The following is a 57,671-nucleotide window of genomic DNA, read 5'->3' on the forward strand; positions in this document are numbered from 1 at the left end:
CTCTCATTTCTTGCTTTCTGAATAATAAATTTTTTAATCATCTTGAATTCGGACTCCTTAGGAAACTTTACTTTCTCACACCACCCCCCTTTTAATGATATGTATTCTCATTAAGCTTATTTCTCTTTAATTGATCGTTAGTTATTATGTACTACTATCTCTGCTTTTTTGATCTGTGACAGTTCAGGGTGCGGAATGTGGGTTAAATCACCAGGCGTTCTTTGGACAGGACACAGCCGGAAAAATGCACTTTCCCGGTTTTAGCTATCAGGCAACTGAGTTTTTAATTAAACATAGAAAAATAGCTGGAGTCGGTATTGATACTCACGGTGTAGACTCTGGGCAGGATACCAGTTTTACTATAAATCGTTTGCTGTTAGAGCGATCGCTAATTGTCCTGGAAAATCTTACGAATTTAGATCAGTTACCACCTCAAGATATTACCTTAATCATTGGTATTCTTAGATTAAGAGGAGGTTCTGGTTCTCCGGCTGCGGTAATGGCATTATTTTGAATTTTTATTTTTTTAAGTTATTTTTTAAGTTATTTTTTAAGTTATTTTTTTAAGTTATTTTTTTAAGTTATTTTTTTTAATATTTTCTAGCATAACACCGGAAAATGTTTAAGCTTGATTAAATTTGTGACAGATGAAGAATATCTAAAACTAGATATCTTCACTTTTTTAAACACAGCGGAGGTGATTGCTAAAGATTAGCAATACCGCTGGTTAGGTTTTCAAATACAGCAGTTTTCGAGAAGATGAGATACATATTTAGCGGGCAAGATGCCCGCACCACAGGAGTTTGATTATTCCGGTTTGTACCCCATTTGAATCAAATATCCTGTAAATGAGAATTACTTAATGGGAGTTTGCTATTATTCCGGTCAAGAGTAGAGACGTGGTTTATTGTACTGCTACTCTTGCCATTAATTCTAGATTATGAACTGGAGGCTTGAGACTTGGAATTATAGACTCTGACCAGCAGTTTTAGATTTCACCATTAACCTGCATTTGATGAACTTGATCTGCTAACTCTTGACGCTGTTGGGCGTCTAACTTATCAATTGCCAACATTCCCATAAGAATAACCTCTTTCAAGGTTAAGCGAGTTGAATGTGCCTGTTTTTGCACAATCTCCTTAATGATGGGACTAACACCGATTGCTGTACTAGCTCTAGCCACGGAATAAAAGGAAACATTAATAACTTCGCATACATCCTAGCACTTTTCGCGCAGTTATTCTACACCTCTAGAACTGATATGCTTTTGTTTTGATAGATGTTCATATATCTAATCCAGACTATAAGTGGCAAGCAGACCCGGTAATTCTGCAAATATAACTTTTTGACGACGGGTATAACCATTCTATAGCAAGCATTTCCACGATTTACTTATTTTGCCATACAAAACTATGTTTTTTGCATAACACAAAAAAGTTAAATATTTTTACTTAAAATAAATAAAGTATAAATTATATATAAATATATATAATTTATATGTCATGTAACCCTTGTAAATTACACCTTTTAGCTTTTCTTAGAAATTTTTATTGATATGTATTTATACATAAAAAATAATTTATTAATTTTTATTAAAAATAAACAGCACAAACAACTCATAATTGTCATCTATCAAAAGTATGAGATTGTGGTTTTGACTAAAATTCATGTGAAAACAATGGTGAAAGATGAACAGACAAAAGGCAGGAAAGATTATGTAGTCAAGATTTCAGACTCCCGACTCTAAAAACTGGGTATTTTTTAATGCTGACATTGGGGTATAGCTGATAGCCAGGTTAATCTAAGTCCATGACATTGCTGAATAACGCTAAATATCGTCAAATAGTACAATGCTCGAAATCTTCCTGAATTCACCTAACTAAGGCCGTCATAAGAAAAAGTAGTGAATACCTACAAGGAAGAAAACAACTATGAGTGGATCTTATCTCTTGGCCGCAAGCTTATTAACAGGATTAGTAATACCAACACCAGTGCTTCCACAGATACCTAATCCTGGGAAAAATTCTCCATCTTTGTTGGATTTAGCGCCGGGTTTCCAGTCTGACAACAGCAGAAAAATCTCCCTCCGGGAAATTGCTGTACCTGAATTTAGCAGTCAAACTGAACCTTCTTCAGCAGGTGGAAAAAGTATCTCCGGGATTAATACATCATTACCAGAATTTAGCAAACAAACTTTTTCGCCTCATAAAAAGTCGTCAAAATTTAGACAATATAGGTTATTAAATCCAGTTAAATCATCATTCAACTTTAATAGCCAAAAAAGTAAAACAAAGCCACATATCTCTGGTCGTAAACTTTACCAGCAAAGACTAGCCTCACTGAGAATTGGTCAAATTTATACGCGCACGGATAATGATGACAATTTAGAATCATCCTGGCAGTTAGACAAAACATCTAAACCAACTTATCAAGACTGGAAAAGCTTATTAACCATGGAAGCTAAGGCCATTAGTCAAGGTCAAGGTACAAATCGTTTGAGTATCTTGGTAGGTGATTCTTTGAGTTTGTGGTTTCCGAAAGAAAACCTGCCTGTGGGTAAATTATGGCTAAATCAGGGCATATCTGGAGATACTTCCCAGGGTGTTTTTCAAAGATTGTCGGCATTTTCCACAACCAGACCAGATGTGATTTACTTAATGATTGGGATTAACGATTTACGTAAGGGTGCTAGTAACAAGTCAATTTTGCTCAATTCCCAGCGAATTATCCACAGTTTACGTCAGAGTCATCCCACAAGTCAGATTATTATGCAATCTATTTTACCTGTGCGATCTGGGAAAATTGCTAACAGTCGGATTCGTTACATTAACGCCCAACTAGCTGTAATTGCCAAACAGCAAGGAGTTAATTATCTGAATATTCACCATTTGTTTACGGATGTTGATGGCAACTTGCTTCCTGAATTAAGTACAGACGGATTGCATTTATCTCCAGCCGGATATCAAGTGTGGCAATTCGCACTTGAGCAAACAGAATATAGGGTTGCCCAAATTAACAATTCAGGTTCATTGGGGAATTAGAGTGGTGAAGATGCGTATTCTACAAGACTTCCATATAATTGATCTATGCAAATTAAATGTATATTAACGTAAGTTGCTGGTTGAGAAAAAAGGCAAGGGGCAAGGGCAAGAGGTAAGAATTTCTACCAATTACCAATCACCAGCCTAAATTTACATAACTAGCAACTTGGGTTATGTTATTTCACAGGTCAGGGTGTGAGAACTATCACTAAATATCAAATGGTAGATCGGATAAATGATATCGCTTGGCAAGCTCACCAAGGAAGCGTTGCAGCGATTATTCAAGTCTTGAATGAAAGGCTAATTATATCTGGTGTGAGAACTAGGGCGATTTTCGCGGCTGGTGTGTTGCAAATTTTGTGTGAAGCGGCTACGGTGGAGCAACTTGAGCAATGTACCTTGGTTCCAAAAATCCAACAAATTTTGGAGTCAATTGCACCGCGTCACATTCGTCGAGTCTATATCAATAGTCGAATTGTACGAGAAGAACAATTACTATGGTTAAAGGAAATTCACGATGATGCCGATCATCAATTTCTATGGTCACAGGAAGTTATATTGTCCCAACCAAATTTCTGGAAGCGGCTAATTCGAGATTTAAGGGAAACTGATGCCAAATCCAGAAAACCTATTTTAGCTCAACCGCAATCTTTACTCAAGAATCGGGATCAAGGGAAAATTTCAGTCAACACTGGGGTAATAGCTGTTTCTGGTTTATGTTCACTAATTTTACTGGCTTGGTTGGATTTTCGCTTAGGTAATACACTAAAAAGTTTGTTAATATTCATAGGTTCTCAATCTTCGCAAACAGCAAATCAAAGATCGTCTAGCCAAAGTCTTTCGACACCATTTGATGATCCATTTGCCGCTTCTGTACGACTGGCTAACCGGGCTAGTGTTGCTAGTAGAACAGCTATCACCTCAACTCAGTGGTTGGAGTTGGCTGCTACTTGGCAACGGGCTTCTGATTTAATGAGTCAGGTTTCACCTAGCCACAGCCGCTATCAAGAAGCACAAATTAGAACTAAATTATACAAGAAGTTTAGTCAGGTTGCCCAGAAAAAAGCTGAGAAAAGTGAATTGTGAGCAGGTTCAGATTTCAGATTTCTGATTTCTGAAATTTCCACTATTTACTCATTTCTAACATCCGTCGCATGGGTCGCAACGCAGCTAGGCGGATTTCTTCTGACATGGTAATTTCTGGTGTGCGATTTTTCATGGCTAAATACAGTTTTTCTAAGGTATTTAACCGCATAAATGGACATTCGTTACAGTTACAATCATTCTGTGGAGGTGCGGGAATGAAGTTTTTCTCAGGTGCTAGTTTTTGCATCTGGTGAATGATTCCTGGCTCTGTAGCCACGATAAATTCCTGGCTAGGGCTGGTTTGACAATAATTGAGTAAGGCAGCTGTAGAGCCAATAAAGCTGGCGTGACGTAAGACGCTGGTTTCACATTCGGGGTGAGCGATCGCTTCCGCTTGAGGATGTGTAATTTTCAACTCCACTATTTTCTTTTCCGAAAAAGTTTCATGAACAATACAACTACCTTGCCATAGGAGCATTTCCCGTCCGGTTTGTTCGATTACATACCGTCCTAAGTTCCGATCTGGGGCAAAAATAATTGGCTGTTGAGGGGGTATTTGCTGGACAATTTTCACAGCGTTGGCACTGGTGCAGATAATATCGCTCATGGCTTTGATTTCAGCCGAGCAGTTAATATAGGAAATAACTAAATGGTCAGGGTGTGCGGCTTTGAAAGCTGCAAACTCTTGAGGAGGACAACTATCTGCTAAAGAACAACCTGCATTGATATCTGGTAATAGTACCAATTTATCCGGGTTGAGGATTTTGGCGGTTTCCGCCATGAAGTGAACACCAGTAAAAACAATTACATCTGCTTTAGTATTTGCCGCAGCTTTGGCTAATTGCAAGGAGTCACCAATAAAGTCGGCAATGTCTTGAATATCAGGGTCTTGGTAGTAGTGGGCTAATATTACCGCATTCAGTTCTGTTTTGAGATCCTCAATGGCAGTAAATAAATCTAATGGTAGATTATCTGATTTCGGTTGAGTAAGTGTAGTTGTAAACACAATTAAAAACTGCTGTTTTAGAGAATGAGATGACCTTGTGGATTAAATTATAGTAGTTTTTACCAAAAATAGGGGATGATTGATATTAGCAATTTATGCCCAAATTCCTTGGAGTTTCCTATCCTGGAGATATACGGCTTTTTAAAGTGGCATGACCAGTCAGAAAACTCAATCAAAACCTGTGAAAATTGCTGTAGTTGGGGATATTCACGACCAATGGGACGTGGAAGATGGTATGGCACTTAAACATCTTGGTGTGGACTTAGTGCTGTTTGTCGGCGATTTCGGGAATGAATCAGTAGAAGTGGTAAAAACGATCGCTTCCCTAGATATTCCCAAAGCAGCGGTAATGGGCAACCATGACGCATGGTACTCGGCCACCGAGTGGGGACGCAAAAAATGTCCTTATGACCGCACCAAGGAAGACTGGGTGCAGGAACAACTAGATTTATTAGGATCTGCTCAAGTCGGTTATGGTAAGTTAGATTTTCCTCAGTGGAATTTAACTGTGGTGGGTGGTCGTCCTTTTACCTGGGGCGGACCTGAATGGCGATTTGCAGAAATGTGTCAAGAACGTTATGGTGTCTCTAGTTTAGAGGATTCCGCAGATAAAATTGTCAAAGCTGCAAAAACTGCTACTTGCGATCATATTATTTTTCTAGGACACAATGGACCTAGTGGTTTAGGCGATCGCGCTGAGGACCCTTGTGGCAAAGATTGGCATCCCATTGGCGGTGATTTTGGTGATCCTGATTTAGCGGCGGCCATTTCTCAAACTCTCAACATGAACAAAACAGTTTCTTTAGTTGCTTTTGGTCATATGCACCGGACTTTGCGCCATACTAAGAAACTAGAAAGGAAAGCTGTATTTAAAAGCCCAGAAGGGACTATTTACTTAAATGCTGCTAATGTCCCCAGAATTGTCCAGGAAAACGGCGTAAAATTACGGAATTTCTCCCTGGTCTTTTTAGATGGGGGTATGGTGACAAAAGTTGCTCTCGTTTGGGTGGGTAAGGACTACCAGGTGGCGGCTGAGGAAATTTTTTATAATTCTTTGGTTTGATCGCTGCCAATTCTGTAATTATATGTTATGATTCTATTTGTCAGTTTTGATTTTCAACAATTCTGGCAAATAATCTGGAGAGGTGGCAGAGTGGTCGATTGCGCCTGACTTGAAATCAGGTGAAGTGAGAGCTTCCGGGAGTTCGAATCTCCCCCTCTCCGTTTGATTTTTTTATCGCATTGACTTGTTAATTATCAATTACAGCACGTTCGGCTTGAGTAAGGTACACCATTGGCGGGCAAGATGCCCGCACCACACTGGCTAGAATTTAAGTTACAGTTTCAAACCCAATTTTCTAAACTACAACCTTTTCCAAAATCAATTTAGAACGCTTTACTTGTTCAGGAATAGCAACGGGATAATTACCAGTAAAACAAGCAGAACAAAAACTATTAGTATCTTCTCTGGTGGTTTCTAACATTCCTTCCCAACTCAAATAAGCCAGACTATCAACTTGTAATTGTTTGGCTATTTCCGCTACTGATTTTGTGGCAGCAATTAATTGATCTTGAGTATCAGTATCAATACCATAAAAACAAGGGTGTGTGACAGGAGGAGAGGAAATTCTCATGTGAACTTCCGCCGCGCCAGCATCACGTAAAGCCTGGACTAGTTTGCGGCTAGTAGTTCCCCTAACAATGGAATCATCAATAATTACTACTCGCTTACCGAATAACACATCTTTGAGGGGGTTAAGTTTCATGCGGATACCTGATTCTCGCATGGCTTGGGTAGGCTGAATAAAGGTGCGGCCGACGTAGCGATTTTTAATCAGTCCCTCACCATAGGCTATACCGGAAGCTTGGGAAAAGCCAATGGCCGCAGGTATACCAGAATCAGGGACACCAAATACTAAATCGGCTTCTACGGGGGATTCTGCTGCCATTTTCCGTCCTAATCGCATTCGATAACTGTATAAAGTTTCATTGTGCATGAGGCTATCAGGACGGGCAAAATAAATCATTTCAAAGATACAAAGTTTACGTTCTGACTGTTGATGCCACTGAAATGATTCTAAGCCAGTTTCGGTAATCCATACTAATTCTCCAGGGGCGACATCACGCAGATATTCCGCACCGATAATATCTAAACCGCAAGTTTCGGAAGCGAGAACGTAACGGACGGGGTTACTATCTAAAGTACCAATTACTAAGGGACGAATCCCGTTAGGATCACGGACTCCCATCACACCTACGGGTGTAGCAATAGTTAGGCTAAATGCGCCTTGACAACGATGGAAGGCACTCATGGCCGCTATTACCCAATCTGCACCAGCATTAACTTCTTGAGCGATCGCATAAGCAATCATTTCTGAGTCCGTTGTCGTGACTAAGTTAAACTTATCTTTGACCAGTTCGGAACGCAATTGGACGGTATTGACTAGATTCCCGTTATGTGCTAAGGCTAATAAACCCAAACGAGTTTCCACCACAGCCGGTTGGGCGTTAACTTTACGACTAGAACCAGTAGTAGAATAACGGGTATGACCGACTGCCAGATTTCCGGGTAATTGCTCTAGAATAGTCTCATTGAAGACTTGAGATACCAGTCCCATATCCTTGTGTTGGTGAACGCGCGAACCCTCAAATGTAGCAATACCAGCAGATTCTTGACCCCGATGCTGGAGAGCGTATAGTCCAAAATATGTTAATTTAGCAACATCTTGTTCTGGGGCATAAATGCCAAAAATACCACAAGCTTCTTCGGGCTTGTCACTAGTATTTTCATGACTGTTGATTGAGTTATTGAGGTATTCATCCGCAATTACGGAATTAGCGAGAATCATGCTGGTATTACTCCTGGTGGGGTGTCGAGTCACTGGGGATTGGAAATTACTCACAAGAGCGCGGGGGAGAGGGGGAAAATTAAGAACTATTACCCATTACCTTTTGCTTCTTAACAAATCGTTAACCATCCATTAAAACAGTACCTTAAATTGGTGAAGGATCAAGTATGAATTGTAAATTTTTATGTTCAAACCTTGATTTTTGCCCTGGTCTAGGTGTTATTCTGAACTCCCAGACGTTTAGAGATTGCCCCATAATAGCGATCGCGCATATCTTCAATACTAACCTGGACTAACTTATGGTTATCTGCGGTTAAAATTTGCAAATTGCCAGAATTAACTACTTTACCGAGTTTTTGCCAATATTCCCCCAAATGCTCCTGTAAATAAGATTCCCAAATTTCTTGATTTTCGTCACTGACAGAAACTAAAATTCTGGACCCACCTTCACCGAATAGGACTTCATCAAATCGTAAATCATGATTTGTCGTGATTGGGAAATTAATTTCCGCCCCCAAATTCCCAGAAAGACAAGATTCCGCTATTGCAACAGCCAAACCACCCTCAGCGGTATCATGGGCGGATTTTACCCAAAGGGCGCGAATACCATGACGACAAGCCTTTTGTACACACCGTTCTAACTCAAAATCAACTCTAGGCGGCCTACCTGCAATTGTATGATGAATCGTGGCCAAATATTCAGAAGCGCCTAATTCGATTTTAGATTTTAGATTTTGGATTTTGGATTGAATAGGTAAACCAAGCAGATAAATTATATCACCTGGATTTTGCCAAGCTTGTCCGCAAATTTTAGTCAAGTCTTCAATTAAACCCACCATACCCACAACCGGAGTCGGGTAAATTGGTTGAGGATTACCCTCCGCGTCAAAAGTTTCATTATATAGGGACACATTCCCTCCAGTTACTGGCGTTCCCAACTCCCGACAACCTTCACTCAAGCCTTCACAAGCGGACGCTAATTGCCAATAACCAATGGGGTTTTCTGGACTACCAAAATTGAGGTTATCCGTCACAGCCAGGGGTTCAGCACCCACACAGCTAAGATTCCGGGCAGCTTCTGCTACTACTGCCTTAGCTCCTTCATAAGGATCAAGATAGACATAGCGAGAATTACAGTCTACCGTAGCCGCAACAGCAAGGTTGCGATTTTGGATTTCAGATTTCGGATTTTGAATTTCTACTAAGGGACGAAGACGAACTACAGCAGCATCAGCCCCTCCTGGTAATAATACTGTGTTATTTTGAACTTGATGATCATATTGGCGATAAACCCAGCTTTTAGAAGCAATAGTAGGAGTATCTAACAAAGTCAATAAAATATGATTCCAACTTTGCCAATTTCTGCCAATTTCAATTCCTGTCACATCACAAGCGGGTAAATTATCTTTTGTCCATTGCCAAGCCTTGTAAGCATACTCTGGTGCTTCTGTCAATAATTCTCTTTCATATAAAGGTGTATTTTCCGCTAAAGCATCTGCGGGGATTTCGGCGGCAATTTTTCCCTCAAACCAAATCCTGACAATGGGTTCAGCAATTACTGTACCTGCAACTACCGCTTGTAGTCCCCAACGGTGGAAAATAGCGATTAATTCCTGTTCTCGTCCTTTTTCGGCGACAAATAACATTCTTTCTTGAGATTCCGACAGCAGATATTCATAGGGTATCATTCCTGACTCCCGCACCGGAATTTTATCTAAATCAAATTCAATACCGACACCACCTTTAGCGGCCATTTCCGAAGTTGAACAAGTGATACCCGCAGCACCCATATCCTGCGCTGCTACTACAGCCCCGGTTTTAAATGCTTCTAAACAAGCTTCAATTAAGGATTTTTCTAAAAATGGATCTCCCACTTGCACCGCAGGACGATTATCCATGGACTCCTCGGTTAATTCCGCACTAGCAAAACTTGCCCCGCCCATACCGTCCCGTCCGGTGGTTGAACCCACATACAGCACCGGATTTCCCAGTCCTGAAGCCCCTGATTTGACAATTTCCGACGTTTCCATCAAACCCAGAGCCATGACGTTAACTAGGGGATTTCCAGAGTAAGCGGGGTCAAAATACACTTCACCACCCACTGTGGGAACACCAACACAGTTACCATAATGACTTATGCCCGCAACTACGCCTGTAAACAATCTTTGAGTTTTCGGGTCATTCAAGTCACCAAAGCGCAAAGAATTTAATAAAGCAATAGGACGCGCCCCCATTGTAAATATATCTCTTAGTATCCCACCTACTCCAGTAGCAGCACCTTGAAATGGTTCAACAGCGGAAGGGTGGTTATGGGATTCTATTTTAAACGCTAATTGTAGTCCATCGCCAATATCAACGACTCCGGCATTTTCACCAGGTCCAACGAGAATACGCGGTCCTGTGGTGGGAAACTGTTTGAGTAAGGGACGGGAATTTTTATAACAGCAATGTTCAGACCACATGACCCCGAACATACCCAGTTCGGCTTTGTTAGGGTGACGACCTAAACGACGGACGATTTCTGTATATTCTTCTGGTTTTATGCCTTCTGAGGCAATTTCTTGGGGAGAAAAGGGATTTTCGGAGGTGGTGGTCATGGTAGTTATACACCAAGAGGACAGAGGAATATTTTATAGCAACATAACGCATAATTCAGGACTGCTATATAAATTCTAGCAAAGCTAGACATTTAATTCTGAGGCTAACTGAGGCTAACTCTGACACTGGTTGCAGAATCTTGTTTTAATGCAACCAAGGCCATGGCTTGTGCTTGTGTCATAGTTAGCTTAGTAATCTCTTGTTTCAGTGTTGCTACTGATTGGGGATTGACACTCAACTCATCTAAACCCAAACCTAATAAAATTGGTGTAATTAAAGTCTCTGCGGCCACTTCTCCACATAATCCTACCCAAATATTTGCTGCATGGGCAGCTTGTACGGTTTGCTGAATCATGCGTAATACCGCAGGTTGTAAAGCATCGGCTAAATTTGCTACTCTGGGATTATTCCGATCACAGGCCATGACATACTGACTCAAATCATTAGTCCCAATACTAAAAAATTGTACTTCCTTAGCTAACTGATCAGCAATCGCTACGGCTGCGGGTGTCTCAATCATAATTCCCAGTTGCATATTTTCATCAAAGGGAATTTCTTCTTGACGCAATTCTCCCTGTACTTGGGCTAAAATTACCTTGGCTGCCCTAACTTCTGCTAGACTGGTAATCATCGGCAACATAATTTTGAGATTATTCCCAGCACTAGCGCGTAAAATTGCCCTTAAGTGAGTTTTAAATAACTGAGGATTTTCCAAACAGAAGCGAATACCGCGCACTCCTAAAAAAGGATTCGCTTCTGTCATTCCCGTATTCATATAAGCCAGTGGTTTATCTCCACCCACGTCAAGGGTGCGTATAATTAAAGGGCGATTTTCCAGAATTTTGGAAATAGACTGATATACTGTTAATTGCTCCTCTTCTCCGGGTAAACTATCACCATTGAAGTATAAAAATTCAGTTCTTAGTAGTCCTACACCTTCTGCTCCGTTGACAATTGCTAATTTAGCATCAGCAATACTACTTATATTAGCTAAGACTGTAATCCGCCGCCCGTCCAGGGTAATAGCTGGTTTTCGCGCCTGTTTTCGCGCTTCCTCCTGGGCGGTTTGCCAAGCTTGACGTTTCGCTTCTAAAATGCCTAAAATCCCTGCTGCTGGGTTAATCCAAGCTTTACCACTTTCCCCGTCCAGTGCCATTAGAGTCCCATTTTCCACCTTTAATATTTTTGCGTCTACACCCAAAACCGTGGGAATTCCCAAAGTCCGCGCAATAATAGCACTGTGGGAAGTCGCACTACCTAAAGTTGTACAAATACCTATAACTTGAGTAGGATCTAATCTAGCAGTATCGGAGGGAGTTAAATCTGTAGCCAGAACTATAGATGGTGTGGTTATTTCCAAGTTAGCAGGAGCATTACCAAGTAAGATTCGCAACACACGCTTCCCTATATCTACTAGATCAGCCACCCGTTCTTGCAAGTAAGTATCCTCAAGTTGATCATAAGAATTTGCTACTTCATCCACTACCGCTTGCCAAGCTGCTTCTGCATTAATATGTTTCTCGAAAATCTGTTTACGTACCGATTCTAATAGTACAGGATCTTCTAAAAATAGGAGATGGGCATCAAAAATCGCTGCTTCCGCATCACCAAGCAAATAAGCATGAGATAATAACGCTTGAACTTCTTGTTTAGCTACTTGTATAGATGCTTGTAATCTATGCCACTCTATTTCTACGTTCTCTACATTATATTGCGTAATATGAATGGGTACAGACCCGTAGTGAACTACCGGAGCGATCGCTATTCCTGGTGAAGCAGCAATTCCCAGTAGTTCACCTTCTGTCACTGCTGTAACTTCCTTGGGTGTCACTATTCGCATTTTAACAACACTATCATCTTCTCCAAAATTATTGACAATTAATGCTTTTAATGCTGTTAATGCTGCTTGAGCATCTGTACCAGTAGCGGTAATTAATAATTCATGGCCTTGACGCGCCCCTAAAGTAGCAACTTGGTTAATACTATCACTGCGAACCGCTGCTGTACCCCTTGTTAAATTTTGTACCTGAATTTGGGATTTATAGCGGGATGCAGTCGCTACAAATTGCGCTGCTGGACGGGCGTGTAAGCCTAAGCGGTTCTTAATAGTCAGTCTCATTTCCTGAGAATTTTCGTCACTGACACTCCCTGTCTGCACTAAAGGACAAGTGTGGGGCTTGAGATGATCCTGAACACCTAACATTGTAGCTTTCGCTGATAATGCTCCCTGGGCTTCAGCGATAACTTCCTGAATATTGTTACCAGCAGCGGCCGAAACAGCCGCCGCTAGAGTTCCTTCTACTAAAGGTGCTGAACATAAATATACTTTGGCTCGTTGTTCTGGAGATAGAAACTCTAAGGCCATTTCTGCACTCATCACTGCGCTACCTAAATCCATCAATACTAAAACACCATGATCTGAAAAGACAGAATTGATAGCTTGACATACCTGCATCACATCTGTACCCAGCGGATTCTCGGAATCTTCAATTCCTGCTGCAATAGCTATGGGAACTCTTTCATCAACCATTTGCACAGCAAGTTCCCGCACTCCCAGTGCTAATTGTTGACTATGAGAAACTATAACTAGTGATATAATGCTCATATTGTGTTGACGGATAACTACTTAAATATTAATAAATTAATGATTGTTTAGATTTGAGCTTTTCCGGGCAAAATACTGATATTTTCTAACTTAGATGAGTGATATTTTTAAACGTGGCTAAATACAATATTTATTATATTTAAGTCCATTTTTTAGACATCTATTCTCATTCTATCAACTTAGCGATTCAATGTCAAAACTAAGATATAGTAATTAATAACCAAGTTCTCGGAAAAGATAAATTGGTTTATTCCCTCAATTATAAGATTTTTAAAAGTACATGAACAAAAGATTTATTTTAACCTTGATTTCTAGCCCCGTCTTGTTCACATCCATGCTATCTATGGTGGTGATGGCTAGACCTGCTCATGCTAATCAGGTATCTGATACTACTGGTACTCATCTATCTTGTGTCATGTCTCCCCATTCTGCAACTCCAAAACAGGTATGTATACAAGTTAGTAATACTCCTCCCTCTGTTGCCAAAGAACCTGTCCAAATAGCACAAGCGCAAACAAATAACCCCAAAGAATTAGAATTTTCTGATGCCGAAAGTGATCTGGCGATCAAGTTATTTGGCTGTGATTGTCCAGTTTGTATCAATGCTGCTCGTCAATTAGACGGTTTAGCTCCTTTACCAGTTTAATACCAGTTTAATAGGTGACAGGGTAATTGGGAAAAATTTACCCATTACCCATTATCCATTACCCCTTATTTCCTAACAATACTTCTCTAATTATTTCCGTTGGTACTTCGTCAGTAACTTTCACTGCACCAATTTGGGTGGGTAGTACAAACCGGACTTTACCAGATTTAACTTTTTTATCTAACTGTAAAGCATCAATAATTGCTTCAACATCTAAACCTGTGGGTATTTGGGTGGGTAAACCTGCTTTTTTAATTAAGGCCTTTTGACATTCTGTGTCTGTTTGTGGCCAAAGTCCTAATTTGACAGCAATTTCTCCCGCTGCTACCATACCAATACCTACAGCTTCACCGTGTTTTAACAGACGATACTCAGTTAAGCTTTCCACAGCATGACCGATAGTATGACCATAATTCAAAATTGCCCTCAGTCCAGATTCTTTTTCGTCTTTGCTGACCACATCTGCCTTTGCTTGACAGGAATGAGTTAATATGCTGTTTATCAGGTCGGATTTTACATAGCGGAGTTGGTCAAGGTGTTTGCTTGCTGCTAATTGAGTAAACAATTCGGTATCCCAAATGATACCATATTTGATCACCTCTGCCATTCCTGCTCGAAATTCCCTAGCTGGGAGGGTTTTTAACACTTCTGGGTCAATTAAGACTAAACTAGGTTGATGGAATGCACCAATCAAATTTTTACCGTGGGGATGATTTACACCAGTTTTTCCACCAATAGCTGAATCTACCATAGCCAGAAGACTGGTAGGGACTTGCACAACGTTGATTCCTCTCAGCCATGTAGCGGCTGCAAAGCCTGTCATATCACCAATAACACCTCCCCCCAAGGCCACCATGGTTGAGGAGCGTTCTAGGCGATTTTCCAGGGCGATATCGTAGAGTTTTTGAATGGAGTTGAGGGTTTTGTAACGTTCTCCAGGGGGTAGGTTGTAGCTAACAACTTGAAAACCGGCATTTTCTAAAGATGCGATCGCTCTTGGTCCATAATGTTTAAATATGATCGGGTTAGAAACTAGCAATACTTTCTTACCTAGTTTCAAACCGGCCATTTGTTCACCTAGTTGATTTAAACTCCCGGGTGCAATGGTAATATCATAGGATTTTTCTGGTATATCTACTTTAATTACAGATTTAATTACAGAACTCATTCCCTGACCCTAATATAATCACTCGTCTGGGTATTTTACCCCAATTTGATCACCTCTTTTCTATTCCCTGTTCCCTTTCATAATTATTGATGATTGAATAGAAATAAGTAACTAATGTGGAGAAAAACAAATGGCTGTAGTTGAATATGTTGTCTTTTTAGGCGTGTTTATGGGTGTAGCTGTTGGCTTGCTATTTGGTCTACGCAGCGCTAAGATACTGTAATCCAAAAATTAGACGCTAATTAAACCCACTTTATGTGGGTTTAGTCTATATTTAAAGTATATTAATTTGTGTAATTGCTTTTAGTAACATTTTTAAATTTCAGATTATTAATATTTATTATTTGTATCTTTTAAGACTTTTATTATAATACATAATTTCAGATATTTACTATTTGAGATAGGACTTTTCTATAAACCCAGTTTTAATTCTCTCAAACACTAAATCCATAAGTTTATCAACTACTTTAATTGCTCTTTCTAAGTCTTCTCTTGTTACAAGAATAGCGCCTTCTTGCCCATGAGCAATTGTATTTCTTTTGTCGAGCAGGAATTTATCGAGTTCTTTTACTAAGGAATAACCAGATCCAGGTTCTGGATATTCTGGAATCTTTTCTATATTAAAATCACTTAAGATTCTATTTAATACATCAAAACGAACATTGCTTTCTGTATTGAACTTCTTGGGATCAATTTCCAAGTGATTAGTTTTATAAAACATTCCCAATTTATTGAAAAAATTCACTTTTTTATGAAATTTATCTGCATCTGGATATTGTTTAAATTGCGGAAATGTAGATTCGATCTGATAGATGAGAATAGGATTGCAAACATCATCAATACTAAGTTCTAATTTATTTAACTCTTGAACATATGTTTTAAAAGCAGTTTGAATAAAACCTTCCCAAATAGAATAAATTATTGGGATTGAGTGGTAAAGAAATAATTCTTCATCTCTTTGTGAAAATCCGTATCTGACATAGAGCAATCTTAACCGTGACATTAATTCTCTTCTTTCCTCAATGTCTGACATTATTTTTTGTTCTAAAAGAGTAATCTGATTAGTCATTATTTATTGATGTTTCCAAATATTCTCTTTGCTTCTGTCAGACGATTGATAATTCTGTCTTTTTGATTATTTCCTCCTCTTCTAGACAACTTGGTTAAAATTGTATCTTTACGTACTTCTTTATCTATTTTATTTAAGATCACTTCTGATGGTTGAGATTTGTAATCATCATAGTTTTCTGCCACACCTATTGTAATAACATCATAAAGGGCAGTGGCAAAATTGCCGTCATCCTGACGAAAAATCTTTCTTCCTAAAGGTTTAAGTAATGCAAATACTTGAGTAAATATTTTTTTGTATCCGTCATAATCAAAACTTTCATTTTCTAAAGCATCTTTCATAAATTTAGTCATGTGTTGTGAAATACTGGTGCGGACTTTTTTGAGATTGTTGTAAAGAGAAATAAATCTCAAAGCCAATTCTTCATCATATAATTGCTCATATTGCTCATGACTTAAAGCGATTAATGTCCGAAAATCTTGATTAGCTGCAAGTTCTTTAAGAAAATCATTAAACTTGGGTGAAATATCTCTATAAATACAATTCCGAATCTCCTGAGTAGTTAAAGGAGAACCACCTGTATTCAATCTATTGAAAAGTTCAAAGCGCATATCATATTTACTATTCCATCTCAGAATTTCAACTCTGCAAGTTGATCTTTTTATGTTTAGTCGAAATTGATTTGGTATTGTTTCATAAGTGAATCCTTCTAAAGATTCTACTCTTTCACCTTTCATCAACTCCCAATTATTTTTATTTCTAATACCTTCATCTTCACTTTTTAAAACTCCAAAAAATGAAAGTACAGTAGAAATTCTTTGGAGACCATCAACTAATTCCCATACTCCATCCCCATCTTCGGCTACAAATATTGGAGGAATGGGAATACCTAAAAGTATAGACTCAATAAAGCGTGTTCTCTGTTCTTCATCCCAACGAAAATATCTTTGAAATGCAGGTTTAATAACAATTTCTTTATCTTCATACATACGCATTATTTCCCCGAAAGATACATCAAGTCTATCGGTGTGTAATAAATTTCTCTGTTCTTCAATTTGTATTTTCAGTTGTTCAGTATCCATATTATGTAATGTTTAAAAATTTGCTGTGACTTATGGCTGTTTTTGATTATATCAATTTTTCTAAATGAAATAGAAGATAATTTAGGTCAATTGGTTGGGTGGCGCTGTCGCTTAACCCAACCTACTTTTGTTATATCATCGCTGGAGTTGGTGTTTTTTCCTGCTTTTGAAATGGGGGACGCATTTCTAAACCAAGTAAATTCAACATTTCTTGATCTGCGTCATAATCGGGACAGGGAGTGGTTACAGTCAACATTTTATGATCATCGCTGGAAAAGATGGAATTTGCACCAGCCATGAAGCATAAAGCCTGTTCTACTTGGGAAAGTCTTGCTCTACCCGCACTTAACCGCACGTCAGATTGAGGCATAATAATTCTAGCAGTCGCAATCATCCGCACTACATCCCAAATTGGGACATCGGGTTGATTTTCTAAGGGTGTACCGGGAACTTGGGAAAGAATATTGATGGGTACAGATTCGGGGTGAGGTTGTAAACTGGAGAGAGTATGTAACATTCCTACTCGATCACTAATATTTTCCCCTAAACCGAGAATACCGCCCGAACATACGGTAACATTAGTTTGGCGAACATTGGCAATTGTATTTAAGCGATCGCTATAAGTTCGGGTAGTAATTACAGTGCTGTAGTATTCCTCTGAAGTGTCAAGATTATGGTTGTAAGCATATAATCCCGCATCTTCTAAACGCTTGGCTTGGTTTTCTGTCAGCATTCCCAAGGTACAGCATACTTCTAAACCCATGCTGGTTACGTCCTTGACCATATCCAGGACTTCCTCAAATTGGGAATTATCCCGGACTTGTCTCCAAGCAGCGCCCATACAAACTCGACTAACACCGCTTTCTTTGGCTGTTTTCGCAATATTCATCACTGTTTCTTTTTGTAGCAGTGCTTCGGGTTTTACCTCGGTTTTGTAGCGGGAAGATTGAGCGCAGTAACCACAATCTTCTGGGCAAGCACCAGTTTTAATAGAGATAAGTTTACAAACTTGTATTTGTTCTGGTTTATGATATTGACGATGCACTGTAGCGGCTTGGTAAATTAGCTCTAGAAATGGGGTATTATATATTGTTAAAATCTCTGTCGGTTGCCAATTGTAGCGTATTTCCACTGTAATGATCCTTTTTTTAGTTGAAATTAACCAGTCTGAGCGATTATGAATCGCGGTTATACAGACAAAACCCGAATTTTCTTAGTCCGCGTAGGCGTACTTTGGTTGTGTAGTAGCGATTTCTAATCGCCTGAGAATATTTAAATTTAAATTTGAGTATATGACATCAGAGCCACCAATTTTGAGAAGCGATCGCCTATTATTAAGAATGGCGGTGATGGAAGATATTCCCTATATACTTAAATACTTTACGGAAAATAAAGAACATCTTACGCCATTTTATCCTCAATGGGATGAAAATTTTTTTACCGAAGAATATTGGGAATATCAAGTAGAAACCAGTTTTTGGGAATTTGTGAACAACTATTCATTAAAACTATTTATTTATGGCAAGCACCAGCCCAGAAAAGTAATTGGAACTGCTAATTTTAGCAACTTTGTTTATAATGCTGCTCAATTTTGTCAGTTAGGATACAGTTTAGCAGAATCAGCCCAAGGTTATGGTTACATGAAAGAAGCGCTCTCTATTGCTATTAATTATGTTTTTGAAGAATTAAATATACACCGCATTATGGCTAATTATATGCCACATAATAGCCGCAGCGGTAATGTTCTTAAAAGACTCGGTTTTGTAGTCGAAGGATATGGTAGAGATTATTTAATGATTAATGGTAAATGGGAAGATCATATTTTCACAAGTTTGACAAATCCCCACTGGCGATCAGATTTATAATACCTGAAGAAGTCGGTCATTTGCAGATAATTATGGAGAATAAATTATGTCAATTTATAATAATCGCCTGGCTATTTTAGCGACAATGCACAATAAAGAAAAAGTAATTTCTCCTTTATTGAAAGAACATTTAGGAATTAATTTGATAGTTCCTCAAGGGTTAAATACTGATGTTTTTGGAACTTTTACTAGAGAAATTAAACGTCCAGATACACAAGTTATTACTGCTAGGTTAAAAGCTAAAAAAGCCTTGGAAATGTATGATCAAAAAATAGCGATAGCTAGTGAAGGAAGTTTTACACCTCATCCCCTAATTCCCTATATTTATGCTAATCGAGAAATAATTATTTTTTTGGATCAAGAAAATGATTTAGAAATTATTGGTGAAGTATTTTCCATAGAAACTAATTTTAATCATCAAACTATCTCTAGTTTAGAAGAAGCTGAAGAATTTGGAAAAAAAGTTGGTTTTCCTGAACATGGTTTAATAATTTCATTTGATAATATATCCACAGGAAAAACAGAATTTATTAAAGGTATTACCAGCCAAGAAAACTTGATCAATTCAGTAGAAATTGCTATAAAAAACACAAGCTGTAAATTTAATATAGAAACAGATATGAGAGCAATGTATAATCCTACCAGGATGAAAAATATTGCCCTTACTACTCAAGACTTAATTAATAAAATTAATAGTTTATGTCCGCGATGTAATACTCCTGGTTTTATTATTAATCAAAAAATACCTGGACTGCCTTGTGAACTTTGTCATCAACCAACTTCATTAATTAAAGCAGTAATTTTTCAATGTCAAAAATGCAATTTTACCCAACAACAATTATTTCCTAATAATCAAGAATTTGCTGATCCTAGTTTATGTGAATATTGTAATCCTTAAAGCCTGGATTTCTTGAAGCCAGCCGGAGAATGAATTCCCAGTCTCATAGCAAAAGTCATCTGAAGATGACTAAAAATCCCCAGTTTACTCTAGTAAACTTTATTTATTGGCACTGAAATGAATTTCAGGGTGGGTTTATCAGCCAATGGTAGGCGTTTTTTGTCTATTATTAAAGAAATATCAATTAAGCCTAATTATAATGACTCTGGATGAAACTCCCAATCATACCTATTCTACCAATCCTTTGCTGACCCTCAACTATGAACCAGCCTTAGAATCCCTTGGTGATGAATATTACGATCAAGTTGTAGCCGAGGAATTTCCCCAACATACTCTCCGTTGGCGTAATGACGCACTATTACCCCGGTTAGGACTTGATCCCAAATCCGTAAAAGACGAAGATTTTATTAACGCTTTTGGTAAATTTGAACAAAGAGAACCCCTGTTAGCACTACGTTATCACGGTTATCAATTTGGACAATATAACCCGCAATTAGGTGACGGTAGAGGCTTTCTTTATGGACAAGTACGGGGTATTGACGGAGAATTATACGATTTTGGCACAAAAGGCTCTGGGAGAACCCCCTACTCTCGCGGTGGTGACGGTATGTTAACACTGAAGGGGGGAGTGCGAGAAGTTCTTGCCGCTGAAGCACTTCATCGTTTAGGTGTGGGTACTTCTCGCTGTTTAAGTATGATTGAAACAGGTTTACAACTATGGCGTGGTGATGAACCCTCACCGACTCGTTCCTCTGTGATGATACGTATGAGTAAATCACATATTCGATTTGGGACTTTTGAGCGATTAAACTATTTCCAACGACCTGATTTAACTCAAAAGCTTTTAGATCATGTCATTGAGCAATATTACCCTCATTTACAGGCTGAAGATGATAAATATGCTTTATTTTACGCTGAATTAGTGCAACGGGTCGCAGAGTTAGTAGCCCAATGGATGGCAGCGGGTTTTTGTCATGCAGTGCTGAATACTGATAATATGTCAATTACCGGGGAAAGTTTTGATTATGGACCCTATGCTTTTATTCCTACCTACGATTTGCAATTTACAGCGGCATATTTCGATTATTATAGACGTTATTGTTACAGTCAACAACCGGGGATTTGCAAACTGAATTTAGAACTTTTGCAAGAACCGTTAAAAGCGATAATTCCCAAAAATGATTTAGATACTGGTTTATCTAAATTTGCTGAATATTATCAAACCGAATATCGGGCTTTGATGTTGAAAAAATTGGGTTTTGCAGATTTACAATTAGAGGAAGCTGATGAATTTTTGCGGTTAACTATTACCTTTTTACATGATAGTCAAGTTGGTTATCATCAATTCTTTGCTGATATAGCTGCTACCTTTTCTAGTAAATGGAGAGATGATCCAGCTTTAGTAATGAATGGTTCAGAAATTATCCCCCCGTTGGGACAATCAGTAATTTTTGATAATTGGTGTTTGCTTTATCATAAAATCCTGAATCATTTTGATCTTGAACAAATGGATAAAATTGGGAAAACTTTAACCGAAACTAATCCAAAAACAGCATTATTAAGACCTGTAATTGAGTCAGTTTGGGAACAAATTACCCAAGATGATAATTGGCAACCTTTTTATGATTTAGTAGAAATACTGCAAAAAGGGAAGTAATACAAGAACCCCACCCCCAACTCCCTCCCCGCAAGCGAGGAGGGGGCTAAAATTTATCCATTCAAGTACATACCAGTATACCGATCATAAAAGAGATGTAAATATCTCCTTTCTCACTTGTGATCTCTGTGCCTGGAGTGGTTCGTTTCAAAAAGTCGGGGATCTAAACTTACCAAAACTATGATCAGCATTAATTTCAATTACTAAATCAACAGATAATGATTGAATTAAAGGATTAATGAATAATTCCGGGTGTAAAGAACGCCAAAAATAATTCACAAATTCCTCTATTTGTAATTCATTCATTCCTGATTTACCAGTAGCAATCATTTGTTTTTCCGCTTGTTTTCGCCATACTAAAGAATAACGATAATCTGTAGGATAAAGAACTATTAAACTATTCAATCTTTCCCAAAGTGGTAAATAATCTTTAAGTTGATCATTCATATCAGCAGCAAATTTTCTATCTGCATCTGTAATAATGGGTGGTGGTGCAGTTAAAAACGCTCTAGGGTGAATTGGTTTTACACCCACAAACCAACCTTCAAAGAGAACAATATCTACAGGATTTGTGATAAATTCAGGAGTAGTGCGATCGCCAACGCCCCCATAAGCAGATTTATCAAATCTAGGAACCATGACAGGACCCTTGCCTTGAGCAATTTGATCGAGTACACTTAAAGCTAGGTGAATATCGTGGGTTTCAGGCGGTCCGCGCCAAAGCAAACGAGAATCCTGTTGTATTAAGACCAAACGATCATTATAAGTTTTGTACAAGTCATCCAAGGACAAACTTAAAGTCTGGTATCCCAACTGCTGGAGAATCAAAACCAGTATTTTAGACATGGTAGTTTTACCGGTTCCTTGTGAACCTAAAATCCCTTGGATAAAAGGTTTACCTAACTGTTGACGCTGGTCTGCAATTTTGATACTCAAAGGTAGCCACAAATCCCATAGTACCTCTAACATTTTTTGGGGTTCAGTTTTTAAGGTAGTTTGACAAAACTGGCTAAAATCAGGGAAAACTAACTTCAATAAGTCCCCTCTCCTTTGCATAACTTGGGCTACATTATCAGCAGTGATATTAAATACCTTAGCTCTCAAAGGATCTGCCAATGCTGCGGCTTGTGCTAATAGTTGCCAAGACGTATCCATTGTGAAAATTTTACTTAGCCATTCACTACTCATAAAATTACGAACCCAGTTTCAAAGCTTCTAGAAATAGGCTGTAGATAAAACCAACTTTCAAATAGTTGAGTGTTTCTACCCAAAGTGCTGCCCGCGCCAACCAGGAGCGACTGTAAAATAATTTACTAAATATCTCAGTAAATACAACTAAAAATGCAGCTACTACAATGTCTAATTCTGCTTTTTGTCCAGCGGTTGTTGATACTGCTGATCCCAAAAAAAAGCCAAACAAAAAACTAATTAGTATCAATGATAACCGCCGCCAAGGATTAAGAAACCATTGACTTAGGCTTCTAGTTATGGTGTCTAACAGGTTGTTGAGACGAGTATTTTGCATGGTAGCAAAGAACAGAAAACAGGGTGAGAAAAACTAGTTTTGATGCTGTGAAATTGAATAATCTACTTTGGATAATCTAAGTAAACCCGTTTAATTACCATTGGGGATCATTGATAAACATAATCGTTTTAGGCTAGCCTTTAATTTTATTTCTAACTGTATCTGACTATGAAAGATTCCATGTATCAGTATCGTAACTTGATGATTGTTTTTTTGGCATTAGGACTAATTGGGATGATAGCAGCATGGTTAAATGTCAGCATATCTTTTGAGTCTACAAATCCAGAAACAGTATCAAAAGTTACCAGAAATACACCATCTGGAGTGACAAACACTGAAATTAATGGAGAGGAAACTAATTCAAATAGTACACCAATTCAACCAGTAGAATCGAGTAGCCAAAAAAGAGAGTCTACCGTTTTGTCTAATCAGGTTAATTCAGATACTAAAACCAAAGTACCAGGATTGCTGCGCGTGAGCAACAAAACAACTCAGCCCGTACGTTTGGTATTATTAGCCAGACAATTATCTCAAAAAAGTGCCAATATTAATAAAATCAAATCTACACCCCCCGCTCATTGGGATTTTGCACCAGAGGAGGGAAGTGAGACAGGATTAGTTGTATCCTTACCTCAAGCTAATTTAAGACTGGAGAAAGGTGACATTTTAGCAGCTTTTGCCCAAGATGGTTCTCGACACTATTGGGGACCCTATGTCGTCGGGGAAACTTCCTCCCCCCAATGGCAACCTCAAAGACAAGAATGGCAGTTGGTGTTACAAAATAGGTAATTGATCACGGCAGGAGTTTATTTGTATTTTGTTTGAGTGTAAACTATTGTGTAGTAGCCAGGACACGATTACCGCGTCTTTAAGTACAACTGCATGGACATAAAAGTGAGTATTTCCGGTAAAATGGTTGAAAAGTGGTTTCATGATTTACAACAGCGTCCAGTTTTAGCTGTAGCGGTTTCGTCTCTGTGGTTATTGGTAATTGGTTGGATAGCTTTTGGCTGGAATTTGGGTAATGTGGGCTTAATTGATGAAACTGAGCCACTTTTTGCCGAAGCTTCCCGACAAATGCTACTTACTGGTGATTGGATTACTCCGTTTTTTAACGGAGTAACTCGCTTTGACAAACCTGCTTTAATTTATTGGTGTCAAGCCATCGCCTATTCTATTATGGGCGTGAATGAATGGGCTGCCCGTACCCCTTCCGTATTATCAGCTATGGGCGTAACTGTTTTGGCGTTTTATACTGTACAGTGGTATTTTACTCAAAAGGACGAATTAGAACAAGTTACCAACTTACCCAGACGTTACTTGACAGCAGCCGTAGCCGCAGCTTTAATGGTGCTTAACCCAGAAATGATCGTTTGGGGCAGAACCGGGGTTTCTGATATGTTGCTCACCGGTTGTATAGGTTCAACTTTGTTATGTTTTTTTCTGGGATATGCTCAGAATAAGAGAGCAATTGTCATTGCTAATTGGCAATTTCCTAACCAATGGTACTTAGCAAGTTATGTTTTAATTGCTGGAGCAATATTAACCAAAGGTCCGGTAGGAATTGTTTTACCAGGACTAATTATGATTGCTTTTGCCTTGTATGTCGGCAAATTTTGGCAAATTTGGCGGGAAATGCGGCCGATTTTGGGCATGGTTATAGTTTTAGTTTTATCACTTCCCTGGTATATTTTAGTAACTTGGCGTAATGGCTGGAATTTCATTAACGCTTTCTTTGTGTATCATAACATAGAACGTTTTACGGAAGTTGTCAATGGTCACTCAGCGCCTTGGTATTTCTACTTTTTAGTTGTGTTGCTGGGTTTTGCTCCTTATGCAGTATATATCCCTGCGTCCCTAGTGAAGCTAAAATTGTGGCAGCGATCATATTGGCTAAAACAAGAACGGTCTCAACACTTAGGTTTATTTGTCAGTTTATGGTTTTTGGGAGTATTTGGATTTTTCACCGTTTCCGTCACCAAATTACCCAGTTATGTGTTACCCTTGATGCCAGCGGCAGCTATTCTTGTGGCATTATCCTGGAGTGATATTTTCCCCATTTCACAAAACCCCACCCCAACCCATCTCGCATCTTTACGTATCAGTGGTTGGATAAATGTAGCTTTTATTACTTTCATTTCTATTGCTCTATTTAATCTTCCCCAAATTGTTGGACCTGATCCTGCGGCTCCTAAATTATATGCAGAAATGGAGAAATCAGGTATACTCAAATATGGAGGCATAATTTGGTTAATAATTGCTCTGATCTCGTCTATCTTGATCTTAACTCACCGTTACCGACAGATTATCATAATTAATTTAGTGGGATTTACAGCCTTTATTGCTATTTCTTTAATGCCTGCAATTTTAATTATGGACCAACAGCGTCAGTTACCTCTTAGGGAATTATCAGCTTTAATTGTTGAATTAAAACAACCCAATGAAGAATTGATTATGGTTGGTTTCAAAAAACCTACTGTGACGTTTTACACGAAGCAAAATGTTAATTACATCAAATTTTCCCAAGCAGCTTTAAAATATATTCAAAACCCAGGATTCTCAAAAACTAAATTATCATTATTAATGCTTATTGAGCAAGAAAAATTTCCAGAAATGAAGTTACAACCAGATACTTACAAAAGTCTAGCCACAAAAGGAGCTTATCATTTAATTCGCATTTCTTTGCCAAGAGTCAACAAGGATAAGTTAAATCCATCCTGAAATTTCATTACCGTAGTATTAATTTTATCATCAAAAAATTTTCTTTTTTTAGGTTAAGCCTATTGACTTCCGCCTGCGGGGATGGTATTTTTATAATGGGAATGCGTGGGTATTTAGATTAGTTTTTACATCCCATTATTTACGCACTATCATCATACCACGACCGCTGCGGATGAAAACCGTAATTATTAAAATTTTTTGGAAAGATTTATACAAAAATAATGTAAGTATGATGGCACGCAGGCTATGAGCAAACCTTAGATAAAGCTTGATTTATCTGAGTTAATAGCTCTTCCATAGAGATAGAACGGGGTAATATCTGGGTAGCAATTTCACTTACCGCAGTTTCTACAGAAGATGTATATCTGTGCTTACGGGATTGAGAGCTATTTTCATAATTAGGCTGGTTTAATTTTTGGTCAAGTACCAAAATTGGGGGTAATTTAAAGGATAAATCCCCCAAGGATTGTATAGCTTTGTGTACTTCTTGATGCATCGGCGTTTCCTGTAAACAAATTAATAGTAAGTCAACACTTTTATGACTAACTTGTTGTAAAACTTCGGACCAACAACTAGCAATAGAAGCTCTAAAACCAGCAGTTTGTAAGTATTGAATTAGAGCTTGAAACCATTCATAGCCTCTATTACCCGGCTGATTTTTGAGATTGAGAGGAGAATTTTTAATTAACTGATAATTCTTGACTGGTTTGCGATTTATTTTGGGTAAATCATGCAACGACGTTATATCTACCACAAGAATACTGAGTGGACAACTGATGCCAGCGGCAATTTGTAATACAGATGATAAAGCATTTCCCTGGTAATTGTGGGCATCATTTTCCTGATGCAAGGGACTTAAACAAGGAAATACAGACAATCCTGGTATTTGGGAAGCAGCTAAAGTAGTAGCAACATCACAAGTGACCAATGGTAAAGTTGCTAATCGCTGGTGTTTAGTTAATTGTTGTAGATAAGTGCGAGCCGTAGAAATTTCCATATCTAGTAATATCAAATCAAACTGCCAGACTCGTGCTAACAAATCTGCTTGATCTAAATCATCTACTTCAATAACTCGATGTTCTCGGAGGGAAGGGTAGAGATTAACCGCTTCTAATTCTGGATTTACTAACCGGAGAATTCGTAGAGGGACAATCTGAGGACGGTGATTATTTTCCATCTCTGAATGCTGAACGTTTAGAGATGTGGATAATTTTTCTAATAGTGTAGTCAATAGGTGGTGTTTGATGGGTAAACTTAAAAAACTATCAGCCTGTTTAGTAAGTGCTTGCTCCTTTTCAGCCGCTGTAGCCGTGACAACAACATGAATGTGACGAGTTAAAGCATCAGATTTCAATATAGTTAAAACATCCCAACCTGAGAGTAAAGGTAATAAAGGGTTTAAAAATATAGCCTTTGGTTGTAAACGTCGAGCTTTTTCTAATGCTTCTGTTCCCGATCTAGCAATGACAACACGATAACCTAAACCTTTGAGTTGTTCAGTTAATTCTTCAATATATTGGGCTACTGCTTCCACCACTAACACCAATCTTGGGGAGGAATTAGGTTGGTATTGTGGAGAATTATGGAGATTTTGACGGGAAGAATTGGCAGTGTTGCCTATTTCCCGCTTTTCTGGTTTTATATCTTCAGAGTCACTAAAACTGAGTTTTGGTGGACTCGGTGGTAAAAGCAGGGTAAATTGACTACCTTTACCCTCACGAGATAGGAAACTGACATCTCCACCATGTAAGCGAGCCAAAGCTCTGGTTAAGACTAATCCTAAACCCGTTCCTTCAAACTGACGGGTGAGGGGGTTTTCTAATTGCTGGAATTTTTGAAAGATTAAATGTTGTTGTTGTTCAGGAATCCCAATACCTGTATCCCAGACAGTAAAAGCAATCCAGCCTTCCCAACGACTTACCCGTAACCCAATTTCTCCAGATACTTCTGTGAATTTAAAAGCATTAGAAAGTAGATGTGCCAGCATTTGACGCAAGCGTAATTCATCCGCTACCATTTGTTCTAAACCCGGTTCAATGGCCAGACTAAATTGACGATGAGAAGAATTTTGATTTTCTGCTGGGGATAATTGTTGAGTTTTGTGAGTTTGCTGATGGATGTTTTTGACATCTGACAAAGCTCGTTCACATACTACCTGAATTTGTACTGGGGTGAAGGTGAGTTGCATTTGTCCAGTTTCCATGCGAGTCAAATCTAAAATATCATTAACTACACTCATCAAATGTCTGCCACTTTGGTGAATTAGCCCAGCATAACGAGCTTGGCGCTCATTTAATTGTCCCAACTGTTGGTCTACAAGTAGTCGAGATAGTCCTAAAACTGCCGTTAGTGGTGTTTTTAATTCGTGACTGATACAAGCTAAAAATTCATCTTTTAAGCGATTGAGTTGAATCAAATCGGCGTTTTTTGTTGCCAATTCCTTGCAAAGTTGTTGTTGTTCCGTTACATCTGTGGCTAATATCAGCCACAGGTCGTCGGTAGTTGCTGGCACTTGTGACTCAGAAACCCAAATTTGCAACTCCCTACTATCCAAAGGGATTTTGGCAAATTGCCAAACCCGTTCCTGACCATTTTTGATTTCCACCACACAAGTACAAATACCCAGATGCGTATCTAAAACACAGCGATCAGAACTACTATTTACATTGACGGGTGACTCTTCCAGAAATGGTAAAGCTGATGACTCATCAGGTGAAAAAACCGTTGGGGAGATAGTTGTTTTGGGACTCGTGAAAGGATCTGGTTTCTGATTTTCAGACCCATTAGCATAAATATAAGCAGATTTTTGAGCATGCGTTGGGGCAAGTATGGTCTCTACCTGTTTTCTAACTCCTTCGATGTCTTTTAATGCTCCCAATTGTTGCCACCAAGCAGGATTTTGCGTGATTACTTTGCCCTGACTATTTTGTAACATAATTGGCCAAGGCAGTTGCCCCAACAAATGGACTATGGATGTGTGTATTTTCGGCGGTTCTTTTTCCTGATTGATGATTGAGTTAATAGGATTTTTGTTTTCAGCTAAGAGTTGCAATAAGCGTAAAATATCCACTATTCCCAGGAGTTTACCATCTGAGTCAACCAATGCCCAATCTAAATTTCTTTGTTGTTTAGTTTCTTGGTATTTTAAAAATAGGCGGAAATGTTCTAGACTCTCTGCGGCTGATATGGTTTGTATTGGTTCTAGGAGCGATTTATCCACTTGTGAGATTGGTCGCTGTAAATTTAAAAGGTAGTCATCAGTAGTTGCTGCTAATAATTGTGGCAGTAACCGAGCAGAGTATAACAAACCAATTGGGACTTGTTGTGAATTGACTACCATCAAGCGATCGCACTGTTCTTCGGTAAAAATATCCAGCACGGTTGCTAGAGTATTTGTTTCTAAGCAGATTGGTACATTTGCTAGAAGTTGATAAAGCGGGTACTGTAGCATTGATATAATTCCTCAGTGGTCATTCTTCTGATGATCAACTCCGGCCTCACCATTAGCTTTCGTTGAGATGGTCTTCAAGCCTGAAGCAATATCCGGCCAGAATATTGAGAATGGCTACGCTATTGTGGGATTCCCGTTAGACATTTAGGAATTACGCACAATATCTGGAGAAACCTTCTTTCCTTCCTGTTCTATCCTTTGAGGGCGCTTTGCGAGCGCTCCTTCCTGGTTCATGCTTTCGTCGTTCGTTGTTTCGTAACTCGTGCGTAAGTCCTAATATTGACAAACTGCGCTGAAAAATTTCCTTCAAACCAGATAAATCCAGACAAACCAAATCCAAATATTGAATAGTTTTGGTATTTTCATTGGTGTTAAACACGGTCAGTAGTTTGATACCATTTACACATAAATAATCCGTAAGCTACAGGCTAGATAAAGAGCCAGTCTGGGGGTTGGGCTATGACTTTGGGACAGTCCATGGCATCAAAAAAAATACATGAACTCGAAGCCAATGACCGATTATTTTTCCCCTCACAGTGCAAGATGTGAATTTTCATGGTGAACAAGTAACCATCTTGACAAGATTATTACTTGTATTGAAAGTCATTACTTTTGAGAGTGACAACTACAACAATAATTATGACTCCAAAGATTCGCTTTAGAACCTTGAGGAATTATAATGATTTAAAATGCGACAATTCTTTAAGTTTGTTTAAGTATCTTATCAAGGAGTAAAGTAATGTAACCTAAGTCCAATTTTGATCTGTTAATGCACTCATCAATGATTCCCAACTACGCCAATTTGTATAAGTTATCCTATTTAAGCTAAATAAATATGCTTATTTACTAACTTATATATCCCACTCCTACATAATACCCATGATTTATCAACCGTAGATGTTAGTACCTATATTGCTTTTACAAATAAATATAAAACAAATTTGCGGTAGACCATTTGCACAAAAGAGGCACAAAGGTTTACTTATTCACAGATGGAATTTCATGAGTAAATTCCTTAGCCAATACTACCGATTAATCAGCGAATGGTATTGGCTACCAATTACTACTACACCTGATCAGATATACTATTTACCTAATCAGACATTAGATAAAAAAAATAATTATTTCCTGTCCTTTGCCCAGCAGAGAAAGGCACAAAACTTTCAGGATATGACTACTACCGAAAAACGGGAAATTCTAGAAGAACTGAAATCAGATTATCGGCAAATTATTGTAAATTATTTTCTAACTGACAAAGCAATAAAAGAAAAAATTGATAAATTTATCAACGCCCTATTTTATGCTAATATTCCTGTGCCACAAATTATAGAAATGCACATGGAAATCATTGACGAATTTGCCAAACAATTAAGACTAGAAGGTAGAAGCGATGAAACATTACTAGATTACCGTTTAACCTTAATAGATATTTTGGCACATCTTTGTGAGATCTATCGTTCTACTGTTGCTAAAATCAATTGAATGTGGCCAAGCAGAATTTGCGTCTCCATTGATTGTGAGTAAATACTAAAAGTATAGATAAAACCAAAACCTTTGCTTTTTTTATTTGTCACATTTATTGCTTATTTTTAGGAGTCTATATTGTATGAATCAAGCCAAAAAAACCTATGTTCTCAAGCTATACGTGGCGGGGAACACCCCCAATTCAGTGCGAGCCTTAAAAACCCTCAAAGACATCTTAGAGCAAGAATTTAAAGGTGTTTATGCCTTAAAAGTAATTGATGTCCTGAAAAACCCCCAATTAGCTGAAGAAGATAAAATTCTTGCCACTCCGACATTATCAAAAATTTTGCCGCCGCCGGTGCGGAAAATTATTGGTGATCTCACAGACAGAGAAAGAGTATTAATTGGATTGGATCTGCTGTATGAAGAATTGAACGAAGAATACGAAAAAGAGTAGGATAACATACAGTAGATTGGGGGTAAAAGAAGTACAAAATTTTCATAAAAAATCAATTTAATTATTAAGCAGGTTTTACCAAAGGACTCTTAACTTAGTAGATTCTGCTGTATTTATGAAAAATGATCAAAAACTTTCTTGATTTTAAAAAACCAGGTTGAATATCCATATTAGATAAACCATGACAAAAAAAGAGCAGTTTGACCAAAAAAAAATACCTGTTGGTGGCGTAGAAAAAATTCGGACAATGATCGAGGGCTTTGACGATATTAGTCATGGGGGTTTACCCGTGGGTAGAACCACCTTAGTGAGTGGCACTTCCGGGACAGGAAAAACTTTGTTATCACTGCAATTCCTTTATAATGGCATCACTTACTTTGACGAACCAGGAGTATTTGTCACCTTTGAGGAATCACCCAGTGATATTATTAAAAATTCCCATATTTTTAATTGGAATTTGCAACATTTAATTGATGAAGGTAAATTATTTATTCTCGACGCTTCTCCAGATCCCGAAGGTCAAGATATAGTCGGTAATTTTGATTTATCTGCCCTGATTGAAAGGTTACAATATGCAATTCGTAAATATAAAGCAAAAAGAGTTTCCATTGATTCAATGACAGCCATATTTCAACAATATGAAGCTGTAGGAGTAGTGCGACGGGAAATTTTCCGTTTAGTAGCGCGTCTGAAACAATTAAACGTCACCACAATCATTACCACTGAAAGAGGTGAAGAATATGGACCAGTAGCATCTTTTGGCGTTGAAGAATTTGTTTCTGATAATGTAGTGATTGTTCGCAACGTTTTAGAAGGAGAACGCCGTCGTCGAACTATTGAAATTCTCAAATTACGGGGAACAACTCACATGAAAGGTGAATATCCCTTCACAATTACCAACGAAGGAGTTAATATATTCCCCTTGGGAGCAATGCGATTAACACAAAGATCCTCTAATGTGCGAGTATCTTCTGGGGTGAAAATTCTTGATCAGATGTGTGGTGGTGGTTTCTTTAAAGATTCGATTATTTTAGCAACAGGAGCTACAGGAACTGGTAAAACCTTATTAGTGAGCAAATTTATCCAAGATGGCTGTATTAATGGTGAAAGAGCGATATTATTTGCCTATGAAGAATCTCGCGCTCAACTTTCACGTAATGCTTATTCATGGGGGATTGATTTTGAGGAATTAGAACATCAAGGATTGTTAAAAATAATTTGTACCTATCCCGAATCAACTGGTTTAGAAGATCATTTACAAATTATTAAATCAGAAATATCTCATTTTAAACCTGCTCGCATTGCCATTGATTCACTTTCAGCCATGGCTAGAGGTGTTAGTAATAACGCTTTTCGTCAATTTGTCATTGGTGTTACAGGTTATGCTAAACAAGAAGAAATCACTGGTTTTTTTACCAATACTACAGACCAGTTTCTCGGTTCTCATTCCATTACCGACTCCCATATTTCCACAATTACAGACACAATTTTGATGTTGCAGTATGTAGAGATTCGGGGAGAAATGTCGCGGGCAATTAACGTCTTTAAAATGCGAGGCTCTTGGCATGATAAGGGCATTCGTGAATATAATATCACAGCCGACGGACCAGATATTAAAGATTCACTGCGTAACTATGAGCGAATTATTAGCGGTGCGCCTACTCGCGTTATTATAGATGAAAAAGCAGAACTTTCTCGCATTGTCAAGGGTTTTGAAGACAAACAGAGTTCTGATGCTTAAAATAGGAAGAGTGCGATATTCCTTCACAAATCTATGGATCATGCTATATTTTGTGGTGAAGACAAGTATTCTGCCGCTAAATTGATATTTTTTTCTGTGAGGGGACGCGGTGAAAAGACAGCAATTATTCCATAGTTTCTTACCCGGTTTTACAGTAGCAGTATTAACAACTCAGCCCGCTTGGGCTAATTTTGTGAACATGAGTGAGGTACAGCCAGGGTCTTATCCTAATGTTTCGATTTCTACCAATAGTAGAAATTTATTCACACAAGTTACAAATCACCCAGGATTATTATTTAGCAGTTATTTCCGTCAGGGTAGTATAAGTCATGCTGTTAACTACAGTCTACCAATAATTACCGCTGACAATAATCTTGGTCATGAGGGGGTAAAAATACTTAAAAAAGATGATGGTAGATTTGTCAATTTTTCTGATCTATCAAATCATAATTTCCTGGCTGTTAATAATCCCAATTCTGAGCAGCAATTTACCAGCGGTAATACCAGTGTATCAGAATTAATAGAATCTAGTAAATGCCCACAGCAGAAGAGTCAAGCAGCTTTACTACTTGCCTCTAACACCTGTTTACCTAAAAATACTTCTGATTGGATAGCGCAAACAACTATCCCGACTACATCAGAACCCAGTAAACCCTTTTCTGGTAGTAATGTAAAATCCCAACTTAGTCAGTCCGTAGATTTTACTAATACTCCTAATGACTTAAATCCTAACCCGAATCCGCTGTTATTTCCAAGACAAGCGGAGGAAGTAAAAATACAGGCAACTCGGCCAATTAGTTTGTCAGAGGCTTTGGAACTGGCTAAACGGAATAACAATGATTTACAAGTGTCCCTATTACAATTACAACGCAGTAAATCAGTTCTGCGGGAAGCTCAAGCGGCTTTATTTCCTAGTGTAGATTTGAGTGCAGATGTAACAAATAGTCGTAACGTTGGGACAACACTACAGTTTGACCAAGCTAGAACAAACAACCCACGAGTAGGTGATGCTCCAGCAAATACAAATTTTAGCGGAACAGCACAGATAAAATATGATTTGTATACCTCCGGTAGACGCAATGGGGCTATTCAGGAAGCTGAAGAAAGGATACGTGTACAAGAGTTGGATGTCGAAAGACAATCTGAGGAAATTCGCCTAAATGTGTCTAAGGCATATTATGATCTGCAACAAGCCGATGAAAACGTGAGAATTACCCAGTCAGCGGTAGAAAATGCTCAAGCTAGTTTAAAAGATGCCATGGCCTTAGAAAAAGCTGGCGTTGGTACTCGTTTTGATGTATTGCGATCGCAAGTAAACCTAGCCAATTCTCAACAAGAATTAACTAATTCCATCTCTCAACAACAAATTGCCCGCCGCAAATTAGCACCATTGTTGAATTTATCCCAATCAGTGAGCATTAGTGCGGCTGATCCAGTAAAATTAGCAGGTTTATGGCAGCAACCACTAGAACGAAGCATCGTTTTAGCCTATCAAAACCGTCCTGAACTACAACAAACTTTAGCACAGCGAAAAATCGGCGAAGCACAAATAAAACAGGCTTTAGCTTCTTCTGGTCCACAGGTGAGTTTAGTAGGGAGATATAACTTATTAGATCAATTTGATGACGGAACTAGTGTGAGCGATGGTTATTCATTAGGACTACAAGCCAGCATTAATTTATATGGTGGGGGAGCAGGAACCGCAAGAGCAGCCCAAGCTAAAACCAGTATTGCGATTGCTGAAACTCAGTTTTCTGAACAAAAAAACCAGATTCGCTTTCAAGTAGAACAAGCTTATTCCACCCAAGCCTCAAGTTTAGAGAACGTACAAACTGCTAATGTAGCTTTAGAACAAGCTAGAGAGTCTTTACGGTTAGCGCGGTTAAGATTCCAAGCAGGTGTAGGTACTCAAACCGATGTAATTAACGCATTAAATGATCTGACACGGTCCGAGGGAAATCGAGTCAAAGCCATATTAGACTACAATCGAGCTTTGACAGAATTACAAAGGTATGTTACAGCCAAAGGATTAAAACAGTTAGAGTAGTCAGGATTCAAATAAGAGGTAAGATTAGTAGGTTGGGTTGAGGCAAGAAACCCAACTTACAAGAAATGACCAAGGATCAATGATGTTGCAAGTGCTAAACTATTGACATACTCACCGACCTGAAGGTGCGATGATTCTTGACACTTCACTGGAACACGCCACAAGTGGTCTTATCGTCCCTCCATGTCCGTTTAAAGTCTCCCAATGCCTTATGGCGACTATAACCGAATTTTAACATAAAGCCGTCCTAAAAGCGATGCACTGAGCTTGCCGAAGTGGACGGGGCTTGTATCCCAGATTTTTGGTCAAAAACTCATGATCATGACTAAAGTTACATCACAAGAGATTGCAAAATTTCGTTCTCTGATGGTAGATGATTCTCAAGCAATGGAAGCATTAGACTTGATAGAGGACTGCGATGGAGATTTAGAAGACGCGGTAATGACTCTGGCTATTAAGGCTGGACAACAACCGGAACAAACTAATTCTGAATGGTTAGATGCCTTAGCCAAAAAATGGCGGGCTGTAATTTGTGAACAGGAATATCGAGAAGACTTGCTAAATGGGTCAATTCAAGAGATGATAGAACATCTGAGGACAATACAGACCTTTCCTAGAAGTCTGGCCACACCGGTTTTAATTTATGTTCTTAAACAAGGTGTAAATAACTTTTGTGAGCCTCTAGACTTGCTAAAATCAGATAAATACTGATTAGTGAATATACTGATGATGTCAACTGGAATTTAAAAAATAGTTGAAGATTAATGAATTATCTTGTTGCTGTATTATCAGATCGTATCCAAGCCGAAGCCGCCGATTTAGCTTTAGAAAAAGAAGGCATAAATGGGACTATTCTTGGTAGAGGTTATAAAAGTGCTGATGAGTTTGGTTTAATTGATCCCAAAGAAGAAGCAAAAAAACAAGTAAAATTAATGGCGATTTGGTTAGTCCCATTTGGCTTTTTTTCCGGTTTTACTTTCAGTTTGATTACTGGTTTAGATACCTTTGCTTGGGCTGGAGAAATCGGTAATCATGTAATTGGCGGAATTTTGGGTGCTGGTAGCGGAGCTATGGGTAGTGTATTTGTGGGGGGTGGTGTTGGTTTGTTTGAGGGTGGTGGTGATGCTTTACCCTATCGTCATCGCTTAGATGCGGGTAAGTATTTAATTGTCGTCCGAGGTTCGGAAACTTTGACCCGTCAAGCTACTCGGATTTTAAGGCAGTTTGACCCGGAAAATATTCAAGGTTATGCTGAAAATAATTAATTAATCAATTAATTAATTGGTAATTGTTGTCTGAATCAGGATATCCAGGATTTAAGGATTAATCAGGATTCTGAATAACAATTAATAACAATACTTGTGAACTTCGCACTCCGAACTCCTGTAACTGCTATAATTCTATGCTACCTAGAGAAGAACTTTTAAAAGGGGTTGAAAACCGCGATACCATTGCCCGTGTAATTGATCAAGCAGACCAGGCTATAAAGACCTGGGAGGTGGTATTAACAGATTTTTTGTCTCCGCCAGAGTTAGCGGAAATTAAGCGGGTATTTAGCCGATTAACAGAGGTGCATTTAGTGACTTGGGGTGGATATCCCCAAGCGGAAAGACAAAGAATAGCGATCGCCCGCGCTGAGTTACCATTAGATCAGTCTCAAGTTGCTATCATGGCCTTGGAAATTGCTGGTAATTTCTTATTTGATACAGCGAATCACCGAGATTTTTTAGGTGCGATGTTGGGAACGGGAATTGTCCGGGAAAAAACGGGAGATGTGATTGTTTTGGGGGAAAGAGGGGCGCAGGTGATTGTTGTCCCGGAATTGGGAGAATTTTTAGAGATGAGTTTAAAACAGGTGCGGTCTGTACCGGTGAAAACTCAACGCATTGATATTAGCGAGTTAAAAATCCGCGAACCTAAGAAAAAAGAATTAACGACTGTGGAAGCTTCTTTGCGGTTAGATGCGGTGGCTTCCGCTGGGTTTGGGATGTCCCGCAGTAAAATGGTAGATTTAATAGACTCCAATGATGTGCGCGTTAATTGGAAGGAAGTGACTCAAGCCAGTTCCCAAGTCAAAACGGGGGATTTAATTGCTATTCGGGGAAAAGGTCGGTTAGAAGTTGGAGAAATTGCGGTGACAAAAAAGGATCGTTATCGGGTGCAGTTAACTAGATATATGTAAAATAATATATCTAAAATATATCTAAAATAAAGTTTTGGTTTTAGCGGTTGACAGATGATATTTTAGATGATATATTATTAATCTGTGTGGTTAAGGACGGTTAGCTCAGGTGGTTAGAGTACATCGTTGACATCGATGGGGTCGTTGGTTCGAGTCCAATACCGTCCATATTGTTTTTTAAAGTGACTGATTATTTACCGCTGTAGAAAAAGGCAATTTCCTTTTCTTTTAGCGGCGCGAAACCGGCATCAATTAGCTTTTGGTCTAGTTCAGTTTGGGGAATATGTTTAGCACCAATACGGACAATGCGAGAACGCATGGTGTTGGATACACCACTACGCTGTCTATTGGCTTCTAAAGCCATAACTTGTGCATACAATTCTAACTTAGCGGGAGGAATAGGAGAACCATCAAAATCAATTCCTTTAGCGATCGCTTGGTCAATAGCATCAGCACCTGTGGTAGTTTCAGTAGTCATGGTAAATCATTCTCAAAGATAAAGATATGGAAGTATTTTACCACCTCAAGGATTTTTACCCATTACCCATTACCAATTACCCATTACCAATTACCTGCATAAATGCTAAAATCCTCAATTAGAAATTGAGGATATTTTCATGCCAGTTGTAACTAACCCAATCAAGTTTGGCACAGATGGCTGGCGCGGTGTGATAGGTGAGGAGTTTACCTTTGAACGCCTGGCGTTAGTAGCAACTGTAGCCGCCAAGGTTTTACATAATACTTACTTTTCCGAGGTAGGTAGCCGGACAATTATTGTCGGTTATGATCGCCGATTTATGGCGGAAGATTTTGCTCGTGTGGTGGCCAATGCTGTCACGGCAGTGGGCTTTGATGTCCTGTTTAGCGAAACTTCTGCACCAACTCCGGCTTATAGCTGGGCGGCTAAAGAACTCAAGGCTTTAGGGGCGCTAGTTGTGACAGCGAGTCATAATCCGGGTAGATATTTAGGATTAAAAGTTAAAAGTGCCTTTGGTGGTTCAGTCCCTCCGGAAGTTACACAAGAGATAGAAGCTTTATTATCAGAAAAAGTGCCACCAGTAGCGATTCCAGGTCAGGAACATAGTTTTGATCCTTGGCCTAGTTATTGTCAGGCATTAGCGGGTAAAGTTGATATTGACAAGATTAAACAAGTTATTGCTGCTGGTAAATTAACAATATTCGTGGATGTCATGCACGGGGCTGCGGCTGGGGGACTAGCGCGACTATTAGGGTCACAGGTTCAAGAAATAAATAGCGACCGTGACCCTTTATTTGAAGGTGGTGCGCCGGAACCTTTACCAAAATACCTGTCACGACTATTTACAGTCATCAAAAACCATCGCCAAAGCAATAAAGCTGGTTTAACAGTAGGTTTGATATTTGATGGCGATTGCGATCGCATTGCAGCGGTAGATCAAGATGCTAATTTCCTCAGTTCTCAAATTTTAATCCCCATCTTAATTGACCACCTGACCCGGCGGCGCAACTTTCAGGGGGAAATAGTCAAAACTGTCAGTGGGTCGGACTTAATGCCTCGTGTAGCCGCCTTACATAACCTTTCTATCTATGAAACCCCTGTAGGTTATAAATACATTGCTGACAGAATGTTAACTACACAGGTATTGCTAGGTGGTGAAGAATCTGGTGGGATTGGTTATGGTAGCCACATTCCCGAACGTGATGCTTTATTATCGGCGCTGTATGTATTGGAGGCTGTGGTAGAATCAGGGTTAGATCTAGGCGAATATTATCGTTATTTACAACAACAAACTGATTTTTCATCGGTCTATGATCGCATTGATTTACCTCTAGCGAATATGGAAGTGAGAGGGCGGCTATTACAACAGTTACAATCTCAACCTTTAACAGAAATTGCGGGTAAGGCGGTAATAAGTTGTCAAACCATTGATGGTTATAAATTCCGTCTGGCTGACAATAGTTGGCTAATGATTAGATTTAGCGGTACTGAACCAGTTTTACGGCTTTATTGTGAAGCAGCAACAATAGAACAAGTTCAGCAAACTCTAAATTGGGCAAAAACTTGGGCTGAATCAAATTAATGGGGAATGGGTAGTGGGTAATGGGTAATGGGTAATGGGTAATGGGTAATGGGTAGTGGGTAAAATCTCTACCTTTTGCCTTTTTCCTGACAATGGATAATGGACAATGGACAATGGACTAATGACTAAATTACTTGTAGTAGCGACAGGAAATCCCGGTAAATTACGGGAAATGCAAGCTTATTTAGCTGATTCTAGTTGGGAATTAACTATAAAACCGGAAAATTTGGATGTGGAAGAAACAGGGGAGACCTTTGCCGAAAATGCTTGTCTCAAAGCCTCCGAAACTGCTAAATTCACAGGTAATTGGGCCATAGCCGATGATTCAGGTTTGGCGGTAAATGCCCTGAATGGTGCGCCGGGAGTGTATTCTGCTCGTTATGGAAATAATGATACAGAACGGATTGGTAGATTATTAAGAGAATTAGGTGATGAAAAAAATCGTCAAGCTAAGTTTGTGTGTGCGATCGCAGTAGCCAATCCCCAGGGAGAAATAGTAATTCAATCTGAGGGTATTTGTCAAGGTGAAATTTTATTTGCACCTTGTGGAGATAGCGGTTTCGGTTATGATCCGGTTTTTTATGTCCCAGAAAAACAATTGACTTTTGCCCAAATGACAACAGATTTGAAAAAGTCAATTAGTCATCGGGGAAATGCTTTCCAGGCTTTAGTTCCTCAGTTAAGGAAATTAATAATGTAAACCTATTTAGCCCACATTCCGCACCCCAAACTGTCACACAACTTGAAAGAGTGATTCTAGTTAGTTATATTCTCATAAGTAATATTATCTATTTTTTTGGAGTTTCCGTTAATACCGTATTTTTATAGGCTTGTCCTTTTCCCCTAAGAAAATTGGGAGTTGATGGGGTGCGATCGCTCTACTGTAAGCAATTCAGCCAAGATATTAGCGATCGCCTAACCATCATTTATCAAAACCTACTCTGTATCCAAATCATCATCCAAATCATCTACAATTTTGTCCAGGCGGTTGTTTGCGTCTTTAGCAATCTGCATATAGCGCACACTAGTCACCAGTCCCACAGCTGTTGTTACAGCACCTTCTGATGCTTTATTGTTAATCAAATATCCAGCGCCAATAAGGCTGATACCAAAAGATAAAGAAGTGGCAATTAAAGCAAAATCAAAGCTACGGCGGGCTTGGCGTAGTCTCTCGTCAAGAATCTTTGCTAAGTAGGGGTTGGACTCAGGAGCAGGTTGAATGTTATGCTGATCAGTCATAGTCTAGTGGTTTTGGTGAATTTGCCTTGATATATCCATTAACCACTGGATTTTATTGATTGTGGTCTGTTTTATGTATAACTTTATGTAAAACTTGTGTCTAGGTTGGATAATGTCAAACTTATGTAAAAGTTGGGGTGAGTAATGGGTGAGCGATCTTTTCAAGCATCAGCAGCAGGAGTTAAAAAACTGAAACTAGCGTTTAAGAAATACGGTAAAACGCAGGATTGCCTAGCTAGTTTTCCTATTGAAAATAGTAATAGGGATGAAAGGAATCAAATTAGCTGTTCTCGACAGACTGTAAGCAAATTTTTGACAGGAAAACGTATTAGTAAAGAACTATTTATTTCTCTGTGTAATGAGTTAAACTTGAATTGGCAAGATATTGCTGAACTAGAGTCCGAGCAAGATAAAAATTCCAGGACTTTTCCTAGTATGAATAGACCAATAAGTAATAATCCTAGCACTGAAGGTACTGGAGCATTAACAGCAGTAGTAGAAGTAAATACAGTTCAAACTTATATTACATCTAATACTATTAATGGTATATTTAGTATTACAATTCCAGGAGATATAAATAGCTTTTTAAAAAATCGTAAAAAACAAAATAATTTGGTAAAAGCCCTGAGAATACTTTCATCTGATGAAAAAGCAACAATATCTAACATAGAAAAAGGCAGTATAAAAATAACATTCAATGTTTCTTCAGATGGTATTAAAAAGCTAGAGGAAGAACCAGATAAAATTATTTTAGTGGCAAGAATCATTTGCAGATCTGAAGGGGAAGAATTAGACCTAAGTGATACGGATTTAAGTCACGTTGACTTAAGCGGCCTTGATTTGAGTGGTATTAACTTTAGTTGTGCTGATCTGAGAGATGCTAATTTAGAAAATGCCAATTTGGAAAATGCCGACTTAGATTGTGCAGACTTGAGTGGTGCTAATTTAAGAGGTGCTAATTTAAAAGGTACATCTTTAAATGATTCTATATTAAATGATTCTATAATTGACGACAAATGGCTGACAGTTTGGAAGATTGTCAATCAGTCATTTTTAGGTCGAGATTTAATAGGTGCTGATTTAAGCAGTGCTAATTTAAGCAGTGCTAATTTAAGACGTGCTAATTTAAAACGTGCTGATTTAAGCGGTGCTGATTTAACACGTGCTGATTTAAGCGGTGCTAATTTAATCGAAGCTAATTTAAGCGGTGCTGATTTAACACGTGCTGATTTAAGCGGTGCTAATTTAATCGAAGCTAATTTAAGCGGTGCTAATTTAAGACGTGCTAATTTAAGCGGTGCTGACTTAATCGAAGCTAATTTAAGCGGTGCTGACTTAATCGGTGCTGACTTAATCGAAGCTAATTTAAGCGGTGCTGACTTAATCGGTGCTAATTTAAGCGGTGCTGACTTAATCGAAGCTAATTTAATCGGTGCTAATTTAAGATTTGCTAATTTAATCGGTGCTGATTTAACTGGTACTGCTTTAGTGTTTGCTAATGTTGAAAATGCTCATTTTGGAAGCAACCCAGGAATTTATGAGGATGCAAAGCGTGAATTAAAACAAAGAGGTGCAATTTTTGAAGATTCACCGGGCGATCGCTCTAAAGTTCCTACTAAATAAATAGGATATCCCCATAACTTAACAATTCTCAAATTCCGACAAATTAAACAACTACTACATTTTCTAGTTTATTGTCTGATGGATTTTACCTTCCTCGCCCTAAGCTGTCACATAATGAGTTGTGACACTGGGGAAATGCGGGAATGTACATTAAAATAAACTCCTTACGCGATTCAATCTCTCAAACTTGCTTATAAGTCTTTACCCCCATAAATCCCACATTCCGCACCCCAAACTGTCACCGGGGTAAGTTACGTAGAGAAAAAATCAAAGGGAGCATCAAAACAAACATATAAAGTGAAAAAAGGCATTAGATTTGTATGGTTTTTTATGTTCTCCTTTCCCGATGATTAGCAGCTTGTAATAATAAAGACTCTGCAAAAGCGATCGCTTCATTTGCGGATTTACCACCTGCTAATTGTGCTAATTCTTCTCGACGGGTAGTTAAATTATCCAAAGTTGTGACTCTGACAACTGTCCGCTGTTGATCATGACTATTTATGGCTTTATTAATCACTAATTTAGCGACGCGAAAATGACGATCTGCCATAGCTGCAATTAAAGGTTGATGGGTTACACATAATACTTGATGTCCTTGACTAATTTGATGCAATTTTTCTGCTATAGCTTGGGCAACTCTACCGGAAACTCCCACATCTATTTCATCAAAAATAAAAGTTCCCACTTCATTTCCTTGGTGAAAACAAGATTTTAAGGCTAATAAAAATCTGCTCATTTCTCCACCCGAAGCAATTTCGGTTAATGGTTGAATAGGTTCACCAGGATTAGGACTAAACATAAAAGTAATTTTATCTGCACCTGCGGCCGTGGGGGTAGTGGGGACAATTTCGACTTGAAATCTTACCTTATCCATTGCTAGGGGCTTGAGTTCAGCTAGTAACCGAGATTCTAAATCAGCCGCAGTTTGACGACGTAATTGACTTAATTGTTGACTGAGATGATGGAGTTGTTGTAAATATAATTGTTCGTCTTGTTCTAAAGTTTCTATAGATTGTTCATTATTATTTAATTCAGCTAATTCATTTTGAATACGTTGATAATAAGCGATCGCTTCTGTTAAAGTTGGACCATATTTACGACAAATTTGTTTTAATTCCCGTATTCGTTCTTCTACTTCTTCTAACCGCTGGGGATCTGCTTCCAATCCTTCTCCATAAATATTAATTTGTCTACCCACTTCCATGACTGCTGCGACTGCATCCCGCACCAATTCTAATAAAGATTGTAGTTGAGAATCATACTCTATCATTTGAGTTAATATCATCTCTCCATCGGCTAATAAATCAGCGGCCGTGGGAGTTTCCTGATCATCTTGATACAAAGCCTGATATACTTTGTAACTCATTTGTTGTAAATCAACAACATGATTCAGACGGTCTCGTTCTTGATTTAATATTTCCATTTCCTGGGGATCATCAAGATTAGCTGCACCTAATTCTTGTACTTGATATGTGAGTAGATCCAATTGTTGTAGCCTTTCCCGTTCTGATGTTCGGCGTTTTTCTAGTGCTTGACGTGCTTGTTGATATATACTAAAAGCTGCGGTGACGTTTTGGCGTTTTTGTAACAATAAATCACCACCATATAAATCTAACCAATCTCGAACTTGAGCCGATTGTCCTACTTTTACAGTTTGTCCTTGTGCTGTTATTTCTACTAAATGATCTCGCAATCCTCCCATTAATTGACGATTTACCAGGACTCCATTCACCCGTGATCTACTGCGAATATTACTAGTGGTGGTGGCAATTTCTCGACTGATGATCACAGCATTATCATCTATTAAATCAATTTCTTGTTCACTTAACCAAGCAGCTAGGGGTGGGGTGACGCTAAAAGTTGCTTCTACCATTGTTCGATTTGTACCAGTGCGAATGACTCGACTAGAGACTTTACCACCCAAAACTGCATCAATGGCATCTAGTATAATTGATTTTCCTGCCCCGGTTTCCCCTGTTAATACATTCAAACCTGCCCCAAAATCTAATTCTAAATGATCAATTAAGGCAAAGTTTTCAATTCTTAGATATAGCAGCATTTACATAATCCTCAGATTGCAGATTTCCTGGTTACCTCTGAATTACTAATAAGTTATGTTATTTATCTTATTTGGTAATATTTGCCAAATTATGATTAGTTTACCATGTATTATACTTAATCAGGTTAACAAAATAAAACTTTATATTCTCAATGGTTGGCTTTTACCTAACACAGAATTTATTGTCTGGATTTTGAGCCTATAACTTAGTAATGATTATTCTCAGTATATATTTTAGATATAAAAACTTTCAGATGATACACTATGATATTACCACAAAATATGGAGATGTCAATACCCTAGTAAACTCGTTAGCTTATTGACCATATTCTCAATAATCTTGAGAATCAACCAGCTATATTCTCAATAAACATAGGGAGGCGATTTTTTTCCTAAAGGGATATTTAAAAAACTTATATATCTGACTGGATTAAAAATTTAGTAGCTATGGCTTAAATATTGCTACATTAATAAAGGATGTAACTATCTGCAGAAATATGGTATCTACTCCTATAACATTTTCCGATATTCAAAGTCATTGGTCGAGGGTATTCATTGAGGCCTTAGCCGCAAGGGGGATTCTCAAAGGGTATCCTGATGGAACTTTCCGCCCTAATAACCCTGTGACTCGGGCTGAGTTTGCGGCTATCATCGCTGCTGTTTTTTCCCCAGCAGTGAAACGTGAATATGCGGGTTTTGTTGATGTTCCTGATACCCATTGGGGGATAAAGGCGATTAAAAAAGTTTATGAAAGTGGATTCTTGACAGGGTATCCAAATAAGCGGTTTGGCATAGATGAAAATATTTTTAAAGGTGATGTTTTAGTAGCCATGGTCAATGGCTTGGGAATTGCTGCTCAAGTTGGTTTAGACCTAGTGAGTAAACTAGCGGAAATTTATCAAGATGGGTCTTTAATTCCCTACTATGGAATTAATCAGATAGCTGTAGCGACTCGCGTTGGTTGGGTAGTAAATTATCCCAATGTCAAAATCCTTAATTATAAAACAGCGGCTACTCGCGCGGATGTAGCGGCGGTAGTTTATCAAGGGTTAGTATATTTGGGCAAGGCGGAAAAAATTCCTTCTGCTTATATTGTTGTGCCTGGGGCTTTATCTCCATCTCCACCTTTATCTCCAGTCTCTAATACTAAGACTGTCAAGGTAAGTCATCGGCGTGAGTTCCGAGGTGCTTGGGTAGCGTCTGTGTGGAATAGTGACTGGCCTTCTAAACCGGGACTGACTGTTGAAGAGCAAAAAGCAGAGTTATTAGCGATTATTAAACAGTTGCAATCTTTGAATTTTAATGCTTTAGTTTTGCAGGTACGACCAGAAGGTGATGCTTTATATGCTTCTGAATTAGAACCTTGGAGTGCTTGGATTACAGGAACTCAGGGAAAAGCACCAACACCATTTTACGATCCTTTGGAATTTGCGATCGCTCAATGTCATTTACGCAATATTGAATTACACGCTTGGTTCAATCCTTATCGCGCTAGAGCCAATAGTCAAGTTTCTCCTGTCCGTCCCCACATTGCGGTGACTAACCCAGAAGTTGTTTATCAATGGGGTACTCAACTATGGATGGACCCAGGGGCAAAAATTGTTCAAGACAGGGCCTACAATGTGATTATTGATGTTGTCCGGCGTTATGATGTAGATGCTATTCATCTAGATGATTATTTTTACCCCTATCCCATATCTGGTAAACCTTTTCCCGATCATAAAACCTACGCAGCTTATCAAGCTAAAGGTGGTAAACTCAGTTTAGAAGATTGGCGACGAGAAAACGTTAATCAAATGGTATTGCGACTTTCTCAGGGAATTAAAGCCACCAAACCTGATGTGAAATTTGGTATTAGTCCTTTTGGTATCTATCGTTCTGGAGAACCTGCGGGGATTGTTGGTTTAGATGCCTATAATGTCCTTTATGCTGATTCTAAAAAATGGTTACAGCAAGGTTGGATAGATTATATTGCGCCTCAACTCTACTGGCGTACTGACCAAACAAAACAAAGCTACGAGGCACTGCTGCAATGGTGGACTAAAATTAATAGTAGCCAGCGTCATGTTTATGCCGGTAACAATCTAGGACAATTGGATGGTAAAGCCTGGAAAAACAGCGAAATTGCCAAGCAAATTCAGATTTCTCGGAATTTAGCGGCTAATTTGTCTTTGGGTAATATCTTTTTTAGTATGACTGGCATTCAGGAAAATCGTCAAGGCATCAGTGATGAGTTTAAAACCTATTATCCCACACCTGCCCTCGTTCCTAGTATGTCATGGAAAGGTTCTGCAACACCGATACCGCCTAAAAATCTCAAGTTTGTTGATGGTAAATTAAACTGGCAACCAGGAGATAATCGGCCTGTGCGTGCTTGGACTCTGTATGTTCAAATTGGTCCGAATTGGACAATTAAACGCATTTTATCCGCTGGTACTACCTTTGCGACGGTTACACCCGGTACTTATGCTGTCTGCGCTGTGGATAGATTAGGCAATGAAAGTGAAGGTGTTATGATTACTGTAGCCTAGGTTAACTAGCAACCACAAGCTAAATAAATGCAAGATAGTTCTTCCTTATCAAGATAAGGATAACATTTTTTAAATCCTTTGTCAATACCTAAAAATAAAATTTTTCGCGGTTTTTTTTGCATTTTGTTGGCTGTTCCCTGTCAACTGATGAAAGGATGTACAGGATGAAGATGAGGATTTTTTGATGATGTCAATGATTTAAAATGGTGCGTTACGCTGTCGCTAACACACCCTACTATAAATAATTTAAGATAGTTCTTCCTTATCAAGATAAGGATAACATATTTCAAATCCTTTGTCAACACCTGAAAATAAAATTTTTCGCGGTTTTTTTTGCATTTTGTTGGCTGTTCCCTGTCAACTGATGAAAGGATGTACAGGATGAGGAGGGGGATTTTTTGATGATGTCAATGATTTAAAATGGTGCGTTACTAGTCGCTAACACACCCTACTTAAAAAGCTGTTCCCTGTCACCTATCCCCGTGGCGTAGCACCTGTCACCTAATAAGATATTCTGTCTATGCGTCTGAGTTCACTTGATGTGTTTCGTGGTATTACCATTGCAGCGATGATTCTTGCTAATATGGCAGGAGTCGCTGATGATGTTTATCGTTCCCTGAGTCATGCACAATGGCACGGTTGTACACCCACCGATTTAATATTTCCTTTCTTTTTATTCATTGTTGGTGTAGCAATGACTTTTTCTCTGTCAAAATATACAGCAGAGAACAAACCTAACAAAGCAGTTTACTTACACATTCTCCGTCGGGCTGCTATTTTATTTATTTTGGGTTTACTGTTAAATGGTTTTTGGAATCAAGGTATTTGGACATTTGATTTAAGTAGTATACGCTTGATGGGGATATTACAACGAATTGCTTTAACTTATCTATTTGCATCTTTGATAGTTTTAAAATTACCTCAGAAAAATCAATGGCTAGTAGCAGGAGGATTACTAATTGGTTATTGGCTGATAATGATGTATATTCCTGTTCCTAATTATGGTGCAGGAGTGCTGACGAGGGAAGGTAATTTTGGTGCGTTTATTGATAGATTAATTATTCCCAAAGCACATTTATATAAAGGTGATGGATTTAATTTTATGGGAGATCCTGAAGGACTTTTTAGCACTATTCCAGCCATAGTTAGCGTTTTAGCTGGGTATTTTACTGGACAATGGCTCAAAGATAAAAAACAGGCTAATTCCCAAACTAGCATGGATTTAGTATTATTTGGTTTGTGTTGTTTAGTAATTGCAATTATTTGGGATGTGGCATTTCCCATTAATAAGAAAATTTGGACGAGTTCCTATGTTTTATTTACCACTGGTTGGGCATTAATGTTATTAGCAGCTTGTTATGAGTTGATAGAAGTGAGATTAATTAAACGCTGGAGTAAACCTTTGGAAATTATGGGACTAAATGCGATCGCTCTTTTTGTGGCTTCGGTAATTCTAATTAAAATTACAGTGAAAACCCAAATTGGTACAGGTGAAAATGCCATTAGTATCTATAATTGGATTTATCAAAATATTTTTGCATCTTGGGCGGGAAATTTCAACGGTTCATTTTTATTTGCACTTGTTACCCTGTTATTTTGGTATAGTGTTGCTGTTTTGATGTATCAGAAACGCTGGTTTATTAAAGTCTAAATAAAACTCTTGTGGGACGGGCATCTTGCCTGTCCAAATTCTGTAATAAATTCATTCTTTCACCTCAAAATCTACTTGATCATAGATATCTTCCAGCAAAATTTGACAAGCAATAGCAGCTAAAGCCGTTGGTCTGTAACAAAAACTTGATAGGGTTGACGTTTAAGAGCAAAATTTAGTATGGCATAAAAATTGCCAGCAAGTTGGTTGTGATCTGGTGTTCCACCTGTCTTATGTATAATTAATCCATTAATATATTCATGTCGTATATCTGAATTTACTTCTAGTTCTAGATATTCTGCGGGTGAATAGTAGAGTGTTTCTTGTGCAATAGTCATGATATTTCAACTCCCAAGGCTGCAAGTTGTTCGTTTATCCAATCTGTAACTGTGGTTTCATCTGTTTCGATGGCTTTTTCTACTCCTATTTTAGCAATTTCTAGGAGTTGTTTGGATGTTAGTTTTAGTAAAAATGATAATTTTATTCACTAAACGCCGAGAAGTTCCAGTATTTCTGGAACTCTCAAACTAGATACCCGAATTAGTGTAAAACTAATTCCTACATTTTGAGTCAGTTAACACAATATTTGTGACTTTACTTAACAAAATCAAGCCACCAATTAAACCGCAACTTCCTGGGCTGCCAACACATTAATCTCATCTAAAATCCGCCAAATTTCCTGCATCATAGGATCTAAACCAGTGCGAGTTACCGCCGAAATTATGAAAACTGGGGCTAAGGCCAGATGATTTAATTGTGTAGCTAAAGCTTGCAAATCAACGGTTTCCCTATCAACAGCATCTATTTTATTCAAAGCTAAAATCTGCGGACGTTTAGCTAAACCTCGTCCATAGGCTTTAAGTTCTTCTTGAATGGTATGATAATCAGCAATGACATCTTCACTTGTCGCGTCAATTAAGTGTAATAAAACCCTTGTCCGTTCAATGTGACGTAGGAAATCATGACCTAAACCCGCTCCATGGGAAGCACCCGCAATTAAACCAGGAATATCGGCGAAAACCGTACCATCACCCGTGGGTTTTTTGACTACACCCAAATTAGGAATTAAAGTAGTAAATGGATAATCGGCTATTTTGGGACGCGCAGCCGATAAAGAAGAAATTAATGTAGATTTACCAGCATTTGGTAAACCAATAATTCCCACTTCTGCTAACAGTTTCAACTCTAAACGTAATACCTTTTTTTCACCTTCTAAACCAGGAAGTGCATATTCGGGAACGCGGTTACGGTTACTTAAAAAATGTTGATTTCCCAGTCCACCTTTTCCACCTTCTGCAACTCGAAAAACTTGTCCAGGTTCAACTATATCGCATAGTAAAACACTTGTTACCGCATCATAAACAGCAGTACCACAGGGAACTTCGATAATTAGATCTTTCCCCCCTGCTCCAGTGCAATTATTTGGACCACCGCGTTCTCCGTCCTCGGCTTTAAACAGATGTTTATATCGAAAATCTAGTAAGGTTTGGAGGTTGGTATCAGCCACAAAAATTACTGAACCACCTTTGCCCCCATTTCCTCCAGAAGGACCCCCTGCGGGTACATATTTTTCTCTGCGGAAAGCGACAATACCATCACCTCCTTTACCTGCTTCTACTTCAATTACTGATTGGTCTATAAATTGCATAATTAGTCAGTTGTCAGTTGTCATTTTCTTTTTGAAAAATTACCAATATATTTTTCGGTAATTCGGTAATATACCATTTTCTAGTCCACTGAGGTACAAAATTATCTGCTTTTATCTGCGGTGAACTTCTCTATTTTTGTACCTATTTTGTACCTATGAGGATGGGAAATGCTATTAACTTTAAATATAAGGTGTAATATCCTCACCACAGTCATCTGCTAAGTATGAAAGAGCGCGGAAGCGTAAACCTACCATTTGTTCATAAAGGGGGTTAATTTTACAAAGTGGGGGAATATGAACTATTTTCCGGCCAAATAAAGTTACATCTCTTTCAAAGGGACATTGGGAAGGAATCATTTTACACAAAAACCGCGCTACTCTGGGATCTTGAATATCTAACCCGTCTAACCATTGACGCAAGGGATTTAAAACATCAGATGTTGGGGGGGGTTGAAGTCCAGCCGGTGGGGAATCTTGGGTTTGTGTGCTATCCTCTAGGGTATGACGTAAGGCTGTGAGTAAATTTTCTTGCAGTTCTAATTTTTGACATAATTGCTGAAGTAGATCATCTTCACTAGGAGAGTATATACCATCAGCGATCGCTACCATTACCGCTGTCCGCAAAAAATTTTCCGCTATGGGTGTACCTTTACCCAATATAGCCGCTAATTCATCAACTCCAATTATTTCTAGGCTATCCCATTCCACCGTAGGGGTTAATTCATTTTTGGTCAGATTAGTAATTAATTCCTGTTCTTGAGCATCAAAATTACCATCTGCCCAAGCAATTGTCAGTAATCCACGCAACCAAGCAATAATTTGTTCACTACTGTAAGGAGTTTGAGCAACACTGATCATCATAACTCACGCCTCAAAATTTTCTTAGTCAATATTCAGCTATCTTGAAATAGACAATAATTACTCATGTCCTTGATTTCTTTGAGAAATCAGGGATTTAAAGTTCTAGTCCTGCTTTCATATTATTCGCAACGGCATAAATTATGGGTATAATTGGTTATATTTATAATAAATCAGGTGTAAAGTATGTTTTCTTTTGGTATTGAACATGAAGTGGCTTTTCTTAATCATCAAGGAAAATTCGCCGATTTCCATAATACAAAATTTGCCGATTTTCAGCAAATTATTGATAGATTACCCATTTATGCCACTGACTACCCACAATTAAGAGTTGGTGATGCTGGAATTAAGAAAAAGCGTTGGTATATTGAAGGATTTGAAAGATTTAGCGAGTCTGAAGAAGTAATTGACTGTTTAGCTAAAGGGATTGAAATTAGAACCACTATCCATTCTACTATTCAAGGCGCAATTGATGAATTAACAGCCAGTTTTAATTTACTCTGTGAAGTTGCTGCTAATTTTGGTTTTTCGCCAGTTCTAGCCAGTTTTAACCCCTATACTTGCGTATTTCAGCCAGAACCTCCATTAAATGATTTTGAAATTAGACAATTACAAGCTTATCCAGATGAACAAACTGCTCATATTTACATGGTTTCTTATGGACCAGATTTGAATATTTCCTGGGAAAATTTGTCTACTGAAAAGTTAATTGATATTGGTAAAAAGTTGACCTATTACAGTCCTTATATCATTCCTTTTAGTTATAGTTCCCCTTTTTATGATGGTGATTTATGGACAGGTTTATCAGTGAGGACATTTATCAGAACTGGAAAAAGATCAGCAGCATTAGTTTTTGTGGAAACAGCAGAAGAAATAATCAAAAGTGTTCCCTCATTAACAAAAATTGCCCGCATTCCTTCAGAAGTGGGACGGATAGAATTTAAAGCCTGTGATAGTTGTGATAATTTTGCTATTTATGCAGGTTTATTAGCTTTATTAAAAGGTTTAGTATTAGATGAAACTTTACCAGGCAGAGCCATTATACCTGATACTAACTTACATCAAATTTCGGCAAAATATGGCTTTGAAAATGAAGATATTTTCCTTAATTCTACCAAACTTTTACAAACTGCGGAAATTGCCCTTAAAGATGATTCGGACGTTGAATTTTTAGCCCCACTAAAAGTCATTTTATCAGAGCAAAAAACAAAATCCCATGAATTAATTCAGTTATTTGAAAATTTAGGTTCAATTGAATTAACTCTCAAGGAGACCTATCACAAATTATCACAAAGATGAAAACTGCTGTAATTAGCAATACTACATTTTTAATTCTTCTCTAGGGTGCTAGGGGGAATTTTTTCAATGGGAATTAGTGTTTCCATAACAGTTTTAGCAATGGGTGCAGCTACTGTAGAACCATAGGCATTTTCTCCCTTGGGTTCGTCTACAATTGCAAAAACCACATAACGGGGAGATTCCACAGGTAAAATAGCGACAAAACTAGTAATTCGCGCACCTTTAATATATCCACCATTAGGACTGGCTTTTTGGGCTGTTCCCGTTTTTCCACCAATACGATATCCTGAAATTCTCGCCGCTTTACCAGAACCTTCATTAATTACTGTTTCCATCATTTCTACAACATGATGAGTAATTGTGGGTGAAAAAACTTGTCTTGGTTCTGGGAGATTAACTGAATAGTGTATCTGTTCTTGACTGTCAATTAGTCCTCGAACTACATGAGGTGTAACTAATTTACCACCATTAGCTAATGCTCCGTGCAGTTGTACCAATTGTAAGGGAGTCAGAGAAAAGCCTTGTCCAAAAGATGTAGTTGCTGGTTCAATAGCTGAAGAGATAAATTTTTCTTGATTTTTTAATTGACCGCTGACTTCAAAAGGTAAATCTGTTTTAACTTTTTGTCCTAGTCCTAAACGTTCTAGCCAATTGTAGTATATGGATGGTTTTAATCGTTGCATCATTCTTACCATGCCAATATTACTAGAAGTTTGTAAAATTTGAGGAATAGTCAATTGACGATAACCAGTTTTTTCGGCATTTTTGATAGTATGTGTACCAATTTGGATAGAACCAGGATCTTCAAATATATCATCTGGTTTAATGATACCATTTTCTAAAGCGATCGCCACATTTACAGGTTTAAATGTTGATCCCGGTTCATAAAGATCAGCTACAGTCCAGTTTTTAAATAAGGAAATATCAGACTTAGCATACTCATTGGGATTATAAGTAGGCTGAGAAACCAAAGCCAGCAAAGAACCATCAAGTGCATCCATGACAATTACTGCACCTCGTTTGGCTTTAAACTTAGTCATCTGTTGTTTTAAAGCCGTACGCGCTGCCCGTTGTAGACGGCTATCAATAGTTAATTGCAGTTTCAAATCATCAAAATGCAGTAGTCCCTGAGTCGCGTAATCTGGCATTAATGACCCATTACCAGTCTTACTCATTCGCACCGTTTGTCCAGGGCGTTCTAGCAACTTCTCCTGACTGTATTCTACACCGGCTTGGCCACGACGGTCAAGATTAACATAGCCTATCACATCTGCCGCCAAATCATCTTGGGGATAAAATCGGGAGTATTTTTGAATAAACTCAAACCCATTTAAACGTAATGATATCAATTTATCAGAAATTTCCTCGGATACACCAGAAGCTAATAAAATACCACTACTTTTACTTTGGAATATTTTAACTAGTTCGTCCTTATTTTTACCAATAATCAGACCTATTTTTTCGGCAATTTTCTCCTGAGAATAATCAAATAATTTGGGATGGGCATATAAATTATATACGGGGCGGTCAATAGCTAACACATTATTATTTCTATCTGCCACTGGACGACGAGGAATGTACAGGCGTAAATTGACCATTTGCTGATTTCGCGCCCTCTGAGTCAATTTTTTTCCCTGAACAATTTGTAGCTGATATAAGTTCAATGCTAACCCTACCATAGCAATCATTAACACACCCCATACAGCTAACAGTCGTAATTTGGTGTTGGGGCTGTTTTCTGGTATTTTCGGAGCAATATTTACCGGTGGGGGTTGTTTAAAGAACTTTCGTTCCCGTCTGAATACTAAATTACGTAAATTTCCGAATTTTTTTTGACTTGATAGCTTTCGCATTGCCATAACTTATGTTTGATAATTAACAATTAACAATAGACAATTACAGCAGATTTTACATCAATGCTGTATCAATTATTAATTATTTTAATATCCCAGTGGAGATGGAGGTTCTGGTTGTGGGTCTGGTTGGGAAGTTGATAATGACGACTGAGGATAATTACTAAATTTCGGTGGTAAAAAAATTGTTTTCTCAGAGGTGGGTGATACCAATTCCGTATCAGGCTTTTCTGCCTCTTGTGCCATCTTGCTAGTCAGTGTTGCATTAGCAGTATTTAACTGTCGCTCATGACGTTGTAGGTTTTTAAATTTGCGGTAAGACTGACTCCAAAGCTCTTGGGAATATACTGTCCAACCATAAACTATTAATGCCGCTACCACTAATACAAATGCTAAAACTGACGAATAGCGATTGACTTTATATAGACGTAGCAACCATACAGGTATAGTTCCAGTATCACTAATGTCATGTAAACTGGTACTTGATTGCTCTTGGGTATAAGCAATGGGTTTTTTACGTCGTTCTCGGATTGCTGTATTATTTCTGCCAAATACGGAAAAGTTGAGCCAACTATCCTGAGTAACGGGGGATTTGAGTGCTGTCGCTTCCCTAGCAAGTCGGGAGGAACTCTGTATTTTTTTATCAAGACTCCGAGAACGTCGTCTATTTAACAAAGGAGAGTTGCGCCAGAACCAAGTATTTTTTGCCAAAACGGCTGATTTACGTTCAAGAACCATAATTTTTCTAATGGTAAATACTCTATCTTCGATGATGATGATATCTTGCCTAAAGTTACATTTCTAGATCAAGTTGGAGCTATTCTAACCTTGAGGAAGGCAAAAATTACGATTAGTTCGTATTACATATAACCCACAGAAGTGTTACGAAACATAATAGGTTGAAATATGTAATGAGAAAGCCGTTAAAAAAAATCAATAAATAAGGTATCTTATTCAACAGGCGAAATATTTTATGCCCACAATTGGTGAAAGAGGAGTTATGAAGACAAAAGTTTTTGGTTTGGCTCTTATGTTAAGTCTTGCTACCATGCTTGGAGCTTGTGAAGGTGGCGGTGGACCAACCGCTACTCCTAGTTCTCCAGCAGCAACAGCGGGTGGTGAACCAGCAGATAGTGGTGCTACCCCTAAAGCGACAACATCTCCCACAGCGACAACATCTCCTACAGCGACTCCCAAAAAACCTTAGTATAGGATTGTGAGTCTTAACTCCTGGGCTGGATTTAATTCTTGCCCAGAGTAAGTTCTTCTTGTTGGTTTTGCCAGTAATCAGAATAATGTCAATGTATGTTGCTACTGCAATTTAGTACATCCCATTATTGTCGCAAAGCTCGGTTAGCCTTGGGTTATAAGGGAATTAGTTATCAAACTGAAGATCTCACCCCAGGGCTACATATCTTGAAGGTAAAGTCGTTAACTGGGTTAACGACGCTACCTGTTCTATTACCCCAAATTATAGGACAACCTGAAGCTATTGCTGACTCTACGGAAATTTGCAAATTTTTAGAAAGTTATCAACCTGAACCTCCTCTATTTTTAACCGATTTAGCAGAGCAAAGTCAAGCTGCGATGTTAGAAGATTGGTTAGATGAAAGCATAGGTACGGCTACTAGGTTTGTATATTATCAATTTCGCGCTGGTGAGGGTAAAGCAATTGACCCATCACTATTTAGCCAAATGGTGATTAAAATAGTTAGACAACAATATGGTATTAATGATACTACTGTTGAATTAGCTCAAAAAAGACTCGCCAATGCTTTGTCAGTATTATCTATGTATTGGCAAAATAGCGATTATTTAGTGGGTGGCCGTTTGAGTATAGCTGATATTGCCGCAGCAGCTTTGTTGAGTCCTTTAGCACTAATTCCTGATTATCGTCAGCAATATCCGCAGGTTTTTGCACGCATTATCAATATCCACCAATTATGCTCTGAACCATTACCACCAGGACTTTAGAAATTAAAGCAGGATTCGGAAGGTTTGATAGATGAAACCCATACTTTTTTTTATTCTGAGTGTTACTACTAGTGTTTTGGTCGTTTTAGTAGGTCATTATGGTCAAACGGTAATGGCATTACCACCACAAGAAGATATACCAGAGGAGATATTGCGAACAGAAATTATTTTAGCAGCGCGATCGCCCATTGATGGTAAAGTGGTTACGCCGGCCGAATATGCCCAATTAGAAGCACAAATGGAAATTAGTCCGCCACCACGGTTAAATGCTACCATCCGCGATCAATTTTTTCTGTTACAAATACGGAAGGTATTATTACAAATTTTCCCATTTTTAAATATTTAGTGAAGAAAAGGGATAAACAATAAGTAATATTTATGATCAATAATCAATGACTAATGACTAATGACTAAAGATGCGAGAATATAAAGAGATAAAAAGTAGATTTAGCTAATCATCGTATATCACATAGGTAGCTTCATGTCCATAACCACGGTCGCCCCTGAACAGGTTAATCGCATCGTTCACAATCAACATCATGATCCGTTTGAAATCCTGGGTTCTCATCTCATCGAGCAAAATGGTAAAACTGTTTGGGCAGTGCGAGCATACCTACCAAATGCCAGTGCTGTATGGGTGGTAGTTCCAGAAGAGCGGAAAGAATACCCAATGGACACAGTGCATGATCCTCACTTTTTTGAATGTACCATTGAAACCGCAGAACTGAAAAATTATCAGTTACGGATTAAAGAAGGGGAACATGAGCGGGTTGTGAATGATCCTTATGCCTTCCGTTCTGCCCACTTAACAGAATTTGATCTGCATTTATTTAGTGAAGGCAATCATCACCGCATTTATGAGAAATTGGGAGCGCATACTACAGAAGTAGATGGTATTAAAGGCGTTTATTTTGCGGTTTGGGCACCCAATGCCCGCAACGTCTCTGTATTAGGAGATTTTAACCTGTGGGATGGACGCAAACACCAAATGCGGAAAGGACACACAGGGGTTTGGGAATTATTTATTCCCGAAATCGGTGTAGGAGAACATTACAAATACGAAATCAAAAATTTTGAAGGACATATTTACGAAAAATCTGATCCCTACGGTTTTCAGCAAGAACCACGTCCGAAAACAGCATCTATTGTTACAGACTTAAATTCCTACACCTGGAATGACGAAGACTGGATAGAAAAGCGCCGACATACTGACCCCCTCAGCCAACCTATTTCCGTGTACGAAGTCCATTTAGGGTCTTGGTTACACGCTGCTAGTGCTGAACCAGCCAAATTACCCAATGGGGAAAATGAAGCTGTAGTTGTGGTTTCCGAACTAAAAACCGGCGCCCGGTTTCTGACTTATCGGGAATTAGCAGCTAAACTCATTCCCTACGTCAAGGAATTAGGATATACCCACTTAGAACTTCTACCCATTGCCGAACACCCTTTTGATGGTTCTTGGGGTTATCAAGTAACTGGTTACTTTGCGCCTACATCCCGCTTTGGTACTCCCGAAGACTTTATGTATTTTGTGGATGAATGTCATAAAAATGGCATCGGTGTAATTGTAGACTGGGTTCCTGGTCACTTCCCTAAAGATGGTCATGGTTTAGCCTTCTTTGATGGTAGTCACTTGTATGAACACGCTGATTCCCGCAAAGGTGAACATAAGGAATGGGGGACTTTAGTATTTAACTACAATCGTCATGAAGTCCGTA

At 38.5% G+C, this 57,671-nt stretch carries 47 protein-coding genes, 2 tRNA genes and 1 pseudogene (1 of these 50 running past the window's edge); 30 read left to right on the forward strand and 20 right to left on the reverse strand.

Translation table 11 applies throughout. From position 1 onward, the window contains the following. The first annotated feature begins 175 nt into the window (after positions 1–175). Positions 176–514: a cyclase family protein gene (locus H6F39_RS02695; protein ID WP_370539358.1), complete on the forward strand. Its 339-nt coding sequence runs from the start codon at positions 176–178 to the stop codon at positions 512–514. A gap of 474 nt (positions 515–988) precedes the next feature. Here H6F39_RS02695 and H6F39_RS02700 read toward each other — a convergent pair whose 3' ends face one another. Continuing rightward, positions 989–1,183, reverse strand: a complete 195-nt coding sequence (locus H6F39_RS02700) for a hypothetical protein (RefSeq protein ID WP_028083365.1) — start codon at positions 1,181–1,183, stop codon at positions 989–991. Between the two features lie 748 nt (positions 1,184–1,931). Here H6F39_RS02700 and H6F39_RS02705 point away from each other — a divergent pair. Both H6F39_RS02705 and H6F39_RS02710 read left to right on the forward strand, forming a co-directional pair. Further along, on the forward strand, positions 1,932–3,041 hold the full coding sequence (locus tag H6F39_RS02705) for an SGNH/GDSL hydrolase family protein (RefSeq protein ID WP_137906749.1): 1,110 nt from the start codon (positions 1,932–1,934) through the stop codon (positions 3,039–3,041). A gap of 219 nt (positions 3,042–3,260) precedes the next feature. Further along, a complete protein-coding gene (locus H6F39_RS02710) occupies positions 3,261–4,127 on the forward strand; it encodes a hypothetical protein (RefSeq protein WP_190371199.1) in 867 nt (288 codons plus the stop codon). 40 nt (positions 4,128–4,167) lie between these two features. Here H6F39_RS02710 and nadA read toward each other — a convergent pair whose 3' ends face one another. Continuing rightward, positions 4,168–5,133 (reverse strand): quinolinate synthase NadA, encoded by a 966-nt coding sequence (gene nadA / locus H6F39_RS02715; RefSeq protein ID WP_190396172.1) that lies wholly within the window; start codon positions 5,131–5,133, stop codon positions 4,168–4,170. Between the two features lie 151 nt (positions 5,134–5,284). Between nadA and H6F39_RS02720 the strand changes: the two genes are divergently transcribed. Continuing rightward, the gene (locus tag H6F39_RS02720; protein WP_190396173.1) at positions 5,285–6,196 is read left to right on the forward strand and encodes a TIGR04168 family protein; all 912 of its coding nucleotides are present in this window, start codon (positions 5,285–5,287) and stop codon (positions 6,194–6,196) included. A 76-nt stretch (positions 6,197–6,272) separates the two neighbouring features. After that, positions 6,273–6,357, forward strand: a tRNA-Ser gene (locus tag H6F39_RS02725). A 134-nt stretch (positions 6,358–6,491) separates the two neighbouring features. On the opposite strand, the gene purF is transcribed toward H6F39_RS02725, so the two are convergent. The 3 genes from purF to ptsP all read right to left on the reverse strand — a co-directional run bounded on the left by purF (position 6,492) and on the right by ptsP (position 13,185). Beyond that, on the reverse strand, positions 6,492–7,982 hold the full coding sequence (gene purF, locus H6F39_RS02730; RefSeq protein ID WP_137906752.1) for an amidophosphoribosyltransferase: 1,491 nt from the start codon (positions 7,980–7,982) through the stop codon (positions 6,492–6,494). Positions 7,983–8,194: 212 nt separating this feature from the next. Beyond that, positions 8,195–10,579, reverse strand: a complete 2,385-nt coding sequence (gene purL / locus H6F39_RS02735; RefSeq protein WP_190396174.1) for a phosphoribosylformylglycinamidine synthase subunit PurL — start codon at positions 10,577–10,579, stop codon at positions 8,195–8,197. 104 nt (positions 10,580–10,683) lie between these two features. Beyond that, complete coding sequence (gene ptsP, locus H6F39_RS02740; protein ID WP_199290840.1) at positions 10,684–13,185, reverse strand: phosphoenolpyruvate--protein phosphotransferase; 2,502 nt, start codon at positions 13,183–13,185, stop codon at positions 10,684–10,686. 280 nt (positions 13,186–13,465) lie between these two features. Here ptsP and H6F39_RS02745 point away from each other — a divergent pair, with 280 nt between their 5' ends. Beyond that, positions 13,466–13,831: a hypothetical protein gene (locus H6F39_RS02745; RefSeq protein WP_137906755.1), complete on the forward strand. Its 366-nt coding sequence runs from the start codon at positions 13,466–13,468 to the stop codon at positions 13,829–13,831. Between the two features lie 58 nt (positions 13,832–13,889). Here the strand turns inward: H6F39_RS02745 and aroB are convergent, their stop codons facing one another. Then, positions 13,890–14,987 (reverse strand): 3-dehydroquinate synthase, encoded by a 1,098-nt coding sequence (gene aroB / locus H6F39_RS02750; RefSeq protein ID WP_137906785.1) that lies wholly within the window; start codon positions 14,985–14,987, stop codon positions 13,890–13,892. A 142-nt stretch (positions 14,988–15,129) separates the two neighbouring features. On the opposite strand from aroB, the gene petL reads away from it, so the two are divergent. Further along, the gene (gene petL, locus H6F39_RS02755; RefSeq protein WP_168359855.1) at positions 15,130–15,222 is read left to right on the forward strand and encodes a cytochrome b6-f complex subunit PetL; all 93 of its coding nucleotides are present in this window, start codon (positions 15,130–15,132) and stop codon (positions 15,220–15,222) included. Positions 15,223–15,390: 168 nt separating this feature from the next. Here petL and H6F39_RS02760 read toward each other — a convergent pair whose 3' ends face one another. The 3 genes from H6F39_RS02760 to bioB all read right to left on the reverse strand — a co-directional run bounded on the left by H6F39_RS02760 (position 15,391) and on the right by bioB (position 18,282). Then, positions 15,391–16,068 (reverse strand): MAE_28990/MAE_18760 family HEPN-like nuclease, encoded by a 678-nt coding sequence (locus tag H6F39_RS02760; RefSeq protein ID WP_190396175.1) that lies wholly within the window; start codon positions 16,066–16,068, stop codon positions 15,391–15,393. Then, positions 16,068–17,150, reverse strand: coding sequence for a DUF262 domain-containing protein (locus tag H6F39_RS02765; RefSeq protein ID WP_137906758.1), 1,083 nt, complete (start codon positions 17,148–17,150; stop codon positions 16,068–16,070). Before H6F39_RS02765 ends, H6F39_RS02760 begins: the two co-directional genes overlap by 1 nt. 130 nt (positions 17,151–17,280) lie before the next feature. Further along, positions 17,281–18,282, reverse strand: coding sequence for a biotin synthase BioB (bioB, locus tag H6F39_RS02770; protein WP_190396176.1), 1,002 nt, complete (start codon positions 18,280–18,282; stop codon positions 17,281–17,283). Positions 18,283–18,442: 160 nt separating this feature from the next. Here bioB and H6F39_RS02775 point away from each other — a divergent pair, with 160 nt between their 5' ends. From H6F39_RS02775 to H6F39_RS02785, 3 genes are all read left to right on the forward strand, one after another. Beyond that, positions 18,443–19,015: a GNAT family N-acetyltransferase gene (locus tag H6F39_RS02775; protein WP_137906760.1), complete on the forward strand. Its 573-nt coding sequence runs from the start codon at positions 18,443–18,445 to the stop codon at positions 19,013–19,015. A gap of 46 nt (positions 19,016–19,061) precedes the next feature. Beyond that, on the forward strand, positions 19,062–19,913 hold the full coding sequence (locus H6F39_RS02780; RefSeq protein WP_137906761.1) for a DUF6671 family protein: 852 nt from the start codon (positions 19,062–19,064) through the stop codon (positions 19,911–19,913). Positions 19,914–20,112: 199 nt separating this feature from the next. Beyond that, entirely contained in the window at positions 20,113–21,570 is a 1,458-nt protein-coding gene (locus tag H6F39_RS02785; protein ID WP_190371181.1) for a YdiU family protein, read from the forward strand. A gap of 147 nt (positions 21,571–21,717) precedes the next feature. On the opposite strand, the gene H6F39_RS02790 is transcribed toward H6F39_RS02785, so the two are convergent. Beyond that, entirely contained in the window at positions 21,718–22,758 is a 1,041-nt protein-coding gene (locus H6F39_RS02790; protein WP_190396177.1) for a glycerate kinase, read from the reverse strand. A 4-nt stretch (positions 22,759–22,762) separates the two neighbouring features. After that, entirely contained in the window at positions 22,763–23,095 is a 333-nt protein-coding gene (locus tag H6F39_RS02795) for a DUF565 domain-containing protein (protein WP_137906764.1), read from the reverse strand. 180 nt (positions 23,096–23,275) lie between these two features. Here H6F39_RS02795 and H6F39_RS02800 point away from each other — a divergent pair, with 180 nt between their 5' ends. Both H6F39_RS02800 and H6F39_RS02805 read left to right on the forward strand, forming a co-directional pair. Continuing rightward, positions 23,276–23,884 (forward strand): hypothetical protein, encoded by a 609-nt coding sequence (locus tag H6F39_RS02800; RefSeq protein ID WP_242028599.1) that lies wholly within the window; start codon positions 23,276–23,278, stop codon positions 23,882–23,884. A 93-nt stretch (positions 23,885–23,977) separates the two neighbouring features. After that, the gene (locus tag H6F39_RS02805; RefSeq protein ID WP_137906766.1) at positions 23,978–25,816 is read left to right on the forward strand and encodes a glycosyltransferase family 39 protein; all 1,839 of its coding nucleotides are present in this window, start codon (positions 23,978–23,980) and stop codon (positions 25,814–25,816) included. A gap of 244 nt (positions 25,817–26,060) precedes the next feature. On the opposite strand, the gene H6F39_RS02810 is transcribed toward H6F39_RS02805, so the two are convergent. Continuing rightward, complete coding sequence (locus tag H6F39_RS02810) at positions 26,061–29,267, reverse strand: ATP-binding protein (RefSeq protein ID WP_199290842.1); 3,207 nt, start codon at positions 29,265–29,267, stop codon at positions 26,061–26,063. 897 nt (positions 29,268–30,164) lie between these two features. Between H6F39_RS02810 and H6F39_RS02815 the strand changes: the two genes are divergently transcribed. From H6F39_RS02815 to H6F39_RS02850, 8 genes are all read left to right on the forward strand, one after another. After that, the gene (locus H6F39_RS02815; RefSeq protein WP_190371183.1) at positions 30,165–30,749 is read left to right on the forward strand and encodes a KaiA family protein; all 585 of its coding nucleotides are present in this window, start codon (positions 30,165–30,167) and stop codon (positions 30,747–30,749) included. Between the two features lie 124 nt (positions 30,750–30,873). After that, positions 30,874–31,188, forward strand: a complete 315-nt coding sequence (kaiB, locus tag H6F39_RS02820) for a circadian clock protein KaiB (protein ID WP_028083970.1) — start codon at positions 30,874–30,876, stop codon at positions 31,186–31,188. A 181-nt stretch (positions 31,189–31,369) separates the two neighbouring features. Next, positions 31,370–32,929 carry a circadian clock protein KaiC gene (gene kaiC / locus H6F39_RS02825; protein ID WP_028083971.1) on the forward strand — a complete coding sequence of 520 codons (1,560 nt, stop codon included), beginning with the start codon at positions 31,370–31,372 and terminating at the stop codon, positions 32,927–32,929. Between the two features lie 109 nt (positions 32,930–33,038). Then, positions 33,039–34,976 carry a TolC family protein gene (locus H6F39_RS02830; protein WP_190396178.1) on the forward strand — a complete coding sequence of 646 codons (1,938 nt, stop codon included), beginning with the start codon at positions 33,039–33,041 and terminating at the stop codon, positions 34,974–34,976. A gap of 321 nt (positions 34,977–35,297) precedes the next feature. Further along, positions 35,298–35,687 carry a hypothetical protein gene (locus tag H6F39_RS02835; protein WP_137906769.1) on the forward strand — a complete coding sequence of 130 codons (390 nt, stop codon included), beginning with the start codon at positions 35,298–35,300 and terminating at the stop codon, positions 35,685–35,687. Positions 35,688–35,740: 53 nt separating this feature from the next. Next, a complete protein-coding gene (locus H6F39_RS02840) occupies positions 35,741–36,241 on the forward strand; it encodes a hypothetical protein (RefSeq protein ID WP_190371185.1) in 501 nt (166 codons plus the stop codon). 137 nt (positions 36,242–36,378) lie between these two features. After that, the gene (locus H6F39_RS02845) at positions 36,379–37,158 is read left to right on the forward strand and encodes a photosystem II S4 domain protein (RefSeq protein ID WP_137906771.1); all 780 of its coding nucleotides are present in this window, start codon (positions 36,379–36,381) and stop codon (positions 37,156–37,158) included. 94 nt (positions 37,159–37,252) lie between these two features. Then, positions 37,253–37,326, forward strand: a tRNA-Val gene (locus H6F39_RS02850). A 22-nt stretch (positions 37,327–37,348) separates the two neighbouring features. On the opposite strand, the gene H6F39_RS02855 is transcribed toward H6F39_RS02850, so the two are convergent. Continuing rightward, on the reverse strand, positions 37,349–37,636 hold the full coding sequence (locus H6F39_RS02855) for a DUF4090 family protein (RefSeq protein WP_028090770.1): 288 nt from the start codon (positions 37,634–37,636) through the stop codon (positions 37,349–37,351). A 139-nt stretch (positions 37,637–37,775) separates the two neighbouring features. On the opposite strand from H6F39_RS02855, the gene H6F39_RS02860 reads away from it, so the two are divergent. Then, the gene (locus tag H6F39_RS02860; RefSeq protein WP_190371186.1) at positions 37,776–39,218 is read left to right on the forward strand and encodes a phosphoglucomutase/phosphomannomutase family protein; all 1,443 of its coding nucleotides are present in this window, start codon (positions 37,776–37,778) and stop codon (positions 39,216–39,218) included. A 121-nt stretch (positions 39,219–39,339) separates the two neighbouring features. Continuing rightward, positions 39,340–39,918, forward strand: coding sequence for an RdgB/HAM1 family non-canonical purine NTP pyrophosphatase (rdgB, locus tag H6F39_RS02865; RefSeq protein WP_190396179.1), 579 nt, complete (start codon positions 39,340–39,342; stop codon positions 39,916–39,918). Between the two features lie 236 nt (positions 39,919–40,154). Here the strand turns inward: rdgB and H6F39_RS02870 are convergent, their stop codons facing one another. Next, positions 40,155–40,457, reverse strand: coding sequence for a hypothetical protein (locus H6F39_RS02870; protein ID WP_190396180.1), 303 nt, complete (start codon positions 40,455–40,457; stop codon positions 40,155–40,157). Between the two features lie 144 nt (positions 40,458–40,601). Here H6F39_RS02870 and H6F39_RS02875 point away from each other — a divergent pair, with 144 nt between their 5' ends. Next, positions 40,602–42,080 (forward strand): pentapeptide repeat-containing protein, encoded by a 1,479-nt coding sequence (locus H6F39_RS02875; protein WP_190396181.1) that lies wholly within the window; start codon positions 40,602–40,604, stop codon positions 42,078–42,080. Between the two features lie 328 nt (positions 42,081–42,408). Here H6F39_RS02875 and recN read toward each other — a convergent pair whose 3' ends face one another. Continuing rightward, positions 42,409–44,139, reverse strand: a complete 1,731-nt coding sequence (gene recN, locus H6F39_RS02880; RefSeq protein WP_190396182.1) for a DNA repair protein RecN — start codon at positions 44,137–44,139, stop codon at positions 42,409–42,411. 497 nt (positions 44,140–44,636) lie between these two features. Between recN and H6F39_RS02885 the strand changes: the two genes are divergently transcribed. After that, entirely contained in the window at positions 44,637–46,670 is a 2,034-nt protein-coding gene (locus tag H6F39_RS02885; protein WP_190396183.1) for a family 10 glycosylhydrolase, read from the forward strand. A 520-nt stretch (positions 46,671–47,190) separates the two neighbouring features. Next, a complete protein-coding gene (locus tag H6F39_RS02890) occupies positions 47,191–48,321 on the forward strand; it encodes an acyltransferase family protein (RefSeq protein ID WP_190396184.1) in 1,131 nt (376 codons plus the stop codon). 122 nt (positions 48,322–48,443) lie between these two features. On the opposite strand, the pseudogene H6F39_RS02895 reads toward H6F39_RS02890, so the two are convergent. The 3 genes and pseudogenes from H6F39_RS02895 to H6F39_RS02905 all read right to left on the reverse strand — a co-directional run. Continuing rightward, positions 48,444–48,659 (reverse strand): annotated as a pseudogene (locus tag H6F39_RS02895) (Uma2 family endonuclease); the annotation flags it as partial. A 281-nt stretch (positions 48,660–48,940) separates the two neighbouring features. After that, on the reverse strand, positions 48,941–49,969 hold the full coding sequence (gene obgE, locus H6F39_RS02900; RefSeq protein ID WP_190372044.1) for a GTPase ObgE: 1,029 nt from the start codon (positions 49,967–49,969) through the stop codon (positions 48,941–48,943). Positions 49,970–50,149: 180 nt separating this feature from the next. After that, positions 50,150–50,827 carry a Mo-dependent nitrogenase C-terminal domain-containing protein gene (locus tag H6F39_RS02905; RefSeq protein ID WP_137908387.1) on the reverse strand — a complete coding sequence of 226 codons (678 nt, stop codon included), beginning with the start codon at positions 50,825–50,827 and terminating at the stop codon, positions 50,150–50,152. A 186-nt stretch (positions 50,828–51,013) separates the two neighbouring features. Between H6F39_RS02905 and H6F39_RS02910 the strand changes: the two genes are divergently transcribed. After that, the gene (locus H6F39_RS02910) at positions 51,014–52,126 is read left to right on the forward strand and encodes a glutamate--cysteine ligase (RefSeq protein ID WP_137908377.1); all 1,113 of its coding nucleotides are present in this window, start codon (positions 51,014–51,016) and stop codon (positions 52,124–52,126) included. Between the two features lie 29 nt (positions 52,127–52,155). Here H6F39_RS02910 and H6F39_RS02915 read toward each other — a convergent pair whose 3' ends face one another. Both H6F39_RS02915 and H6F39_RS02920 read right to left on the reverse strand, forming a co-directional pair. Beyond that, entirely contained in the window at positions 52,156–53,979 is a 1,824-nt protein-coding gene (locus H6F39_RS02915; protein WP_190396185.1) for a penicillin-binding protein 2, read from the reverse strand. Positions 53,980–54,066: 87 nt separating this feature from the next. After that, complete coding sequence (locus H6F39_RS02920) at positions 54,067–54,717, reverse strand: hypothetical protein (RefSeq protein WP_137908375.1); 651 nt, start codon at positions 54,715–54,717, stop codon at positions 54,067–54,069. Between the two features lie 235 nt (positions 54,718–54,952). Between H6F39_RS02920 and H6F39_RS02925 the strand changes: the two genes are divergently transcribed. The 4 genes from H6F39_RS02925 to glgB form a co-directional block, all read left to right on the forward strand. Then, a complete protein-coding gene (locus H6F39_RS02925; RefSeq protein ID WP_370539359.1) occupies positions 54,953–55,186 on the forward strand; it encodes a hypothetical protein in 234 nt (77 codons plus the stop codon). A gap of 98 nt (positions 55,187–55,284) precedes the next feature. After that, positions 55,285–55,953 carry a glutathione S-transferase family protein gene (locus H6F39_RS02930; RefSeq protein WP_137908373.1) on the forward strand — a complete coding sequence of 223 codons (669 nt, stop codon included), beginning with the start codon at positions 55,285–55,287 and terminating at the stop codon, positions 55,951–55,953. A gap of 31 nt (positions 55,954–55,984) precedes the next feature. After that, complete coding sequence (locus tag H6F39_RS02935; RefSeq protein ID WP_137908372.1) at positions 55,985–56,299, forward strand: hypothetical protein; 315 nt, start codon at positions 55,985–55,987, stop codon at positions 56,297–56,299. 135 nt (positions 56,300–56,434) lie between these two features. Continuing rightward, on the forward strand, positions 56,435–57,671 hold the 5' portion of the coding sequence (gene glgB / locus H6F39_RS02940; RefSeq protein WP_190372045.1) for a 1,4-alpha-glucan branching enzyme. 1,055 nt of this gene lie beyond the right edge of the window; only the first 1,237 of its 2,292 coding nucleotides appear in the window; the start codon lies at positions 56,435–56,437; its stop codon lies beyond the right edge, outside the window.

Source organism: Dolichospermum sp. FACHB-1250 (assembly GCF_014696335.1).
Lineage (GTDB): Bacteria > Cyanobacteriota > Cyanobacteriia > Cyanobacteriales > Nostocaceae > Dolichospermum > Dolichospermum planctonicum.

Bases quoted from the DNA above. Each gene is read 5' to 3' on its own strand.
- H6F39_RS02925 (WP_370539359.1), top strand. From the start codon at position 54,953: ATGCCCACAATTGGTGAAAGAGGAGTTATGAAGACAAAAGTTTTTGGT.
- H6F39_RS02710 (WP_190371199.1), top strand. From the start codon at position 3,261: ATGGTAGATCGGATAAATGATATCGCTTGGCAAGCTCACCAAGGAAGC.
- H6F39_RS02870 (WP_190396180.1), bottom strand. From the start codon at position 40,457: ATGACTGATCAGCATAACATTCAACCTGCTCCTGAGTCCAACCCCTAC.
- petL (WP_168359855.1), top strand. From the start codon at position 15,130: ATGGCTGTAGTTGAATATGTTGTCTTTTTAGGCGTGTTTATGGGTGTA.
- H6F39_RS02790 (WP_190396177.1), bottom strand. From the start codon at position 22,758: ATGAGTAGTGAATGGCTAAGTAAAATTTTCACAATGGATACGTCTTGG.
- H6F39_RS02915 (WP_190396185.1), bottom strand. From the start codon at position 53,979: ATGCGAAAGCTATCAAGTCAAAAAAAATTCGGAAATTTACGTAATTTA.
- H6F39_RS02920 (WP_137908375.1), bottom strand. From the start codon at position 54,717: ATGGTTCTTGAACGTAAATCAGCCGTTTTGGCAAAAAATACTTGGTTC.
- H6F39_RS02805 (WP_137906766.1), top strand. From the start codon at position 23,978: ATGGACATAAAAGTGAGTATTTCCGGTAAAATGGTTGAAAAGTGGTTT.
- rdgB (WP_190396179.1), top strand. From the start codon at position 39,340: ATGACTAAATTACTTGTAGTAGCGACAGGAAATCCCGGTAAATTACGG.
- H6F39_RS02860 (WP_190371186.1), top strand. From the start codon at position 37,776: ATGCCAGTTGTAACTAACCCAATCAAGTTTGGCACAGATGGCTGGCGC.
- H6F39_RS02835 (WP_137906769.1), top strand. From the start codon at position 35,298: ATGACTAAAGTTACATCACAAGAGATTGCAAAATTTCGTTCTCTGATG.
- H6F39_RS02855 (WP_028090770.1), bottom strand. From the start codon at position 37,636: ATGACTACTGAAACTACCACAGGTGCTGATGCTATTGACCAAGCGATC.
- purL (WP_190396174.1), bottom strand. From the start codon at position 10,579: ATGACCACCACCTCCGAAAATCCCTTTTCTCCCCAAGAAATTGCCTCA.
- H6F39_RS02785 (WP_190371181.1), top strand. From the start codon at position 20,113: ATGACTCTGGATGAAACTCCCAATCATACCTATTCTACCAATCCTTTG.
- H6F39_RS02875 (WP_190396181.1), top strand. From the start codon at position 40,602: ATGGGTGAGCGATCTTTTCAAGCATCAGCAGCAGGAGTTAAAAAACTG.
- H6F39_RS02800 (WP_242028599.1), top strand. From the start codon at position 23,276: ATGTATCAGTATCGTAACTTGATGATTGTTTTTTTGGCATTAGGACTA.
- H6F39_RS02780 (WP_137906761.1), top strand. From the start codon at position 19,062: ATGTCAATTTATAATAATCGCCTGGCTATTTTAGCGACAATGCACAAT.
- ptsP (WP_199290840.1), bottom strand. From the start codon at position 13,185: ATGAGCATTATATCACTAGTTATAGTTTCTCATAGTCAACAATTAGCA.
- H6F39_RS02705 (WP_137906749.1), top strand. From the start codon at position 1,932: ATGAGTGGATCTTATCTCTTGGCCGCAAGCTTATTAACAGGATTAGTA.
- H6F39_RS02910 (WP_137908377.1), top strand. From the start codon at position 51,014: ATGTTTTCTTTTGGTATTGAACATGAAGTGGCTTTTCTTAATCATCAA.
- H6F39_RS02760 (WP_190396175.1), bottom strand. From the start codon at position 16,068: ATGACTAATCAGATTACTCTTTTAGAACAAAAAATAATGTCAGACATT.
- recN (WP_190396182.1), bottom strand. From the start codon at position 44,139: ATGCTGCTATATCTAAGAATTGAAAACTTTGCCTTAATTGATCATTTA.
- H6F39_RS02815 (WP_190371183.1), top strand. From the start codon at position 30,165: ATGTTAGTACCTATATTGCTTTTACAAATAAATATAAAACAAATTTGC.
- H6F39_RS02935 (WP_137908372.1), top strand. From the start codon at position 55,985: ATGAAACCCATACTTTTTTTTATTCTGAGTGTTACTACTAGTGTTTTG.
- H6F39_RS02745 (WP_137906755.1), top strand. From the start codon at position 13,466: ATGAACAAAAGATTTATTTTAACCTTGATTTCTAGCCCCGTCTTGTTC.
- kaiC (WP_028083971.1), top strand. From the start codon at position 31,370: ATGACAAAAAAAGAGCAGTTTGACCAAAAAAAAATACCTGTTGGTGGC.
- H6F39_RS02840 (WP_190371185.1), top strand. From the start codon at position 35,741: ATGAATTATCTTGTTGCTGTATTATCAGATCGTATCCAAGCCGAAGCC.
- H6F39_RS02885 (WP_190396183.1), top strand. From the start codon at position 44,637: ATGGTATCTACTCCTATAACATTTTCCGATATTCAAAGTCATTGGTCG.
- H6F39_RS02905 (WP_137908387.1), bottom strand. From the start codon at position 50,827: ATGATCAGTGTTGCTCAAACTCCTTACAGTAGTGAACAAATTATTGCT.
- H6F39_RS02890 (WP_190396184.1), top strand. From the start codon at position 47,191: ATGCGTCTGAGTTCACTTGATGTGTTTCGTGGTATTACCATTGCAGCG.
- purF (WP_137906752.1), bottom strand. From the start codon at position 7,982: ATGATTCTCGCTAATTCCGTAATTGCGGATGAATACCTCAATAACTCA.
- H6F39_RS02810 (WP_199290842.1), bottom strand. From the start codon at position 29,267: ATGCTACAGTACCCGCTTTATCAACTTCTAGCAAATGTACCAATCTGC.
- kaiB (WP_028083970.1), top strand. From the start codon at position 30,874: ATGAATCAAGCCAAAAAAACCTATGTTCTCAAGCTATACGTGGCGGGG.
- H6F39_RS02765 (WP_137906758.1), bottom strand. From the start codon at position 17,150: ATGGATACTGAACAACTGAAAATACAAATTGAAGAACAGAGAAATTTA.
- H6F39_RS02775 (WP_137906760.1), top strand. From the start codon at position 18,443: ATGACATCAGAGCCACCAATTTTGAGAAGCGATCGCCTATTATTAAGA.
- H6F39_RS02720 (WP_190396173.1), top strand. From the start codon at position 5,285: ATGACCAGTCAGAAAACTCAATCAAAACCTGTGAAAATTGCTGTAGTT.
- obgE (WP_190372044.1), bottom strand. From the start codon at position 49,969: ATGCAATTTATAGACCAATCAGTAATTGAAGTAGAAGCAGGTAAAGGA.
- H6F39_RS02795 (WP_137906764.1), bottom strand. From the start codon at position 23,095: ATGCAAAATACTCGTCTCAACAACCTGTTAGACACCATAACTAGAAGC.
- H6F39_RS02845 (WP_137906771.1), top strand. From the start codon at position 36,379: ATGCTACCTAGAGAAGAACTTTTAAAAGGGGTTGAAAACCGCGATACC.
- H6F39_RS02930 (WP_137908373.1), top strand. From the start codon at position 55,285: ATGTTGCTACTGCAATTTAGTACATCCCATTATTGTCGCAAAGCTCGG.